Source organism: Paracoccus wurundjeri (assembly GCF_030678915.1).
Classification (GTDB): domain Bacteria; phylum Pseudomonadota; class Alphaproteobacteria; order Rhodobacterales; family Rhodobacteraceae; genus Paracoccus; species Paracoccus onubensis_A.
In genome coordinates, this window is the sequence record NZ_JAUUTZ010000007.1 from 57672 (window position 1) to 114197 (window position 56526).

The following is a 56526-nucleotide window of genomic DNA, read 5'->3' on the forward strand; positions in this document are numbered from 1 at the left end:
GAGAAAGGGTACACCGATTACCCGTTTGCAGCGGATATTGTTGACGCCTGATCTGCACCCCCTTGGCGGCTGGTTCCTGAACCGGGGGCCAGCCCCCGGCCCCCCGAGGTATTTGTGCAAAGAAGAAGGGGCCGGGCGCGGGTTCGATCGAGTGCCGCTTTTGCCATGCATCTTCAAAAAAAGAGGCGCCCGGAGGCGCCTCTTTTCCTGATTTCGGGGTCGTATCAGCAGGAGTAATACATCTGGTACTCAACCGGGTGCGGCGTATGCTCATAGGCATAAACCTCTTCCCATTTCAGTGCCATGTAACCTTCAAGCTGATCGCGGGTGAATACGTCTCCCGCCAGCAGGAAGTCCATGTCCTTCTCGAGTTCCTCAAGCGCCTCACGCAGGCTGCCGCAAACGGTCGGGATTTCGGCCAGTTCCTCGGGCGGCAGATCGTAAAGATCCTTGTCCGACGCCGAACCCGGATCGATCTTGTTCTTGATGCCGTCCAGACCGGCCATCAGCAACGCAGCAAAGCACAGATAAGGATTGGCCGACGGATCGGGGAACCGGGCCTCGACGCGCTTTGCCCTGGGGCTTTCGGTCCACGGAATACGCACGCAGCCCGAACGGTTCCGCGCCGAATAGGCCCGCAGCACCGGGGCCTCGAAGCCCGGGATCAGGCGCTTGTAGCTGTTGGTCGAGGGGTTGGTGAGTGCGTTGAGCGCCTTGGCATGTTTCAGAATGCCGCCGATGAAATACAGCGCCTCTTGCGACAGATCGGCATATTTATCGCCCGCGAACAAGGGCTTGCCGTCTTTCCAGATCGACATGTTCACATGCATCCCCGAGCCGTTATCGCCTTTCATCGGCTTGGGCATGAAGGTCGCGGATTTGCCATAGGCATCGGCAACATTGTGGATGACGTATTTGTATTTCTGGATATTATCGGCCTGTTCGGTCAGCGAGCCAAAGATCAGACCCAGCTCATGCTGCGCCGAGGCGACCTCGTGATGGTGCTTGTCCACCTTCATGCCGATGCGCTTCATGGTCGACAGCATCTCGCTGCGGATATCCTGTGCGGCGTCGATCGGGTTCACGGGGAAATAACCGCCCTTGTGGCCGGCGCGGTGCCCCTGGTTGCCCATCTCGTATTCGGTATCGGTATTCCATGCCGCATCAAGCGCGTCGATGCTGAAGGCAACCTTTTGCGGAGTGACCGAATAGCGCACGTCATCGAACAGGAAGAATTCCGCTTCCGGGCCGAAATAGGCGGCATCGCCGACGCCCGACGATTTCAGGTAAGCCTCTGCCTTGACGGCGGTTCCGCGTGGATCTCGGCTATAGGGTTCGCCAGTATCCGGCTCGGCCACATTGCAATGCACGCACAGGGTCTTTTCCGCATAGAACGGATCTATATAGACCGATGACGGATCCGGAATCAGCTTCATGTCGGACTGATCGATCGATTTCCAGCCGGCAATCGAGCTTCCGTCGAACATGAAGCCTTCCTCGAAGAAATCCTCATCCACCAGATCCTTGTCCAGCGTCACATGCTGCAGCTTGCCCTTGGGATCGGTGAAGCGCACGTCGACATAGGCGACGTCTTCATCTTCGATCAACTTCAAGACATCCTTGATTTTCATCACTTCCCTTTCTTCGTAAAATTGGCCCGGCAATCGCATTCGCCGGGCGCAGAATCTGTGTCGCTGGAGAAACTTAAACCGCGTCGTCGCCGGTTTCGCCAGTTCGGATGCGGATTGCCTGTTCGACGGGTGAAACGAAGATCTTGCCGTCGCCGATCTTCTCGGTGCGCGCAGCACTTACGATCGCATCGACAGCCGCCTCGACCTGATCGTCGGGCAGGACCATTTCGATTTTCACCTTTGGCAGGAAATCCACGACATATTCAGCGCCGCGATAAAGTTCCGTATGCCCCTTCTGACGCCCGAAGCCCTTGACCTCGGTAACCGACAGACCCTGTACGCCTACTTCCTGAAGAGCTTCTTTCACGTCGTCCAGTTTGAACGGCTTGATGATCGCCTCGATCTTTTTCATCGCTATTGATCCTTCCTCGCGGCTTGCCTGAAGACTGATTGGCGGGTTTGATGGCTGGCGTAAATGAGGCAAGAGCCGGATGGACGATCCGAACGCAGAGGACCGGTGTATTTGCCTAATATTTAGGCTTCATGACGAAACTATAGGCAACCTCTATGCTGTTTGGCACTGAAATCCTCACGACCGCTCAAATGCGCGCCATCGAATCCGCGGCCATGGATAGCGGAGAACTCCCGGGATTGACCTTGATGGAACGCGCTGGCGCCGCGGTGGCCGGGCATATCCGGCTGCAATGGCCAAAACCGGGACATGCGACGATTCTCTGCGGTCCGGGCAATAATGGCGGCGACGGATATGTGATCGCGCGGCTTCTGGCGAAGGCGGGATGGAGATTGCGCGTATTGGGGCTGGACAATATCCCCGGCCCGGACGCAAGCGAAGCAAAGCGCCGCTGGCGGGAAACCGGCCCGATCCTGCCCCTGACGCCAGCCACTCTGCGCGGGTCGCCTGCGAACAGCATTCATGTGGACGCCATTTTCGGCACCGGCCTGAGCAGACCGCCACAGGATGAGATCACGGCGCTGCTTCGCCATCTTTCCCATCTGACCCGTCACGAAAATACACCGCTTGTCGCCGTGGATTGCCCCTCTGGGCTCTGCATGGATAGCGGTCGCTGGCTTGGCGGCGATACCGACCCGTCCTTCCCGCTTGCCGCCACATTTACCATCGGCTTCGACAGCCCCAAGCCGGGGCATCTTCTGGCATCCGGTCCTGCCGCCTGCGGTCGGCTGATCATTGCGGATATCGGCTTGCGGCCGTGGCGCGAGCGGCGGACCAGGCAGGCCGATCTTTGCGCTATCTGGCCGCGCTTCCCCGTCCATGACCGACGGGCTGAACCAATCCGTTCCGTGATTCCAAGAATGCTTGGCAAAGGTGTCGCGGCGGGCCAACCCCAGGATGCGCATAAATACAGATACGGACATGCACTGATTGTAGCCGGAGCAGCAGGGCAAGATGGTGCTGCGCGGCTGGCGGCGCGGGCAGCGATCAGAAGCGGAGCCGGGCTAGTGACGCTTGGCCTGCCGGGCGATATTACCGGCCGCGGCAGGCAGGGGCCTGATGCCCTGATGCTGCGCAATATCGGGAATGCCGAAGCTCTGCAAAATCTCCTGACCGACCGACGGATCACTGCGCTTTGTCTTGGTCCCGGTTGCGGATTGCGACGGGCCACCGATCTGCTGCCGACGGCGATGAATGCGCGCCTGCCCTGTGTTCTGGATGCCGATGCGCTCTCGGCTCTGGCACAAAATCCCGACTGGGTCGGGCAGTTGCCGGATCATTGCGTTCTGACGCCGCATGAGGGCGAATTTTCGCGCCTTTTCCCGGATATCTCCCGACGAATGAAAAAACCCGCCCGCCACGGCCCGGCATATTCCCGCATCGACGCTGTCCGAGAGGCGGCATCGTACTGTAATGCGGTCGTCCTGCTGAAAGGGCCGGATACCGTGATCGGGGCGCCCGACGGGCGGGTATGGGTGCATTCGGCCTTCGACATCCCCTGGCTGGCGACAGCGGGATCCGGGGATGTATTGGCCGGGCTGATCACCGGTTTACTTGCACGAGATTTGCCTGCCCTGGAAGCTGCGGCGATTGGTTGCTTGCTGCATGCATATGCGGCACGCTTGTTCGGCCCCGGGCTGATCGCCGACGATCTGCCCGAATTGCTGCCCCGGGTTTATCGGGAGTTCGGTCTTTAAGAAGATCGGCCGTGCCGAACGGCGGTGATCGACAGCTGGCAATCCGGGAATAAGAGTTGGGCCATGACATATGTCATGGCCCCTGCGTTTGAGAACGCTGTCTCCCTGCCGGACTGGCCGGTCATCATTCGACGCAAGCTATTCTTGTGTCACAAGGACGTCAACTGTCTATGCGGCCTCTGTTCATCGATAATTTCGCCATTTCGCGCCTTTCGTCGTAGCAACCCCGGTTGACCGAATGCGAAATCGCTCAAACCATGTTGAACTCTGATATCGTGTTACACGCTGACAAACGCATTTATACGTGTTACGCGACAGCAAAACATCGAGCAAAGGAAAGAACCGATTATGCAACTCAGGAATTCGTACTCGCTTCTCGCGGTTCTGGCGGTCATCGCATCTCCTGCCTTCGCACAGGACGCCGCAACCCCTGACGCAGAGGCACCGGCAGATGGCGCGGCGCAATTGCCGCAATCCGCAGCAGATCTGGCCGAGGAGGCCCAGAACGCCGCTGATAACGCGGAATCTGCCGCTCAGGACGCCGCTGATGCCGTGAACGGCGACGCAGCCGAAGAAGAAGCCGGTGCGGATGCCGCGACCGAGGGGGAAGCTGCCGCAACATCCGACGATGACGCCGCCGCGGAAGGAACCGCCGCGGGCGAAGCGAATGCGGACGAGGCCGAATCAGCCACCGAACAACCTGAAGCTGCCGCAGAAGAACCTGCCTCGGATGAACCTGCCGCTGCTGGCGAAGCCGCTGAGACCGGCGCAGCGGCGGCACCTGGTGCCCCGGCCGAAGGCGGAACGCCTTCCGAGCAGGCAGCCGAAGGCGCGGATGACGAACCGAAGGTCGGTTCCTACTATGCGAAATCGACTCATTCCGACTGGACGATTCGCTGTGTCACGACCGAAAGCGGCAATGATCCCTGCGAATTGTATCAGTTGCTGAAAGACAGCGACGGCAATTCCGTCGCCGAGATGACGCTTATTCCTCTGAGCAATGGCGAAGTCGCCGCTGGCGCCACCATGGTCGTTCCGCTGGAAACCGATCTGACCAAGGGCCTGAGCTTCGGAATCGACGGAAACAAGGCAAGTGGCTATCCGTTCAGCTTCTGCGCTCCGGTCGGTTGCGTCTCGCGTATGGGGTTCACCGCGGATGAATTGGGTGCTTTGAAAGGCGGATCCAAGGCCAATGTCGAATTGTTGCCCTTTGGCTCGGATCCCGAAAACCCGGTCGAACTTGAACTGTCTCTGGCAGGTTTCACTGCGGCCTATAGTGAGTTGGAACAACTCGCCAAGGAAGCACAGGCCACGGCCGAGCAGCAAGGCGGCAATACCGAAGAACAGCCTGCCGAAGAGGAAGCGCAACCGGCAGAATAACTGGCACTGCGGCAAAGCATCCGTGAAAACAGAAAACCGCGCCGGATACGGCGCGGTTTTTCCGTACCGCAGGATGAAACCCGGCCGTCAAACCCGCCGTAACGCGATCACGGCATTCAACCCGCCAAAAGCGAACGCATTGGACAACACCGCATCCACCTGCGCATCCCGTGCTTCATTCGGCACCACATCAAGCGCACATTCGGGATCAGGCTCTTGATATCCGATGGTCGGGGCAACCACGCCGTCCCGCAAAGCCATGATACAGGCCAGCAATTCGACCGCGCCCGTCCCCCCAATCAAATGCCCGTGCATGGATTTAGTCGAAGATATCATCAGTCGGTCGGCATGATGACCAAACGCATGGGCGACAGCGGCACATTCGGTCTTGTCATTCGCAGCCGTTCCCGTGCCATGGGCATTGATATAGCCGATCTGTTCCGGGTTCAGGCCCGCATCGCTTAACGCACCGCTGATGGCACGCTCGGCCCCTTGTGCCGATGGCATAACGATATCCTGCGCATCCGAAGACATCGCAAAACCGACCACCTCGGCAAGAATATCGGCCCCGCGGGTATGGGCAGATTCGTAATCCTCGAAGACGAAAACCCCAGCACCCTCACCCTGAACCATGCCGTTGCGATTGGCACTGAAGGGACGACAGGCATCTTTGGACATGACCCGCAGCCCCTCCCATGCCTTGACTCCGCCAAAGCACAACATTGCCTCTGATCCGCCGGTCAGCATCACTTGCGCCGCACCGGATCGGATCATCTGAAAGGCAAGCCCCATGGCGTGATTGGAACTTGCGCAGGCAGTCGCGACGGTAAACGATGGGCCGCGCAGCCCGAACTCCATCGAAACATGGCTGGCGGCGGCATTGTTCATCAGCTTCGGCACGACAAAGGGGTGAACGCGGTTCTTCCCCTCTTCATAGACGGCACGATAATTATCGTCCCAGGTATTCAGGCCGCCCCCGGCCGTGCCCAGAACCACCCCGGCACGCAAACCCAGCTTGCCCTGAAAATTCAACCCTGCCTGCCCGACCGCCTGCTTGGCCGCCAGCAGCGTGAATTGGGTGAACTTGTCATAAAGAAGGATTTGCTGGCGATTGAAGTAGCTTTCGGGCCGCCAGTCATGGATCTGCGCGCCGATCTGGATAGACAACCGCTCGACATCGCGAAAATCAAGCTGCGTGATGCCGCAACGCGCTTCGCGAAAAGCTTCCAGCGTGGTCGCTACATCGTGGCCAAGCGCGTTGATGGTGCCTGCCCCGGTGATGACCACCCTGCGCAACCCGTCAGGGGTCAGCGGATCAAAGGATTTTACGGTACGAGATTCCTCGGTTTTTTTCTTGCCGGTTCTCTTGGCGCTCATGCGGCCTTTTCCGCTACAAGCCGTTCAACCGCCGCGATGATCGTCCCCATGGTTGAGATATCGAATTCGGATTTCTCGGGCTCATTGGCATTGAAGGGAATCGTGATATCGAATTCCTCTTCAATCGCAAAAATCGATTCGACCAGCCCAAGGCTGTCGATCCCCAGTTCCTCGGGGGTCGCCTCATCGGAAATCTGATCCGGTTCCAGCATCGCCTGTTCGGCAATGAGTTCCTTGATTCGGGATTTTACGGTGTCAGTCATGTCGCCTCCTGTTCATCCCTTTTCCAACAGGCGTGTAACGGTTTCCTGAAGCTTTGCAACTTGGCTTGCAAGACGTGGCAAACGACGGGTCGCTTTCTGGATTTCCATCTGCGTTTCCATCTTTACCGCCGGATGACCAAGAATCACACGCCCGGCCGGGACACGGGTGAATATCTTGCTGGCGCCGCCTGCGATAACATCATCGCCGATCTCGATATTATCCGAGACACCAACCTGCCCCGCAAGAACCACACGATCGCCGATCTTCGACGAACCGGCAACGCCCACCAGGCCGCATAACAGGCAGTCTTCGCCAATCACGACATTATGGCCGATCTGTACGAGGCTGTCGATTTTTGTGCCGGAACCGATCCGGGTGGCCCGTATCGTCCCGCGGTCGATGGTGGCATTCGCGCCGATTTCGACGTCATTCCCGATTTCGACCCCGCCCAAAGAATGAATGCGGGTCCAGTGCTGAGCCCTGAGATCATCGCGGGTGCCCAGCGTGCGGCGGATTTCCTCGATCCCCGATTCCTCGGGCGTCACGTAAGAGAAACCGTCACCGCCGATCGAGGCCCCGGGCTGAACGATCAGACGTTCCCCCGCCGTGACGCCATGGGCAATGCGCGCGCCCGGAAGAATCAGTGCATCCTGGCCAACTCGCGTTCCCCGCCCGATGGAGACATGCGCCCCGATCCGCGCGCCGGACGCAATACGGGCATCGGCGCCGATCACCACAAAAGGTCCGATAGCTGCGCCCTCACCGATCTCGGCGCTGTCATCGATCACGGCTGTGGGATGTATGCCGGGTGCGATATCAGGGCCGGGATCGAATGCCCGGGTCAGACCGGCCATGACCAGACGCGGACGCGGCGCGAAGATTGCCGCTTTCAGCCCGTATTCTTCGGGATTCATTCCCTCGGCAAGGATCGCCATGCTTCCCGGGCGCAAAGCCCCGGCATATTTCGGAGCCATCGCCAAGGCGATAACCCCTCCATCTTTGCCCACAGGTACGGTTTCCGAGGGTTCTGCCGCGCCCGTCACGGGCAGGGATTGATCTCCCCAGGCCTGCGCATCCAATGCGCGTGCAAGTTCGCCAATGGTTACAGACATGATTGCCACCTTTCACATGTGGCTTAATCGGTTTACGCGTCCAAATCCAGACCGGCTTTTTCAAGCAATCCCCAAATCACCGCGTCACGCCCATAGACGTCCTTATAAAGGCGAATCTGCCCTGTCTCGTCCGGAAATGCCGTGAAATAGACCAGATGCACCGGTACTTCGGGTGTCAGCTTCAACCAGGTCTCTTTGCCGGTATTCAGAGCACGCTCGAAAACAGCCTGGGGGTTTTCCGTCTGCACGGACAAAAGCTGATAGGCCAGGTCAAACGGATCGCCGATCCGGATACAGCCATGCGAGTAAGCACGCGACTGGTTGGCAAACAGATGTTTCGTCGGAGTATCGTGCAGATAGATATTCCACTGGTTCGGGAAGATGAATTTCACCTTTCCCAAGGCATTGTCGTCGCTTGGCTTCTGGCGCATCCGATAGGGAAAGCTTGATGCCGTATAACGGGCGAAGTCGATATTGTCCCGAGGCACGACATTGCCATTTCCATCCACGATATCGATATGCGAAACGGCATAGCGGTTCGCTTTCAATTGCGGCAGATATTCCTTGATCGTGATCGAGCGCGGCACGTTCCAGCGGGGGTTCACCACCAGATATTCCATCTGGTCCGAAAATTCCGGGGTCTGCATCTCGGATTCCGCCTTGCCGACCACGACACGGGTCTGGAAAACCTCGTGCCCTTTCTCGAAGATGCGGGCCTTGTATTCCGGGATATTGACCCAGACCATACGGTCATCCAATGCCTCGCCGGTCATCCAGCGCATCCGCTCCAATGCGACGATAATGGCCCGGGTTCGCGCATTCATTCCATCCGAATTCAGCTGACGGATCGTGTTCGGCCCCGCCACGCCATCCGGATTGAGCCCGACCGCCTCCTGATAGCGGGCAACCTCTGCCGACAAGGCGTCGTCGTAAAGCCGCGGGTCGGTTACCTGTTCGGCCTTGAGCCCGATACTTGCCAGACGGGCGCGCAGAAGCGCGATACCCTCATCACTCATACCCAGACGCCAAACCGCCTCGGGAGCCTTGGGCAGATCCGCAGGCACGCTCATCACCTGCGCCTCGTGCAAAGCCGCTTGCAATTGTTCATATGCCTCGTGCTGCGGCCCCAGTTCCGCCAGATAATCCGCCGGATTGTCGCTGGCGGCGAATTCCGCCATCAGTTGAGCCACGGCCGGGCGCCTGACCTCACGGTGAATACCGGGGACCGACCTTGCAGGATCGATCACGCCACCGGTCAGATCCTGGATCATCCGCGCCAGAGTCCGGGCATAAACCATCTCGGACGTGAAATCCTGCCCTGCCGAATCCAGGCTGTCCGGGCGGTAACGTGATGTTGGAATACCATGCGAAGGCATTGTCTCGATGGCATCGCGCAACGCCTGGCGCCGAACCTCTCCTTTGGGGCCGGTGAAAATCGGCTTCAACCCGTTGCCGCCGTAAAATGCCGCCAGAGCCGGATCACTTGCCACCGCCTCGGCAAGCGCCATTTCGTCGGGTGAGAAATGAAGCCTGGGCGAAACCGCCACGGTTGTCCCGCCGCTTTGCATAACGGAAGATTGCGCCACCGCTACTTGAGCGCCGCTGATGATCATAGCTGCCGCCAGGATGACTGAAAAACCCGATCGCCGCATCGAAACCTCATAAATCATGACCTGATTCTGCCATTGATCATGCAAAGGATCCATGAAGGCCGGCCGAACCCCTAAGATCAAAACCACAAAGTTGCATAATCGGCACAATATGAAGCTCAACGGCAACAAGCGGCATGATAAGCGGTTTTTTGCCGATATACAGGCGGATTTATCCCCGCACGCACAAATAGGTTTCTACAACCTGAAGATTTTGACATATTATTAATCATCGTAAGACATCTTCCAAGAAGCCGCAGAAACGCGGCCAAATGAACGAAGCAGGACAGGCGATCTGACATGACAATCAATCCTATTTCCCGGCGTGGAATACTGGGGGTGTTCGCGGCGACTGCTGTGACAGCTGCCCCTGTAATGGCCAATGCGTTTGGCTTCTTGCGCGGAGCAGGCGATATGCGCCGTATCCGGATGTATAACGGTCGAACCGGTGAAAGCATCGATGCCGTTTACTGGGTCGACGGCAAATATATCCGTGAATCTCTTAACGAAATCAATATTTTCATGCGCGACTGGCGGACCGGAACAGCAATCGGCATTGATCCGCGGACCATTGACGTTGCCACCGCGTCACATAGGCTGCTGCAAACGAACGAACCCTATATGCTGTTGTCGGGCTATCGTTCACCGCAGACCAATGCGATGCTGCGCAGCCGGTCTTCCGGCGTGGCCAAGAACTCGCTGCATGTGACGGGCAAGGCTGCTGATCTGCGGCTCAAATCGCGCTCTGTCGGCCAGATGTATCAGGCAGCGGCCTCTTGCCGGGCTGGCGGCGTCGGCAAATATAGCGGTTCGAATTTCGTGCATATGGATTGCGGTCCTGTGCGGACATGGGGCTCCTGATCAAGCTCCTGAATTCCATCGCGCCTCCTGCCAGTGATATCCAACCCATTCGTGGGTTGGATTCGCTGTTGTGATCACAGAGCCTGCTTCTTGCGTTGACAGTAGCCTGATGGTCTGTGATTCTGATGCAGTCACTGCAATTTGGCGGTGACGCCGGAACAACTTCAGGAACGTGAATGAGTTCGTCATCAATCCGACGCTATCACACCGCCAAAAAGATTCAGTCCGCAGCAATCGCGCTTGCCGTCAAGAACGGGCTGAACAATATCACGACCGAAGCGATCGCATGCGCCGCAGGTGTCAGTGCCCGCACTTTCTTCAACTATTACCCCTATAAAGAAGCCGCTCTCATGGGGCCGCAACCGGATTATCCAGAGGATGCGGCAGAGCTATTCATAAATGGCACAGGCAGTCTGCTGGCCGACCTTCGGGAATTGATCTCTGTCCACATTTCACGCTTTCTGCATGAAAGGGAAATGCTTGGACATCTTCTCAAGCTTAGCGAAACCGATCCCAAGCTGACGGCTTTGCGCAATAATGCCGTCCTGGCACGGCGCGGCAAAATGGCAGGGCTTCTTCAGCGACGCCTGCCGGATACCGACCCCAGAATGATCGACATCCTTGCTTCGGCCATCATCGCAGCCACCAATAACGCAACCCAAAGCTGGGCTCTTGGCGTATCCGAAGACTTCGTCGAAGCTGCCATGGAAAATCTGTCGCTCATCCTTCCCGCAGCCCGGCTGCTGGAAGAGGACGATTAACCGTCGCTTTCAGATATTCCACCAATGGAAAAGCGGCGCTCCCTGTAAGAGCGCCGCTTTCCTGAATTTCGGTAAAGGCGAAATCCGACCTTAGACCGCGCCGTTGATGAACTTCACCGCATCGCCAACAGTCTGAATGGTTTCAGCGGCGTCATCGGGAATCTCGATGCCGAATTCTTCTTCGAAAGCCATCACCAGTTCGACGGTATCAAGGCTATCAGCACCCAGATCGTCAATGAAAGAAGCGGACTCGACCACTTTCTCTTCATCGACACCAAGATGTTCGACAACGATTTTTTTCACGCGATCAGCGATATCGCTCATATCACAACCTCATTCTCGCGGGCATCCGCCCAAATATGGTTCCCGGGCATCGCCCGTGTTGGCACAGGGCGGTTTCCCTGCTGCTCAGGGGCCGGATATAGCACCCCCTATGCATCATGCAACCGCTTTTCCATGCTTTTTCTTGCTGCGATGCAGCGCATCCTTTCGGCTCAGACCATCGCCATGCCTCCATTTACATGCAGCGTCGCACCGGTGACATATCCCGAAGCAGGACTGGCCAGATACAGTACGGCTGCCGCTATGTCGGCGGGTGTCCCCATCCGACCGGTTGGAATTTGTCCCAGGATCCGGGACTTCTGATCGTCGTTCAATTTGTCGGTCATGGCGGTTTCGATGAAACCCGGCGCCACGCAGTTCACCGTGATGCCCCGACTGGCCACTTCAGAGGCAAGGCTTTTCGACATGCCGACCAGCCCGGCCTTGGCCGCAGCATAATTGCCCTGTCCCGGATTGCCGGTTGTCCCCACGACCGAGGTAATATTCACGATCCGCCCCCAACGCGCCTTCATCATCCCGCGCAAGACGGCGCGACTCAGCCGGAAAACGCTGCCCAGATTCACGTCCAGCACCTGATCCCACTCTTCGTCCGACATCCGCATGAATAGGTTATCGCGAGTAATTCCGGCATTGTTGACCAGAATATCCACGGTTCCCATCGCATCGGCCGCCGCTTTCGGCAATGCGGCCACGGCCTCGGAATCTGCCAGATTCGCGGGCACGACATGCGCCCGCTCGCCAAGCTTGCCAGCCAGTTCATTCAACGGCGCCTCGCGCGTTCCCGAAAGCGCCACCGCCGCCCCTGCGGCATGAAGCGCCTCGGCGATCGCACCGCCGATGCCACCCGAAGCGCCAGTCACAAGCGCGTTCTTTCCCGTCAGATCAATCATGCTGCCTCTTCTTTTTCATGGAAATACCCCGGGGGTCGCCGCAGCGGCGCCATTGGTTCAGGAACCGACCGGCGACGGGCGGCACACCCCGCTTAGCTTTTCAATGCACCGATATCCGCCGGCATCCCGATATTCCTCACCTCGGCCTCTCTGGCGATTCTCTTGATCATACCGGACAATGCCTTGCCCGCGCCGATTTCCCAGAACTCCGTCACCCCGGCCCCGGTCAGATACGCGACCGATTCCCGCCAGCGCACGGTTCCCGTCACCTGCTCGACCAGCAACCGCCGGATAGCGCCGGGTTCGATTACCGGCTCGGCCCGGACATTGGCGATCAACGGCACGGCCGGAGGCTGAATATCCACGCCCGCCAACGCATCCGCCATCACGGCGGCAGCAGGTTGCATCAGGACCGAGTGGAACGGAGCGGAAACCGGAAGCATAAGCGCCCGTTTCGCACCGGCTTCTTTCGCAGCTGCTGAAGCGCGCTCGACCGCGCCCCTGTGTCCGGAAATCACCACCTGCGCAGGATCGTTGTCATTGGCGGCCTGTACGACCTCATCCCCGGCGGCGTCGCGGGCGATCCTGTCCACCGTCTCGAAATCAAGCCCCAGTATCGCCGCCATTGCGCCCTGCCCGACCGGCACGGCCTCTTGCATGGCCTGCCCGCGCAAACGCAAAAGCTGCGCGGTGTCGGCCAGCGTCAATGCACCCGCCGCGCAAAGGGCGGAATATTCGCCCAGGGAATGCCCGGCAACATAATCGGCGTCGCCGATATCGATTCCCTCGGCTTCCATGGCCCTGAACGCCGCCATCGATGTCGCCATCAATGCAGGCTGGGCGTTCTGCGTCAGGGTCAGCGTCTCGATATCGCCTTCCCAGATCAACTCGGACAATTTTTCTCCAAGCGCTTCGTCCACCTCGACGAAGACGTCGCGCGCCGCAGGATAGGCCTGCGCGAGTTCGCGCCCCATGCCTATGGTCTGAGCGCCCTGCCCTGGAAACACGAATGCCCGCATTGAAATCCCCTTTTTTCACCAAATTCTTATTCTCTAGCCATAACCCGGCATCGATTTTGCCGCAACTTAGGAAGCGCGAAATGAAAAAGGGGACCGAAACGGCCCCCTTTGACGTGTAATCCGGGTATCAGGCGATTAGCCGACCAGTTCCAGCCCCGAAAAAAAGAAGGCGATCTCTTGCGCCGCAGTTTCAGGCGCGTCGGAGCCATGAACCGAGTTTTCACCAACCGACAGCGCGAATTCCTGGCGGATCGTGCCTTCGGCGGCATCTGCCGGATTGGTCGCGCCCATCACTTCGCGGTTCTTGGCAATCGCGCTTTCGCCTTCCAGGACCTGCACCACGACCGGCTCGGAAGCCATGAATTCGACCAGTTCACCATAGAAGGGGCGCTCTTTGTGAACCTCGTAGAATTTGCCTGCCTGCTCGGACGACAGTTTGACGCGCTTCTGAGCGACGATACGCAGGCCAGCCTCTTCGAATTTGGCGTTGATCTTGCCGGTCAGGTTGCGCTTGGTGGCGTCGGGCTTGATGATCGAAAGTGTGCGTTCGATGGCCATGGGTCTACCTTTGCTTGCGGCAGGCAAAGCCCGCCAAGAGTGAAATCCGCGCCCGGTTAGCAGGCTTCGCGGGAAGCGGCAAGGCATAGCTCCTTTTCGCTTATCCACAAAATTCGCGCATGCGAAGCATTGCGCTTTCGTGAAATCGACACGACATTATGCTAGTCGTTAAGCGTTGCAAGCAGAGGTACCGCCGACATGCAACCAATTCGCAAGGGCCGCTTTCAGGCGAGGCTGGCCGAAACGACCGAAGATATCCGTTCAGCACAGCGTCTGCGCTGGCTTTGTTTCATCGCCCGCAATGCGCAGGGTACGGACGATGCGACCATCGATGAAGACGCATTGGACGCGGATTGCCATCACATGCTGGTCGAGGATAGCCAGACCGGCCAGCTTCTGTGCTGTTTCCGCTTTCTGCCACTATCCGGCGGATCCGAGATCACGCGCAGCTATTCGGCACAGTTCTACAATCTTGACGCTTTGCGAAACTTTGATGGTCCCATGGTCGAGATGGGAAGATTCTGCATCCATCCCGAAGCCAGGGATCCCGGCATCCTGCGGATCGCATGGGCAGCCATGACTCGTTTCGTCGATGAATCCGGGATCGAGATGCTGTTCGGCTGTTCAAGCTTCATCGGCACCGAGCCCGAAGAACATGCCGAAGCGTTCGCCATGCTGAAAGAGCGGCATCTTGGGCCGCGCCGATGGTTGCCACGCGTCAAGGCACCCAAAGTGTTCCGCTTCGCGCGCGCCCTGCGCCTGCGCAAGCCCGACCCCAAGCTGGCCATGGCCACGATGCCGCCGCTGCTGCGCAGTTATCTGGCCATGGGCGGCTGGGTCAGCGATCACGCGGTGGTCGATCCGGCTTTAAAGACCATACATGTCTTTACCGGCGTCGAGATCCGATCGATTCCTCCGGCCCGCAAGCGGCTGCTGCGAGCTGTCGCGGGCTGAAGCACACGGGGACAGCCCGCAGCGGAACCGCAGCATTCCGGATGGCTTTGCGTTTTGCCGGATGACTGACGGCTATCCGCCCGGCGTTACCCGGATCAGCTGACCATCCTCCTCGTCGGTCAGCAGCATGACCGCTCCGTCCGATGCAATCTCGACATCGCGAACACGCCCGATATCCTGCAGATGCCGTGCTTCGCCAGCAACCCGGCCATCCGCCAGTTCAAGACGCACCAAAGCGGCAGCCTGCATTCCACCGATCAGCAGATCGCCCTGCCAGTCGGGGAACATGTCGCCATCGTAAAAGCGCATCCCACCCGGCGCGATAACCGGATCCCAGAAATAGACCGGCTGTTCCGTGCCATCCATCTGCGTGATCCCCTCGCCGACCTGCTGCCCGCTATATTCGACGCCATAGGTGACGCGCGGCCAGCCGTAATTGCGGCCAGCCTCGGGGCGATTGAGTTCATCACCGCCCATCGGGCCATGTTCGATGGTCCATAGCGCCCCGTCAGGTCCCAGTGTCGCGCCCTGAAGATTGCGATGTCCCCAGGACCAGATCTCCGGCAGGGCACCCTCGACACCCGGCTGCCCCATCGGCGCACCGCTTTGCGGATCGATTCGGACAACCTTGCCCAATGTCGTCGCGACGTTCTGCGCATGCACCCGTGCATCATTGACCGAGCGTTCACCCGTCGTGACGAATAATCCGCCCTTCCCGTCGAATACCAGCCGGGAGCCGTAATGTTTCGTCGAATTCCAGGCGGGGGTCTGCTGCCAGATCACGCGAGCCGATTCGACCTGCGCACCATCGGCGGACAGCGTTCCGGTAGCGACCGCGGTTCCCGTCTTGCCGCCATCACGCGGCTGGGCAAAGCTCCACCAGATTTGCCGGGTTTCGGCGAAATCATCGGAAATCGCGACATCCAGCAATCCGCCCTGATCGCGATTGTCGATCTCGGGCAGCCCCTCGATCGGCGCCGAGATGTTTCCGTCAGCAGAGATCAGCCGCAATCGGCCGGGACGTTCGGTTACCAGCCAGTTCCCCTCTGGCAGCTCGGCCATGCCCCAGGGGTGTTCCAGCCCGCTTGCGACGATCTGATGCTGCAAAGCGGTATCCGGCAAAACCGGAGCCCGGGTCTGGCCATCAAATGCCGCTGTCTGGCCCTGTGCGTTCGGCGGCGCGGCGTTGAAATCCTGCGACCATACCATTCCGGCCGTAGCGAGGAATGCAAGCCCGGTGACAGGGAATATGCGATTGATCAATGGATGTGTCATGCATGCAGGAGGCCACAATCCGAGATATCGTTCAAGCCTCTTATCTGCCTTCAAACGCGCTTGTTATCACACTTTCCGGACGAACGGCAGAGATTGGATCCCGGGTTCATCCCGGAAACATTCCCCTAGGTAAACGGCACGGGAACCTTTACCCTGATACCGCGTTATCGTTACGGAAAATTGCCCTCAGGAGACCTCGACATGCGTATCACCCGCCGCACCGGACTGACTCTTGCCGTCGCCGCCATCGGCAGCAATGCCCTGCCGAAGATCGGCCTTGCGCAGGAAACCGCGAAAACCTTCCGCTATCCCGTCGATGGCGGCGTGGTGGTCTTTCATCCGGTCGAACATTCTTCGATGGTCGTCGAAACTCCCAAGGGCGTCATCCATGTCGATCCGGTCGGCGGAGCTGCGAAATATGCGGATCTGCCTCAACCCGACCTGATCCTGATCACGCATGAACATGGCGATCATTTCGATCTGCCCACGCTCGATGCGTTGCCCGCCGTCAGGCTGATCAGCAACCCTGCCGTACATGACATGTTGCCCGAAGAGATGAAGGCGCGCGCCAGTTCGATGGGAAATGGCGATATTGTCGAGGTACTGGATCTGCGGATCGAGGCCATCCCCGCCTATAATACGACTGAGGACCGATTGCAGTATCACCCCAAAGGGCGCGACAACGGCTATGTCCTGACAATCGGCGGCAAGCGTTTCTATATCGCGGGCGACACCGAGCCGACTCCCGAAATGCTGGCACTGACGGATATCGAGGTCGCATTCCTGCCGATGAACCTGCCCTACACGATGACAATCGAGCAAGCCGCCGAGGCTGTCGCCGCGATCAAGCCAACCGTGGTGTTTCCCTATCATTTCCGGGGCAGCGACGTGGATGAATTCGCCCGGCTGGTCGAGGCCGGCGGCTCCGGCTCATTGGCCATTATCGCAAACTGGTATCCGGAAGGTATGGAGTAATCGGCGGCCAAAATTCGCAAGGCACCGGATATGACGCGCCCGGAACCTATTTCAACAGCGCATCCTTGCTGGCACGGCGATTGATGCCGCTGGCCGGCCGCCGCGATTTGTCCCGGCCGGACTGGCAGTCCACGCAAAGCTGAACGCCCGGGATTGCCTTGCGGCGCGCGGGCGGTATCGGTTCATCGCATTCCGCACAGAACTCGGCCGAGGGAGTGTCGCCAGCAGGTCCGGTCGCGCGTTGCCGCGCGCGGGCAATCGCCTCTTGCGTGCTGATCTCGATCTGTTCATTCACCGCGTCGTCGCGGGCCCATCCTCCGGCCATGCGCGCCTCCTTCATCTTGCAGCCAAGATAGGTCCTCACGGCGATAAATCAAACCGCGACCGCGCTTGGCTTGCAGTTGACACCCCGCGCAACAATCAGGATAGATTGAGAGATAACAATACAGGTGCAGAAAGCACCGGGAGCCATATGGGAGGATTTCACCTTGCCGATCATTCGGTTGATCGACGGCATCAATGAGGTCGTCGGGCGGATCGTATCACTCGTGGCCATCCTGTTTGCCGCTATCGTGATCTACGACGTTTGCATGCGAAATGCCTTCGGCGAGCCGACTCGCTGGGCTTTCGATGTGACCAAACATCTTTACGGCTTCTATTTCATCATGCTGGGCGGCTATGCGCTGCGCCATCAGGCCCATGTGAAAGTCGATCTGGTGACGGCGCGACTTGGCCATAATACCCGTCGCTGGGTCGAGGTCGCAGGCTATATCATCTTCTTCTTTCCCTTCGCATGGGTCTTCACGAAGCGAAGCTGGGACTTCGCCATGACGTCCTTTAACCAGCGCGAGGTGACTTATGGCGCGGTGCAATTGCCGGTTTATCCGCTGAAGATCGCCATGTTCGTGGCCGCAGTTCTGCTATTGATTCAGGGGGTCAGTGAATTTCTCAAGCTGATCCTGAACAAGATCGATTACATCGAACAGACGGAGCCGATGGATGTCCGGTGAAGCGATTGCACTGCTCATGTCGGGCCTGCTGGTCCTGGGTCTGTTCATGGGACACCCATTGGCGCTTGTGCTTGGCGGCACTGCGGTTCTGGGGGCGGTCGCCGCCGGAAAAACAATGGCGCTGGGTATCGTCATCAACCGGATTTTCGGGGATGTGCTGGATAATTACGTCCTGCTCGCCATTCCCCTATTCGTGCTGATGGCCCGATTCCTGTCGGATAGCGGTGTGACCGACAAGATGTTCGAGGCGCTGCGGCACCTGCTGGCGAATGTGACCGGCGGGCTGGGCCTTGCTGTCGTGTTCATCTCGATTCTGCTGGCGGCAACCACCGGGATCATCGGCGCATCCATTACCGTGATGGGAACGATGGCGCTGCGGCCAATGCTGCAATACGGGTATGACAAACGATTGGCGACAGGGCTTATCTCGGCCTCGGGATGTCTGGGTATCCTGATCCCGCCCTCGATCATGCTGATCCTGATGTCCTCCTATGCGCCGGGCCTGTCGGTCGGCCAGCTTTTTGCGGGCGCAATGGTTCCGGGACTGGCCCTTGGGATGCTTTATGCCGTTTATGTTTTCGTGGTCGCACGGATCAAGCCGCACTGGGCGCCTGCGATTCACGAAGATGAACAGATCAGCCGCGGCGAAATGTGGCGGATGCTGATCATCGAGGCGGTGCCGCCGCTTATCCTGATCCTCGGGATACTTGGTTCACTTCTGGCCGGTGTCGCCACGGCCACCGAAGCCAGCGCCATCGGCGCCGCGCTTGCCCTGCTGATCGTCATCGGGCGCGGCAGGTTCGAGTGGCGGACCTTTTATTCCGCGCTGCTGGAAACCGGCCGGACCTCGGCGATGATCCTGTTCATCGTCGTCGGCGCGACCGCCTTTACCGGCGTGTTCAACATCACCGGCGGCCTGCGCGCCAGCCAGGACCTGATCCGCGCTATGGCCGGAGAACCGCATCTGCTGGTGCTGGTCATGCTGATCTCGGTCTTTATTCTTGGAATGTTCCTTGACTGGACCGGCATTGTGCTTCTGTCCTTCCCGATCTTCCTGCCGCTGGTCACAGAGATGGGAATCGATCCCTTGTGGTTCGTGGTGCTGATGGCCGTGGTATTGCAAACCAGCTTCTTGTCGCCGCCATTCGGCTACGCGCTGTTCTATATGCGCGCTATTGCACCAAGGGAGGTATCGACGGGAAGCATCATCATGGGCGTATTACCATTCATCGGGCTGATCATTTTGATGTGTGCAGCCATCATTCTGTTCCCGGCGATGGTCACATGGCTGCCGGTCAGACTTTACGGCGGCTAAGCCCGGCAAGACACAACAAGACATAGACAACACTAATCGGGAGGAATGAAATGAAACGATTGATGACGGCGGCGGCGCTGTCACTGACCGCCGCCGCGCCCGCCACGGCCGAAACCTGGACCATGACCAGCACATGGCCCTCGAGCCTGGAACTGATCGAGATAGACAAGCACTGGGTCGAACTGGTCAGTCAGCTGGTCGATGAGGAAAAACTGACCATCGAGTTCTATGATGGCGGAGCCCTTGTCCCGGCGGGTGAAGTGTTCGGCGCGGTTGAATCGGGCACGATACAGGCCGGCGGCGACTGGCCCGGCTATTGGGCGGGACGGGACAGTGCCTTCTCGCCCCTGTCGACCACGGCCAGCCTTTTCAATGCCGTGGATTACATCAACTGGATCAAGGAATGGGGCGGCGCCGATCTTTATAACGAGGTTTATGGCAAATTCGGCATGGTCTATCTGCCCTATGGCGTGACCAACAACGAATCGGGCTTCCGCACCACCGAGAAAGCCATCAAGACTCTGGACGACATCAAGGGATTGCGGCTTCGCCTTTCGGGACTTGAGCAGGGTAAATTACTTGAAAAACTGGGCGGCAATCAGGTCAGCATGGCCGGTGGCGAGATTTACCAGTCGCTGGAACGCGGAGTTATTGACGGAGCAGAATTCTCAACCCCGAATGTCGATTTCTCGGGCGGTTTCCAACAGGTCACAAAGCACTGGTCCACACCGGGATGGCACCAGTCGTCCTCGGTTTTCGGGGTGATGATCAATCAGGCCTCCTGGGACGCTCTGGATGAGGATACTCAGAACAGGTTGAAAATCGCGGCCGATGCCAACTTGCTTTGGAGCCTGTCCTTCACGGAAAAAGGCGCAACAGAAGCCTTTGCCAAGTTCAAGGAGGCAGGAACCGAAATCAGCAGGCTGGATGATACCGCGCTCGAGCAGATCCAGAAATTGGCGAACGAGACCATCGAGGAAGTCGCCTGCGAAAATCCCCTGTCTGCGAAAGTCTATGCAAGTCAGCTTGCCTATCTTCAGGATTATGCGAGCTGGCGGGATGCCTCGGCGCCTTTCAATCTGGGCCGCACTCCCGATGGACCGGATCTGGCAAAAATTCAGGAATGTGCGCAGTAAATTGCGCACATCCGGCGTAATGACTAGGGCGGGGAGATAAACCCCGCCCTTTGCATTGACAGTATCGGGAAACCACAGCATCCTGTTGCGATAAAAGGGGAAAAGATCATGAGCGACAAAACGCTGACCCGGATGGACCTTGCTGAAGCGGTATTTCGGGATGTCGGGCTTTCCCGACACGAATCCGCGCAGCTGGTCGAATCGGTGCTCGAGCATATCTCGGACGCGCTCGTACGTGGCGAGCAGGTGAAGATTTCATCCTTCGGCACATTCAGCATTCGTGACAAGAACGAACGTATCGGACGCAATCCCAAGACCGGCCAGGAAGTTCCCATTACGCCGCGCCGGGTTTTATCCTTTCGACCCTCTCACCTGATGAAAGATCGCGTTGCCGCCGGCAACAAGCGATAAAGATAGCAGTAACACGATGAAGAAACGCGCAGACGCATTTCGGTCCATTGGCGAGGTTGCCAAGATGATCGGGGCCGCGCCGCATGTGTTGCGCTATTGGGAAACCCAGTTTTCCCAGCTCAAGCCGATGAAGCGTCCGGACGGCCGCCGCTATTACCGTCCCGAGGATGTCCAGCTTGCAGCCGGTCTGTGCGAGGTGCTGCGCGAAGAGGGGCTGACGATTCGCGGGGCCAAGAAACTCATCGCCCGCGACCGGGGCGAATTCGTCCGCGCCCGGGGATTGGCGCGCCTGAACGGAGAGAGTGCTGAATTGGCGCAAGCCATCGGCATGCCGTCCGACATTCCCGCGGAAAGTTCCTCCGCAACGCGACCGGCGCCGTCGCAGCCGGATCCGGCGATCACAGAGGAAACCCCGAACATGGCCCGATCGGAAAAACCCCGAGCGCCGCGGTCGGTCGCGCGGAAACCTGCGCAATCGCTGCCGCTGTTCCCTGATCTTGCGACAAGCCCGAACAAACGTCACGGCGCATGGCTGTCGCATCTGGTCAGCACCGCAATCCGCCTGCGCCGTGCCGAAGGACTGGATGCGGCTTCGCGTCGGCAATGCAAGATTCTGCGCGACGCGATCACACGCCATTATTGACGATCATGCCGCCGCAATCGCGCAGCCATCTGCCGAATGAACGGCCCCATGACGTTGCGCGAACCCACATTACGATCAGCACGAAATTCCGCACACCTCCACATGAACCGCGCCGCTGTCGCAATTTGGTCAAGATTTCCGTCTTGCGGCCCTTGTGCAGCCCGGGCAGTTCGCTCTATATGACCGGCGTCGGGCCGTGGCGCAGCCTGGTTAGCGCGTCCGTCTGGGGGGCGGAAGGCCGCGAGTTCGAATCTCGCCGGCCCGACCATTCCGAAAACGCCCATCCTGTCATCGGGGTGGGCGTTTTCGCATCTGCAGCCTGAATTGGGGGAAGTCATGAACGGTGTCCTGCCTGACAGCGAGATCCGCAAACTGATCGAAACCGGTGTGATCTCTGCCGATGCGCCGATCCTTCCCGAACAGATCCAGCCCGCCAGTCTCGACCTGCGCCTTGGCACCGTCGCTTATCGTCTGCGCGCCAGTTTCCTGGCCGGCAAAGGGCGGCGGATTTCAGACCGCCTGCCCGATCTGCAAATGCACCAGATGAGTCTTGAAGACGGCGCGGTGCTGGAACGGGGCTGCGTCTATCTGGTGCCGCTGCTCGAAAGCATCCGGCTGCCGAAAGGGATGACGGCGGTCGCAAATGCCAAATCCTCGACCGGACGGTTGGATCTGCTGACCCGGCTGGTCAGCGATGACGGAACCGAATTCGACCGCCTGCCCGAATCCTATGGCGGCCCGCTATATGCCGAGATCTGCCCGCGGTCATTTTCGGTTCTCCTGCGTCCCGGCATGCGTCTGAACCAGCTTCGCCTCCGCCACGGCCAATCTGTTCTGAGCGATGCCGAATTGCGGGACCTGAACCGGCGCGAACCCCTGACCGGTGGCGATGCCCTGATCGATCAGGGACTTGGCTTTTCGGTCGATCTGCGCCCCGATGAGGGCGATCTGGTCGGCTATCGCGCCCGTCCTCATAGCGGCGTAATCGATCTGGACCGGATCGGCGAATATCCCGCTGCCGAATTCTGGGACGAACTGCACACGACGGATGGGCGGCTGATTCTCGATCCCGGCGCGTTCTATATTCTGGTCAGCCGCGAATCGGTAGCGATTCCCGCCGATTACGCCGCCGAGATGGCCCCTTATCTTGCCATGGTAGGCGAATTCCGTGTGCATTATGCCGGTTTTTTCGATCCCGGCTTCGGCATTGGCGCCCATGGCGCAGGCGCGCGGGGCGTGCTTGAGGTACGCTGTCACGAAGCGCCCTTCGTGCTGGAGCATGGTCAGGTCGTTGGTCGTCTGGTCTATGAGCGCATGGCAAAGCGTCCGACGCGGCTTTACGGAGCGGATATCCGGTCGAATTATCAGGGTCAGGGCCTGAAACTGGCCAAGCAGTTCGGCTGACGTCAGATCATGCCCCGGCATACGCCTGCTGCCGCCACAGCCATAAGCATGAATGCCTGTACCGGACTGATTCCGCCCCATATCCGGGACTCTTCGCAGCCTTGCGTTCCCGCGCGACCAGCATGCTGGCCAAGCCTTCGCAAGCTGGATGATTTCGCGGTTTTCATCCTCTGCGATTGACCTTTCAGACGGTTTAGTCTAGCGAGTGCTTGCCCGCATCCGGCGGGCAGGCCGAGGGGGCGTTCGAATTTGCGTCCCATGACCGCCGCAACGCGCCATCCGGGCACGCGGCATGGAACGCAACGCGCAGTTTCTGCGCGGTATCTTTAAGAAAGTCCCCGATGACGAAATTTTCCGACCTGAAGCTTGATCCCAAGGTTCTGAAAGCCATTGCAGATGCAGGCTATGAGAACCCGACCCCCATTCAGGAGGGGGCGATCCCTCCGGCGCTTGAGGGTCGCGATGTATTGGGAATCGCTCAGACCGGAACCGGCAAGACCGCCAGTTTCACCCTGCCGATGATCACCTTGCTGGGCCGTGGCCGCGCGCGGGCGCGGATGCCTCGCAGCCTGGTGCTTTGCCCCACGCGGGAACTGGCTGCTCAGGTCGCCGAGAATTTCGATATTTATGCCAAACATACCCGGCTGACCAAGGCATTGCTGATCGGCGGCGTCTCCTTTGGCGAACAGGACAAGCTGATCGATCGCGGCGTGGATGTGCTGATTGCCACTCCGGGTCGTCTCCTGGACCATTTCGAGCGCGGCAAGCTGCTGCTGACCGGCGTTCAGATCATGGTGGTGGACGAAGCCGACCGGATGCTGGATATGGGCTTTATCCCCGATATCGAGCGGATTTTTCAGCTTACCCCTTTCACGCGTCAGACATTGTTCTTCAGTGCGACGATGGCGCCCGAGATCGAGCGTATTACCAATACCTTCCTGCACGCGCCCGAGCGGATCGAGATCGCGCGTCAGGCGACGGCCAGCGAAACCATCACGCAACGGCTGGTCGAGATCACACCCACCCGCAAGGATCAATCGGCCAAACAGAAGCGCGAACTTCTGCGTGCCCTGATCAACGCAGAAGGCGATGGCCTGAAAAACGCGATCATCTTCTGCAATCGTAAGACGGATGTGGATATCGTCTCGAAATCGCTGGCGAAATACGGTCATGACGCCGCCCCTATTCATGGCGATCTGGATCAAAGCCACCGGACACGAACACTGGAAGCCTTTCGCGAGGGCAAGCTCAAACTGCTGGTCGCGTCGGATGTTGCCGCGCGGGGGCTGGATATTCCGGCGGTCAGCCATGTGATCAATTACGACCTTCCCAGCCATGCCGAGGATTATGTCCATCGGATCGGCCGCACGGGTCGGGCGGGCCGGTCGGGAACCTCGATCAGTATCGCTACCCCTTCGGATGAGAAATATCTCGCAGCGATTGAAGCGCTGCTCTCCAAACAGCTTCCCCGCGCCCCGCTTCCCGAGGGGTTCGTACCCTCTTCCGCTGCGCAATCCGCCCCGAAAGCGAATCGCGAGGATCGCAACGACAAAGGCGGCTCGCGCCGGCGTAACCGTCGCGACGACAATCGCCGTGATGATATCAGCAAGCAGGATCGCACGGAAAACCGGCGGGCCGATGCAGAGCGCAATAATCCTGTTCAGGAAACTGCGCCAAGACCGCAACGTGGCCACCAGCAGCGGGACGACCGCCGTCGCTCGCCCCGCGAGGATCGCGGACCTGCGATCATCGGCATGGGTGATCATATCCCGCAATTCATGTTGGCCAGCCTTTTCGTCGAAGGGTACGACCCGACCGACGCAGCGGATGTAACGGACACGGCCGAGGAAACGCCGCAGACGGATAGCACCAAGCAGGATACAAAGCCGAAGCGCCGAAGCCGTAGAACCCCGAAATCAACGGCGAAAACAAGCGATACCCCGGAAAGCGCAGCTTCTGACATATCCTCGCAGATTGACGATCAGGCGGCACAAGCTGCCATCGAATCCGCAGCGCCTTCGGGTGACGCGTTGGGGACTCAGGAAAATGCGCCGGTTGAAGCGCTGCCAGAAACACCGCCCGCCGACGCGCCGAAGCCGCGCAAGCCCCGGGCGCGCAAACCAAAGGTCGCCGCGGAAACCTCTGCAACAGAAGCTTCCACGGACGGCGCCGCAGAAGCAGCCGCCGAGGAGGCGCCCAAGCCAAAACGGACAAGGCGCAAGAAGCCCGAGCCAAACGTTGAGACGGGGGGCGAAAAAACCGCGGACAAAACATCCGACGACAAGCCCAAGCCCCGCGCAACCCGCAGCAGACGCAAGAAGCCGGAAGGCACGGCCGAACCGGCTTCCGATGTGGCTTCCGGCGGTTTCGCGACCTCGGACCCGTCCGAAAAGTAACGTCCATGCCAGTTCAGCCGCGCGACCGGGAATTCTCGACGCGAACCGGTTCGGATCGCCGCCGGAAGCTGATCCGCACCCTGCCGGATATCCTGCTGGGCGCGCTTGCCGCAATCGGCCTTGCTCCTCTGGGAATCTGGCCGGTTGCACTCGGGGCGCTTGCCCTGCTGATCTGGCGAATGGCGCGCGCGAATCGCCCTGGCCTTGCGTTCCTGCAGGGACTCGGAGGCGGTTTCGGCTGGTTCGCCTGCAGCATGTTCTGGATCGTCGAGCCGTTCCTCGTTGAACCTGACCTTTATGGCTGGATGGCGCCGTTTGCACTGATCCTCATGGCTTTGGGAGGCGCCTTGTTCTGGGCCTTGCCTGTCTGGATCGCTGCACGGCTCTGCCCCGGCGCTATCACCCGGACGGTTGCGATCGTCGCTGTCCTGACCCTTTCCGACTGGCTGCGCGGCTGGATATTCAGCGGTCTGCCCTGGGCATTGATCGGGCATATCTGGATCGGCACGCCAATTGCACAGATCGCCGCATGGACCGGGGCAATCGGGTTGACCGCGCTGACTCTTGTGGCAACCGCCCTGCCCTCGGCCCTTTGGCGTCGGGTCGATAATCCTGTGCGGCACAATCTGCCCGCCATACTGCCGTCACTGGCCCTGATTGCAATTTTCTGGGGGGCCGGGATGGCGCGGCAGGTCCAGCCCTTGCCTTCGGACACTGATCTTCAGTTGCGCATCGTTCAGCCGAATGCCGAGCAGCACCTGAAATGGAATCCGGAATGGTCACATCTGTTCTTTCAACGCCTGCTTGACCTTTCAGCCGAACCTGGCCAGCGCGATGTCGTCATCTGGCCCGAAACGGCGGTGAACTTCCTGCTGAACGATGCGGACGATATCATGCCCGCCATGTCGCGTGCAGCCGGAGCGCCCCTGATCTTTGGCATCCAGAGGCGCGAAGAAAGCCGATATTACAACAGTCTGGTAACGGTAGCCGCCGGCGGAGACGTGACCGCGATCTATGACAAATTCCATCTTGTGCCCTTTGGCGAATATATCCCCTGGGGCAATGAGCTTGCCCAGCTTGGGATCGGAGCCTTCGCCGCGCAGCAGGGCAACGGATATACTGCCGGGACCGGCCCGACTGTCATGTCGGTATCCGGACTTCCGGCGTTTCAGCCGCTGATCTGCTACGAGGCGATCTTTCCACAGCATCTGCGCGGGCTGGAAACACGTCCCGAATGGCTTTTACAGATCACCAATGATGCGTGGTTCGGAAAGCTTTCCGGCCCCTATCAGCATCTTGCGCAGGCGCGCCTGCGTGCCATCGAAACCGGGCTACCCCTGGTCCGGGCGGCCAATACCGGGATCAGTGCGGTTATCGACGCCCATGGCGATATCCGCTCCGAGCTTTCACTGGGCCAGGTCGGCAAGATCGACGCGGCACTGCCCGCTGCTCTGGCCCCGACACTATGGCTGAAATGGGGTTCGGCACCCATCGTGATCTTTGCGCTTTGCGCCCTGATCGCAGCGATATGTCTTGGACGCAGATCAACGCCTGTCGCGCCGCGAAGTCAAAGCCAGCCGCGGCGCTTGAAATAGACATATGGCAGGATTGCCGAAAGGATCATAAGCCCGATTGCAACTGGATAGCCGACGGGCCAGTCCAGTTCCGGCATATGCGTGAAGTTCATCCCATAGATAGAGGCAATCAGGGTCGGCGGCAAAAAGACCACGGCGGCAACCGAGAAAATCTTGATGATCGAGTTCTGCTCGATATTGATCATGCCCAGCGTCGCATCCAGCAGAAAGGTGATCTGCTGCGAAAGAAAGCCAGCGTAATCTGCCAGTGAGCGGATATCCCGCGACAGGGTCTTGATCCGCTCGCGGATATCCTTGCCGCTGCAGCGCTGCTGCATCAGATGACTGAGAAATCCTGCCATCCGGTCGAAACTGACCAGACTGTCGCGGATCTTCGACGTCAGGTCACCCTTCTGACCGATATTTTCGAGCACCTCCTGAAAATCATGGGTTCGCGTCGGTTTGTCGGCCCTGTGGCGGAATATCTTGCGCGAGATTGCATCGATTTCCTGACCGTCCCGTTCAAGAATATCTGCAAGCCGGTCAACGGTGGCCTCAAGCAAACCCAGCAGGATCCCTTCCGCGGTCTCGCAGCCCATCGGAATTTTTTCGGCCCTTGCAGGAAAAGTCCGGAATGAACGCGGCTCGTGATAGCGGACGGTAATCAGATGCCGACTCGTCAGAACGAAGGTAACCGGATGCATTTCCGGTTCGCCCGTATCGGTTTGCGAAGGCAGGATCACCGTCATGAATGCTGCGCCGTTTTCAAGATAAAGCCGCGAGGATATCTCGATCTCTTCCATTTCCTCTTTCGTGGGGACATCGATTCCGGTCAGATGCTCGACCAGGCTCTTTTCATCAGGCATCGGGCCGACAAGGTCGATCCAGACCAGATTCTCCGAAAATTCCTGCCGATCGGAAATCAGGCTCAAGCAACCGTTTTCATTATGGAATCCGCGAATCATTACGCCACCTTTCGCTGTCGTTTCCGCCACGCGGGGTGGCAGCCGTCCTCCGGTCGTCACCATCCTGCGAGACGCTGCTTATCCCAGTTATATCGGGATTCCGACGTGAAAATGACAATTTAAAGCGCGTGGCACCAGAAACCGGCCCCATAACCCATGACAATGATGCCGAGAATCCGCGAGGGGCGTGACGCCCGCCCCATCGCACCACGATCACTTCATCGCGCGGATTACATTTATCCGTCCAGGCGAATCCGTTCATTCTGTGGGTCGAACGGGCTGTCCTCGGTTACCTCGGCATTCCAGAACTCGCGGAACATCCGAAGTTTCAGCCGGGTTCCCGGTTCGGCCAGATCGGGACGGACATAACCCATGCCGATCTGCTTGCCGAAAGCGACCGAATAGCCGCCCGAGGTCAGGCGCCCGATCTTTTCACCATCCGCAAACAGTGCCTCGCGCCCCCAGGGATCGGCGTCATCCGGCCCGTCGATCAGCAGCGTCACGCATTTCGCGCGAATACCGGTAGCCTCCATCGCCGCCTTGCCGCGAAAATCCTTGGACAGATCTACGAACCGATCCAGTCCCGCCTCAAGCGGCGTGGCGTCCCGGCCAAGTTCAGTCCCGAAGGCGCGATAGGATTTCTCCTGACGCAACCAATTCTGCGCGCGAGCACCAACCAATTTCATTCCCAACGGTTCGCCCGCTTCCATCAGCCGGTCGAACAGGTGGTTCTGCATCTCGATCGGGTGATGCAATTCCCATCCCAACTCGCCGGTATAGGCGACCCGGATCGCCTGAACCGGCACCATGCCGAGTTCGATCTGCCTCATGGAAAGCCAGGGGAAACGCTTGTTCGACAGCGCCGTTTCAGGCTGTGCATCCCGGATCAGCCGTGCAAGCACCTCTCGCGAGGACGGTCCGGCAATGGCGAATACGCCCCATTGTGTGGTAACGTCCTGAATGCAGACGAATTCGCCGCCCGCAGCCATGAAATCCTCGGCTGATTTGATCAGGTTATCCTGATCGTAATCCGTCCACGCGCCCGCCGAGACAAGGTAATAATCATTCTCGCGCCGCCGCACGATAGTATATTCGGTCCGGGTGGTTCCCGCATCGGTCAACGCATAGGTCAGGTTGATACGCCCCACTTTGGGCAGCTTGTTGGTGGTCAGCCAATCAAGAAACGCGGTCGCTCCCGGCCCCGTCACGACATGCTTGGCAAATGCGGTCGCATCTATCAACCCGGCGGTATTGCGCACCGCTTCGGCTTCGGCCTTCGCATATTCCCACCAGCCGCCTCGCCGGAAACTGCGGGAATCGTGATCGAAGCTGTCGGAGGCATCGGCGGGGCCGTAGTAATTCGGCCGCTCCCACCCGTTCACACAGCCAAACTGCGCCCCCCGGGCTTTTTGCCGGTCATATGCCGGAGCAGTCCGTAACGGACGGCAGGCCGGACGTTCTTCATCCGGATGATGCAGGACATAAACATGGTCATAGGCCTCTTCGTTCTTGAGGGCCGCGTATTCCGTAGTCATCCAGCGGCCGAAGCGGCGCGGGTCCAGCGTGGCCATGTCGATCGTCGCCTCGCCCTCGGTCATCATCTGCGCAAGATAATACCCGGTGCCGCCCGCTGCCGTGATGCCAAAGCTGAATCCTTCGGCCAGCCACATGTTCCGCAGACCCGGTGCAGGCCCGACAAGCGGATTTCCGTCAGGCGTATAACAGATCGGTCCGTTGAAATCGTCCTTGAGCCCCGCAGATTCCGATGACGGAATGCGGTGCAGCATGGACATGTATTCTTCCTCGATCCGGTCCAGATCCAGCGGGAACAGATCCGCCCGGAAAGTCTCGGGTACATCATAGAGGAATCGCGCGGGCGCGTTCTTCTCGTACGGGCCGAGGATCCAGCCGCCGCGCTCTTCCCGGACATACCATTTCGCATCCGCGTCACGCAGCACCGGATGCTCGGGATTGCCGTCTGCGCGCCATTTGGCAAGCTCCGGATCCGTATCCGTGATGATATATTGATGCTCGACCGGAATTGCGGGAATGCGGATGCCCAGCAACCGCGCCGTCCGCTGCGCATGGTTGCCTGTGGCGGTCACGACATGTTCGGCCCTGATCTCGAACACATCGCCAGACGGCACCAGATTGCCGCCCTTCTCGATCATCTTCTCGCAGGTCACGACCCATTCATCGCCTGTCCAATGATAGCCGTTCACCTGAATCTTGCGCTCGATCTGGCAACCCGCCATCCGCGCCGCCCGCGCCATGGCCTGGGTTACATCGGCGGGGTTGATATAACCGTCTGTAGGATGGAAAATCGCACCCTTCAGATCATCTGTCCGCACCAGCGGCCAGCGTTCCTTGATCTGCGAGGGGCTAAGGAACTCATGCTCGATCCCAACGGTTTCAGCGGTTGCGGAATACAGCATATATTCATCCATCCGCTCTTGCGTCTGCGCCATCCGCAGGTTGCCGCACCGGGTAAAACCGGCATTCAGGCCGGTCTCATCCTCAAGCCGCGCATACAGCTCGACCGAGTAATTATGAATATGGCTGGTCGCATAGCTCATGTTGAACAGCGGCAGAAGCCCTGCGGCATGCCATGTCGACCCGGCGGTCAATTCGTCACGCTCGACCAGCAACGTCTCCCACCCGGCACGGGCAAGATGCAGGGCAATGCCGCAACCGACCGCACCGCCTCCGACGACAAGAACCTTTACATGCGATTTCATGGCACGTCTCCTCTGCCCGCGAATCCTTTCCTGTTAGTGCCAGAGCGAAATCCTTATGGATCCATCCGCCCGACCATTGGCAGCAAAAAACGACATGCTGCAACGCAGCACTTGTCTTGAAGGCGTTCTGCGCGATAGATTGCGCCCTGCGTCAGCCGGGAGGGGGAATGCATGCAGATTTGCCGCAACAAGCAGGCCATGCGTGAATGCAGGTCGGAATGGCGCAGCACGGTTCAGCCCGTCGCGCTGGTTCCAACAATGGGAGCCCTGCATGACGGCCATCTGACGCTTGTCGCACGGGCGCGGGACTGGCTGAATGAACGCGGCGGCGGCAAATTGATCACCTCGATCTTCGTCAACCCGACCCAATTCGGGCCGAATGAGGATCTGGACAAATATCCGCGCGATGAGGAAAACGACCTGCGCCTGCTGCGGGCTGCGGGTTGCGACGCGGTGTTCATGCCAAGCGCCGAGGATGTCTATCGTCCCGGCAGTCAGACCATCGTCGAGGCGACCGAGCTATCGCGCATGCTGATCGGCCGGCTTCGTCCAGGCCATTTCCGGGGTATGACGACGGTCGTCACCAAGCTGTTCAATATCACTGATTGCGATGCCGCGACCTTCGGGGAAAAGGATTACCAGCAACTTACCATCGTTCGGCAAATGACCGCGGATCTGGATATACCGGTCGAAATCATCCCGGTTCCCACCGTGCGTGAAACCGACGGCCTTGCCATGTCATCGCGCAACCGCCGCCTGAGCGCACAGGATCGTGCCGCCGCACCGGTGCTGAATCGCGCCCTTGACCGCGCGCAGGAACTGGTCGAGGCGGGCGCGAACCTTAACGCGCTGCGGCGCGAAATCCGCAAAACGCTGGCCGCCGAGCCGCGCGGCAATGTCCAATCCATCGACATCCGCGATGCCGCCGATCTGTCGCGCATCAACAGCATCACGCGCCCGGTGGTCATTCTTCTTGCCGTCCGCTTCGGCGACGTGCTGCTGATTGATCAGCGGGTTGCCCGCCCCTTACCGACTCCGCAATAAGCGGATCGGGAGTTCACCGGGGATGACGGCCCCTGCCGCAAGCCCCCTGACATTCGCATATCCGTCCGAGACATCGCGGCTGCATCCGCAAATCTCGGCAATTTGCATCTGGAGGAAAATACCGCCCATGTCTGTACACGCCCCGGTCAAACGCATCACCGCCCCCGATATCGCCTCGCGCAAGGGGGACGCCACGCCCATCGTTGCCCTGACCGCCTATACCGCGCCACTCGCTGCTTTGGTCGATGAGCATGCCGAAGTGATCCTTGTCGGCGACAGTCTGGGCATGGTCATTCACGGCCTGACCTCGACCGTGGGCGTCACGCTCGAGATGATGATCATGCATGGACAGGCGGTCATGCGTGGAGCTCAGCGGGCCATGGTGGTGATCGACATGCCTTTCGGCAGCTACGAGGAAAGTCCTCAGCAGGCCTTCCGCAACGCCGCGCGGATCATGGCGGAAACCGGCGCAGGTGCGGTCAAACTGGAAGGCGGAAGCCGCATGGCAGATACGATCCGTTTCCTGGTCGAGCGTGGGATCCCCGTCATGGGTCATGTCGGGTTGACCCCGCAGACCACGAATACGATGGGCGGTTTCAAGACCCAGGGCCGCGATCAGGCGGACTGGCCCGCCCATATCGCCGATGCGAAGGATGTGGCCGAGGCCGGCGCCTTCAGTGTCGTGGTCGAAGGTGTGGTAGAAGATCTTGCGGACCAGATCACTGAAGCGATTGCGGTTCCCACGATCGGTATCGGAGCCTCGGTCCGTTGCGACGGCCAGATACTGGTGCTGGACGATATGCTGGGTCTGTCCGGCAGAGTTCCCCGCTTCGTGCATAAATTCGGAGCTCTGGGGCCGCGTGCATCCGAAGCGATCGCCAGCTATGCAAGTGCCGTCCGGGATCGCAGCTTTCCGGGCGAAAAACAGGTCTACCGTTAGCTCCGGTCCCGCCCGCGGATATCCACCACACCGAACCGCATCATCTTTCAGGTGGTTGCGGCCGCGCCGTCATCATCCGCAAAGTCAGCGGTCCGTGCCAGCGGCGACATCAAAAGCGGCGCAAGCAGCAGCGCGGCAAGCCCCAGATAGATGGTCGAGAAACTCATGCTTTCGGCAAGAAAGCCGATGCTGCCCGGTGCCAGAAGAATTCCGGAATAACCCATCGTCGTCACCACCGACAGTCCGACGCCCGGCGCCAGCAATGGCAGGTTCCCGGCGGCCGAGAACATGATCGGCACCAGATTGGCGATACCCAACCCCGCAAATCCGAAACCCATGATCGCAATCAGCGGTTGCTGCGCCATGCCCGCAATTCCCAGCCCTGCAATCGCGATCGTCGCACTGATCCTCAAGGTCGTGACCGCGCCCAGTTTCTGCCGCAGAAAATCGCCCAGGAAGCGCAGAAGCGCCATAGTCGCGGCGCATGCCGCGAATGCCCAGCCGGACAGCGACAGCGACGCGCCCATCTCGCGCTGCAGATAGACCGCGCCCCAGTCCAGAATCGCCCCTTCGGGAATCATGCAGCACAAAGCCATAACCCCGATGATATAGGGAAGTGGCGAACGGGGAAGTCTTAGCGGCGTTCTCGCCTCGCGTTCATCAGGCGCATCCACCAGCATGCTTGGCAGCGCAAATGCCAAAACTGCGCAGAATGCCAGCGTGGCCAGAATCGCGTGACTAGCCTCGCCTAGTTCGGACAGGGCGACACCGCCCACCCCTGCCCCCACGACGCCGCCAAGGCTCCAGAATCCGTGGCAGGAAGACATGATGGCACGGCGGCGAATCCGCTCGACCGCGACGGCATTGGCGTTCATCGACACATCCATCCCGCCCATGAATCCGCCAAAGAGCAACACGGCGATCATGACAAGGATCAGGTTGGGCGCCAACGTCATCAGCAACAATGTCGGCACGCCCAGCAATGCGGACAGCTTCACGGCCCGCGCCGAACCGTGCCGTGCCGTCATCGCGCCGAAAACCGGCATGAGCGAGATCGATCCCAGCCCCAGGCACAGGACCACCATCCCGGCGGTGCTTTCGCTGATCTCGAGTCGTTCCATCAGAACCGGCAGTTTGGGCGCCCAACTGCCGATCATCATGCCATTGGCAAAGAAAAGCGCAGATACGGCCGTTCTGACCGAGCCGGTTGCCCGGCTAATCCCGACGGACATGCATGCCTCCGTACCGTCCCCTGAGTTAAAGCATCCCCGGCACGACCAGATCCGGCGGCCGATGCCCGTCCGCAAAGGTCTTGACGTTGATGATGACCTTCTCGCCCATCTCGTTACGTCCCTCGACCGTGGCCGACCCCATATGCGGCAACAGCACGACATTCGGCTGATCACGCAGGCGCGGGTTGATTTCATGCCCGTGCTCGAACACATCCAGCCCGGCTCCGGCAATCTCACCCGCGCGCAGCATCCGGGTCAGTGCATTTTCATCGATCACTTCGCCGCGCGAGGTATTCACCACCACCGCGGTCGGCTTCAGCAATTTCAGCCGCCGGGCGTTCAGCAGGTGGAAGGTCGAAGGCGTATGCGGCGCATTCACGCTGACGATATCCATCCGCGCCAGCATCTGGTCGAGACTTTCCCAATAGGTCGCCTGCAAGTCGTCCTCGATTTCCTGGCGCAGGCGACGGCGATTGTGATAATGCACCTGCATCCCGAAAACATTCGCCCGCCGCGCCACGGCCTGCCCGATCCGCCCCATGCCAAGAATGCCAAGCCGCCGCCCGCCGACACGCCCGCCCAGATGCGCGGTCGGCGCCCAACCCTTCCAGCGACCCGCCTGCATTTCGGCCAGCCCCTCTGGAATGCGCCGGGTGACGGCCAGAATCAGGGCAATGGTCATATCTGCCGTATCCTCGGTCATCACGCCGGGAGTATTCGACACCAGAACCCCACGCTGCCGTGCAGACATCACATCGATATGATCCACCCCAGCGCCGTAATTGGCGATCAGCTTCAGCCGCTCTCCTGCCTGCGCGAGCATATTCGCGTCGATATGATCAGTCACGGTCGGCACCAGAACGTCACATTCCTTCATCGCCGCGGATAATTCCTCGCGGGACAATTTGCGGTCATCCTCGTTCAGATTGACATCGAACAATTCCTTCATCCGTGTCTCTATCGGCTCTGGCAGGCGGCGGGTTACGGTGACCCGAAGTTTCGGGCGCGACGATGTCGGGCTGGCTGCTTGCATGATTGCCTCACTTTCTCGAAACCGTGCTGTAGGCGCACTTCCATTGCCGGGCGGCTTTTGGCAAACTGCCCGCGTTGAGGGGCAGGTACAAGACCCCGATCCGTCCGAACCCGGCAAAATCAGGCAAGAGCCCGGGGAGGCGCATGAATTTGACGGCCGCGTTTACCGGCCAGGCAGGAACGGAGAGCGGATGACAAAAAGCGCGGTTATAGGAAATATAATCGCCGTGGCTGCGGCTATGGCGATCTGGTCGGCACATGGCATGGCTTTGGCAGAGATTTCCGGAACGGGCAGCGGTTCCGGTCAATTCCCCGACCCGCATGTTATCCTGGCGCAAAGCGAACTTCCGGCAAATGCGAAGATCGACCGCAATGCCGGAGAAGAGCGTGGATCCGTCACGAACCTGCCACTCCCGCGTTATGTCAGCCTGAAAGGCAGCGAGGGCAATGCCCGTCGCGGTCCCAGCCTGTCACATCGCATCGACTGGGTCTTCCGCCATGCGGGCATGCCGCTGCGCGTGGTGGCCGAGTTTGGCCATTGGCGACGGGTCGAAGATAAGGACGGCGCCGGTGGCTGGATCCATTACGCGCTGCTGTCCGGCGTTCGCACCGCAGTTGTCGTACAGGATATGGCCGAATTGCGCGCGCGCCCCAACCCGGATTCCGACGTCGTCGCACGGGCCGAATCCGGTGCGATCGTCAAACTGGGCGAATGCAATCCCGACTGGTGCAGCATTTCCGGCGGAGGTGAGCGTGGATGGGTGCCCAAAACCGATATATGGGGCGCCGATCCGGGCGAAATCCGTGAATGATACCGCCCCTTTACGAGCAGCGGTGATAATCGAACCGCTGATCCGCTTCACGCATGCTCAGCAGGTTTCCACTGCTTTTCAATGTCACGTTCCGCTCGAAGGTTTCACCTTCCCCTGAACAGATCAGGGTCGCCTGCAGCCCTTCGGCCCCCGCCGTTCCGGGCTGCATCCGGCACAGGGATTCATAGAAACGGAATTGATCGCCGGATATGGTCAGCCGGGTAACCGAGGAGTTATCACCGCAGGCTGCGGGATCAAGATTGAATATCCCGTCCGTAATCTCGGGGCGGGGCGGTTCCTCGACGCACCCCGCAAGAAGAGCAGCAACGGCAATCGCGCAAATCGCTGAAATCCTGTGCATGATCCGTTTCCTCCCTGAACTCGGTCCATTTTCAGCCGCCCCGATCATCCTACCGCCACAGCGGCCGGGCAGATCACGCCGGCGCAGATTCTTCGACGATCACCAGATCACGTTCTGACGCGCCTTTCGCATGAGCCAGCGCGGTCTGATATTCGGGACTTTCGTAGCAGGCGACAGCAGCCTCGAAACTCGGGAAGCGGGCCACGACATTGCGGGACCGGTCATTACCCTCCATCTGCCGATATCGCCCGCCACGAGCCAAGAAGACCCCGCCATGGGCAGCGATCGCAGGGCCCGCCGCTTCGGCATAGCGACCGTAAGCCTCGGCATCGGTCACATGAACATGAGCAATCCACAGGGCAGTCATACGGCATCTCCTATCAGTTTCTCGACTTCCGAAAACGCGTGCTCCGCGGCTTCCAGGCTGGGCGCGCCGCCCTGCGCGCGATCAGGACGTCCACCGCCACCCTTTCCGCCAAGCGCAGCAGTAGCGGCCTGAACCATCGAAACGGCGGTGATGCGCCCGGTCAGATCCGAAGTCACCCCCGCCGCCACGGTCGCCTTGCCGTCCGCCTCTGCCAGAACCAGAACCGCACCACTGCCCAATTGCGCCTTTATTTCATCGACAAGCGGGCCAAGCTCCTTGCCGGAAACGCCTTCGACTTTCCGCCCCAGGAATTTGATCCCGTTGATCTCCTTCGCGTCGACATCCCCGGCCCCGCCCATCGCAAGCTGCCGTTTCAGCTGCGCCAACTCGTTGGCAAGTGCCTTGCGCTCATCCGACAGCGCGCGAACCCGGTTCACGACATCCCCGGCCTGTGCCTTGAGGATACCCGCAATCTCGCCAAGTTGACGATCCGAATCGCGCAGATGCGCCAGTGCCGCCTGCCCGGTCAACGCCTCGATCCGGCGCACCCCGGCAGATGAGGCGCTGTCGGCAAGCAGTGCAAAAGCCCCGATATCGCCGGTACGCGCGACATGCGTGCCGCCGCAAAGTTCCAGCGAATAGGTCTTGCCATCATGCCCCTTTCCGCTTCCCTCCAGTTGCCCCATCGACACCACGCGAACCTCATCGCCGTATTTTTCGCCAAACAGGGCCTGAGCGCCGATCGCGCGCGCGTCATCGGGTGTCATGATCCGCGTCTCGACCGGTGCATTCTGGCGAATGAAACGGTTCACCTCGGCCTCGACATTCGCCATTTCGCCGGGCGTGACCGCATGGTTATGGCTGAAATCGAAGCGCAACCGGTCCGGCGCGTTCAGACTGCCCCTTTGTGCGACATGCTCACCCAAGGTCCGCCGCAGAGCCTCGTGCAACAGATGCGTGGCCGAGTGATTGGCCCGGATATCTCCGCGCCGGTCATGATCCACCGCAAGCCGGGCGCCCTGCCCCGGTTTCAGACTGCCCAATGTGACCTCAGCGACATGGATGAACACCCCGGCGACTTTTTTCGTATCGGTTACCCGAGCCGCGCCGGTTTCCGTCTTGATCAATCCCGTATCGCCGACCTGCCCGCCCGACTCCGCATAGAAAGGCGACTGATTCACCACGATCTGAACCTGCTGACCTTCGCCCGCTTCTCCTATCTCGGCCGCGTCCTGGACCAGCGCCATGATCTGGCCTTCTGCCTCTTCGGTATCGTAGCCCAGAAACTCGGTCGCGCCATGTTTTTCGGCCAGATCGTACCAGATCGCCGCATCCCTGGTTTCACCGCTGCCGGCCCATGCCGCGCGGGCCTTGGCTTTCTGCTCGGCCATGGCCTTGTCGAAACCTTCGGTATCGACCGCCCGGCCCCGTTCACGCAACGCGTCCTGCGTCAGATCAAGCGGGAAACCGTATGTATCGTAAAGTTTGAACGCCGCCTCACCGGGAAGATTGGCGCCTTCGGGCAGTTTCGTCACTTCATCATCCAGCAGCCGCAGCCCGCGATCCAATGTCTGCCGGAAGCGGGTCTCTTCGCTTCGCAGAGTCTCTTCGATCAATGCCTGCGCGCGCCTTAGTTCGGGATATGCTCCACCCATCTTTTGCAGCAATGCCGGAACCAGCCGGTACATGACCGGATCCTGCGCGCCCAGCATATGCGCATGCCGCATCGCCCGCCGCATGATCCGGCGCAGCACATAGCCGCGGCCTTCATTCGAGGGCATCACGCCATCCGCAATCAGGAAGCTGGTCGAGCGCAGATGATCCGCGATAACCCGGTGATGGACCTTGCCGGGTCCGTCGGGATCGCTGTTGGTCGCATGCGCGCTGGCCTCGATCAGGCTGCGCATCAGATCGGTATCGTAATTGTCATGCTTGCCCTGCAAAAGCGCACCGATCCGCTCCAATCCCATGCCGGTATCGATCGACTGCATGTCGAGTTCGCGCATCGAGCCGTCCTCGAACTGCTCGTTCTGCATGAAGACAAGGTTCCAGATCTCGATGAACCGGTCGCCATCCTCATCCGCGCTGCCCGGAGGTCCACCCCAGATATGATCGCCGTGATCAAAGAAAATCTCGGTACAGGGACCGCAAGGACCGGTCGGTCCCATCTGCCAGAAATTGTCGCTGGTCTTGATGCGGATGATCCGGTCATCAGAAAGGCCAGCAACCTTCTTCCAGATATTCGCCGCCTCGTCATCGGTATGATAAACCGTGACCAGCAATTTATCTTTCGGAATGTCGAAATCCCGGGTCAGAAGTTCCCAGGCATAGGGAATGGCGTCTTCCTTGAAATAATCCCCAAAGCTGAAATTCCCCAGCATTTCAAAGAATGTATGATGTCTGGCTGTATAGCCGACATTGTCCAGATCGTTATGTTTGCCACCCGCACGAACGCATTTTTGCGATGTCGTGGCACGTGTGTAATCGCGCGTTTCAACCCCGGTGAACAGGTTCTTGAACTGAACCATGCCCGAATTGGTGAACATCAGAGTCGGATCATTCCGCGGTACAAGCGGGCTGCTGTCGACGACCTGATGACCATTTCTTTCGAAATAGCTCAGGAAAGTGGATCGGATGTCGTTCAGACTGGGCATATGGGGCCTTTTTCGCAAAACATTCGCGTCAACCCGGTCAGAGCCGGGCCGTTCTACGGTCTAGCCCCAGCCAATGCGGCTGTCCAGCGATCCTGTTCATGCCTCCTGATTTCCGCTGTTGCGGAAACTGCAGATCGTTCATGACTTCCGGGCGCCGGTTTCCGCCATTCGCGCGGCAACCCCACGCCCGGAGTTGATCTATTGCACGTCAGCTTTTCGCGGGGACAGGGCTCAATCCTCGCCAAGAACCTCATCTTCGCCGGACGCGAAATCAAGCCCGTGGCTTGCCCGGATCTTATCCTCCAGCGCAAGCGCGACATCGGGATGGTCGCGCAGATATTGCTTGGCATTTTCGCGCCCCTGTCCGATCCGCTCGTCACCATGCGAATACCAGGCACCCGATTTCTCTACCACGCCAGCCTTCACCCCCAGGTCGATCAGTTCTCCGACCTTACTGATCCCCTCGCCATACATGATATCGAACTCGACCTGACGGAATGGCGGCGCGACCTTGTTCTTGACCACCTTCACCCGAGTCGTATTACCGACCACTTCATCACGGTCCTTGATCGAACCGATGCGGCGGATATCCAGACGCACGGATGCGTAGAATTTCAGTGCATTTCCACCTGATGTCGTTTCAGGGCTGCCAAACATCACGCCGATCTTCATGCGAATCTGGTTGATGAAGATCACCATGCAGTTCGAACGTCCGATACTGGCGGTCAGCTTGCGCATTGCCTGGCTCATCAACCGGGCCTGAGCGCCAACCTGATGATCGCCCATATCTCCTTCGATCTCTGCCTTTGGGGTCAGGGCCGCGACCGAATCGACCACCACCATGCTGACCGCACCCGAGCGCACCAGCGTATCGACAATTTCAAGCGCCTGCTCGCCCGTATCAGGCTGAGAAATCAGAAGCTCGTCCAGATTCACGCCCAGTTTGCGCGCATATTGCGGATCAAGCGCATGTTCGGCGTCCACAAATGCGCAAACACCGCCTTTTTTCTGTTCTTCGGCCACGGCATGAAGGGTCAGGGTGGTTTTACCGCTGCTTTCAGGGCCATAGATCTCGATGATCCGGCCCTTGGGCAGGCCGCCGATCCCTAAGGCGATATCAAGCCCCAGCGAACCCGTCGAGGTCGATTCGATCTCGGCCACGGGATTGTCGGCCCCCAGCTTCATGATGGAACCCCTGCCGAACTGCCGTTCGATCTGGGCAAGCGCGCTGTCCAAAGCCTTTTGCTTGTCTGCACTGCGTTTGTCGTTCATGTCCAAGATGCTCGCCATTGCCATAATCTCTTGTCCTTATTTCATAGCCCCGCTTGCGGAGCAATCTGCCCGATAGCCTGGATGTTCACTTCTTGTTCTAATTTTTAATGCGCCATAATCGAATGTTTTTCAAGTCCCGATTGTCTTTCGCGATTGTTCCCTGCCCATCATGATCTCTATTCCTCAAGAAAAGATTTACATCTTGCCTTTGCGCCGATATCCCGGCCCTCGCCATCTCACGGGAGGCGACGAAAGGTATATTTATGCTGATTTTCTGGGAACAACGGCTTGTATTTTTGGCCACCCCAAAAGCCGGTTCGACCGCAATTGCCATGGCGCTCGAATCCTTGGCGACGACCTCGATCCAACGACCGGCATCGATGAAACATACTGACATTTCTACATTTCACAGGCATGTCGCCCCGTGGCTTGCAGCACAGACAGGGGCCGAATTCACCACGGTTGCCCTGATGCGGGAACCGGTGGATTGGCTGCGCAGCTGGTACCGCTTTCGCCTGCGCGATGATCTGGACGATCCCGAACACCTTATGGACGGTGTCAGTTTCGAACGCTTTGCGAAGCTTTATGCCGAGGAAGATGGTCCACAATCTCTTGGCATCGGCAGTCAGGCCCCCTTCCTGCAGACGAACGAGCATCGGGTGGATCGAATCTTCCGTTATGAGAATATCGGCGGATTCGTGGAATTTCTTGAAGATCGGTTGGATTGCGCAGTGGAATTGCCGCGGGCAAACGTCCCGCCAACCGTGGATGTCGAGTTGTCATCCGAACAGGAAGAGCGTCTGCGCCAAACCATGCAGGAGGATCTGCAGCTTTACGCGGCAATCGAGTAACGCTTGCGCTCTAGCGCCCGGATGCTCCTGCGATTACGGGATCCGCAAGCTGATCCTGAACCACCTGAACGAGTTCGGTCAGCGTGAAGGGCTTGGCCAGAAAAACCGAATGCGGCACCGGTAACTGATCGTTGCCAAAGATATCTTCCGAATAGCCGGACATGAAAACCACTTTCGTCCCGGGCCGTTCCTCTAGCGCCGCGCGAACCCAACCTGGCCCGTCCATTCCCCCCGGCATAATCACATCGGTCACGAAAAGGTCAGGTGTGAATTCGGCATCGGCAAGCAATGCCAGTGCCGCTTCCGCACCATCGGCTTCGCATACCTCATATCCTTTCAGCTTCAGGGCACGCGTCGCCACGGCACGAACCGAGGCTTCATCCTCGACCAGCAGGATCGTCGCCGGTCGATCGGGAATTACCGGAAAGGCAGCACCGGGGCTATCCGGAGTCGCTGATGGCTCATATTCGCCTTCCGGCTGCTGCGGGAGGTAGATCGAAAAACATGTCCCGCGCCCCGGCTCGCTGTCGCACAGGATATGGCCACCGGTCTGCCGCACGATTCCATAAACGGTCGAAAGCCCCAAACCGGTTCCCTCGCCAACAGCTTTGGTGGTGAAGAATGGTTCGAAAATCTTGCTCATGTTCTTGGGTGAGATCCCACAGCCGGTATCAGCCACGGTAATACAGACATATTCCCCAGCAGGCAGGGTATTTCCTTCCTGCATCAATGGTGTGTCCAGAATCCGGTTTTCAGTGGCAAGCCTGATTTCGCCGCCCTCAGGCATGGCATCACGTGCGTTGACGACCAGATTCATAATGACTTGCTCCAGCAGCCTGCGATCGGCCCGGATCGGCTTTAATGACGGGTCGTGACTGATCTGAAGCGATGCCCGGCCACCGACAAGTCGATTCAGCAGATGCGTCAGATCGGCCAGGGTATCGCGGAGGTCAAGTCGTTCGAGTTTGAGTGTCTGCTTTCTTGAGAAGGACAGAAGCTGCCCGACAAGTGCCGCCGCACGGTTGGCGTTCTGACTGATCTGATCCAAATCGGCATAATCCAGATCGGATTTGTCATGTCGCAGCATCAACAAATCGCAATGCCCGCGAATCGCGGTCAGAAGATTGTTGAAATCATGTGCGATTCCGCCGGCAAGCTGTCCGATAGCCTGCATTTTCTGGCTTTGAACGAATTGCGCTTCAAGCGTTTTCAACTCACTTGCATCGGTCAGGGCCACAAGGAATTCCGAAGAACCCGATACCATCGGCACCAGCGCAATCTGGATATAGCGCTCCGTCAGATCGGTACATTCAGGATGGCGCAGACGCAACATTTCTGTTCTGTCTTCCACTCGCCTGGACAGCATATCCTCGAGCCAGCTTCCGGCAGGTTGGTTCATATCGTCAAAAATATCTTCTAAGGAAATGATATTTCTTGATTTATCTGAAAGAAAATTTCCCAATAAACGTCGTGCAGAGGCATTGGCATAAAGGATGTGCCCGTCAGATGTCAGGCGAAGCAAGGCAATCGGAATAAGTTCTAAATTTTCATGATTATTATTATAATTTTTTGTAAATAAATAATTTTTAGATACATCATCAAGATGGGTTATCGACCAGCGCAATTGCGTCAGCCCGGTTATCCACCTGACTGCGAGCGCAATATTCCCGCTCAGCGTGATCTCGGCGATACCGTCCTGCATGGCCCGAGCCGACCAGTCCAGGCGCGCACCGTCGCAATCTGCACGAAACCTGGAAATCAAAACATTGATATTCCTACCGGTAATGTCGCCAATCTCACCTATTGCCGCAGCGTTTTGCAAGATGACCTGTCCGTCCGGGTCACAAATCCAGATCGGCCCGGTTGCCGCCTCGATCTCGCGTCTGGTGACGGCAAGCGCCCGGCGCTGGAAGATACTTCGTGAAAGATGGGCAATGGCAAACGCGCCGCCGATCCAAAACCAGCCTATTGCCACGCCGGCGACAAAGATTGTGATTTTCCCGGCCCCTGCCTCGGGCATATAGAGCAACATCGTGAATGGGAGCACTACCGACATCAAAAAGAGCGGAAGCAACCATCGTATATTGCGGGAAAGGCCAAGGAATCCTTCGGAACTGGTCATGCAAATCATACTCCCACAAAGCCGGACAGCTTGGCTTTGCGGTTAAACTGTTGAAATTCCCTTAATCGAGAAAATTTCGATAGCACAACCTTTAGTTGTTAATCAATAACGAAAGGAAAAATCCGTCACTTGCTGTCAGTGGCGTCCAAAGCATGGACGAGATCTGCGCGAACCGGTCATGGCGAGACATGAATGCCTCGATATTCCGTTTGTTCTCTGCCTCGAAAAGTGAGCATGTCATATATGCCAGATGACCGCCAGGCGCGACAAATGCAGCGGCTTTATCAAGGATTTCAGACTGAATTTCAGTTAATTGCTGCAATCTCTCAGAGGTCAGGCGCCATTTCGCGTCAGGTGTACGCCTCCATGTACCCGACCCGGAACAGGGGACATCCGCAACGACTAGATCAAACTTTCCCACGGGCATCGATACCCGCTCGATCCGGACGCCGGCCCTCTGTGCGCGCTTTGGAAGGTCCGCCATCCGCGCAGGTTCCGCGTCATGTGCGAAAAGCCGGATTCCCGGCTGTCGCCCAGCCAAGGCCAATGATTTTCCGCCACCGCCGGCGCAATAATCCAGAACCCGCCCCTCTTTCTTCAAAGGCAGGGACGCGCAAGCCAGTTGCGGCGACAGATCCTGAAGCTCCACCAACCCGCTGCGATATGCCCGACTGTTACCGATACGACGCTTGCCGCTGCAAACACGAAGCGCCCCGGTCAGTTGAGGCGCTGTTTCGGTCTCGATACCGTCCTGTTCCAGCATGAGGCGGGCCTCTGGCACCGCCGCAAGAAGCGGGTTCACGCGCAGCCAGACCGGAGCGCGCTGCCCCATTTCCTTAGCGATCACATCCGAATCCGGGCCAAGCGCCTCCTGCCACAGGGGGATCAGCCAGTCGGGTATATCCGAGGACGTCACCTTTTGCTCGGTTCTCTCATGCGCATTCAGCGGCGCGGGCGCATAATTCTCACCGGTGAAATGAAGATCGGGATCCTGCCCGGACTCCCGGCAAAGGCCAATCATCAGACCGCGGCCGGACAGGGCCCCGCCGCGATCGGCAAGCGTGTTCCTGCGGCGCAATGCGTCGTAAACCAGATCCCGGACCGCTGCCCGGTCTTTCGAGCCGGCATAGCGGCTGTTCCGCGCCCATCTGAGCAAGGCTTGCTCGGCCGCTTGCCCATCCAGAATCCGATCCAGTACATCGATAGCCGCACCGATCCGTGCCGAAGGGGTCATGTCCTGTCTCTTTGGTGATATAAGCTATTGCGACCTGAAGAATTCATGAACGTCCCTCCATCCGGCGCCCAGAGATCTGCCATCGCCTTGCCTTCCTGTCCTTCCAAAACGAATATTTCATCCCACCGAAATCAGGCGGATGGCCTGATCCTGCTGCATGAACCACATCAGGAAACGCACCGCCTTCCCCCGTGCGCTCTCCAAAGACGGATCCCGGTCAAGCAAAGCGCGGGCATCCTGCCGGGCGACAGACATCAGGCCCGCCTGATGTTCAAGATCGCCGATATGGAAGCGCGGCAACCCGGATTGAGCGGTTCCGATCACATCGCCTGCTCCGCGCATCTCCAGATCGACTTCGGCAATGCGAAAGCCGTCCTCGGTATCCCGCAGGGTCGTCAGGCGGCGCGCGCCGGTTTCACCCAGTGGCGCATGATACATCAGCACACAGGTCGAGGCCCCCTGCCCGCGACCAACCCGCCCACGAAGCTGATGAAGCTGTGCAAGGCCGAAACTCTCGGCCCGCTCAATCACCATGATCGTGGCTTCCGGAACATCGACCCCGACTTCGATCACCGTGGTCGCCACAAGGATACGGGCGCGACCGGAAACGAAATCAGCCATTGCCGCATCACGTTGATCCGGTGGCATCTGCCCGTGAACCAGCCGTACCTCCTTGCCGAACTGCGCCCTCAGTGACTGAAATCGCGCCTCCGCCGCGGTCAGGTCGCTGACTTCGCTCTCATCGACCAGCGGGCAAACCCAATAGGCCCGCGCACCCCGGTCCAAAGCCGCCTTCAGGCGCGCCGTCACCTCATCCAGCCGCTGATCCGAAATCATCACCGTGGTGATGGGTTGCCTGCCCGGCGGCTTTTCGTCCAGCACTGACAAATCCAGATCGCCATATTGCGTCAGGGCCAACGAGCGCGGAATCGGAGTTGCGGTCATGATCAGCATATCAGGCGGAACATCGCCCTTGGCCGATAATTCCAGCCGCTGTGCGACGCCGAAACGATGCTGTTCATCAATAATGGCAAGGCGAAGATCATTGAAATACACGTCTTTCTGGAAAACGGCATGGGTCCCGACCAGAATATCGATACGTCCCTGCGCAAGGTCTTCGAGAAGCTGTGCCCTGAGATCGCCTTTGTTTCGCCCGGTCAATGCCGCCAGTCTTACCCCTGCCGCTCGCGCCAGAGGTTCAAGCGCCCGCGCATGCTGCCGGGCAAGCAGTTCGGTCGGCGCCATCAGCACCGCCTGCCCCCCTGCCTCGACCGCGATCAGGGCAGACAGCATGGCGACCAATGTCTTTCCCGCGCCCACATCGCCCTGAAGCAACCGGTTCATGCGGCGATCGCTGGCCATATCGACGGCGATCTCCTCGACAACCCGATCTTGCGCATTCGTCGGAGGCCAGGGCAAATTGCCCAGCACCTTCCGGCGCAACGTACCGTTACCGCTGGTCGGTCTGCCCCTCGACCGTCGCTTTTCCTGCCGCACCAGAGCCAATGTCATCTGATGCGCCAGAAATTCATCATAGGCCAGGCGCGCCCTCGTCGGGCTATCCGGTGACAGGTCGCGCGGGGATTGCGGATCATGCGCCAGCTTCAACGCTTCGGCAAATCCGGACCAGCCGCGCTCCTTCAGCAATTGCGGATCGATCCATTCATCGACCTCGGGTAGATGCGCCATCGCCGCCGATATCGCCTTGCTCATCATTCGCTGGGTCAGACCCTGCGACAAAGGATAAACCGGCTCGAATGCCGCAGGCGGCGCATCGTCTTCGCGCAGGATATGATCGGGATGGACCATCTGCGCAAGCCCGTCGAACAGTTCGACCTTGCCGCTGACGATCCGACGCGCTCCGGTCGGAAGCTGGTTTTCGATCCAGTCGCGCCGGGGATGAAAAAACACCAGAGTCAGATCATCGCCATGCATATCCGTGCAATGCACCCGCCAAGGGCGCCCACGCGTTTTCGGCGGGAAATGGCGGCCGACCGTCACGTCAATAATCACGATCTCGGGCGGTTCGGCCTGATTGATCCGCTGGATGCGGCGGCGGGTGATCCCCGACGAGGGCAGCGTCATGATCAAATCACGGGGGCGCTCGATTCCCATCTGCATCAGGGCGGCCTGCCCCTTCGGCCCGATGCCGGGCAAGGTGTCGATTGCCGCGAAAAGCGGGAAAAGCGACGGGGGCCTGCCCTTCGGCACGCTCATTGTCCCGCGATCCGCATCCATTCATCCTCGTCGATGATCTCGACGCCCAGATCGGCCGCCTTCTTCGCCTTGGATCCCGCGCCTGGTCCAGCGATCAGCAGATCCGTCCTGGCACTGACCGAACCGGCGACCTTGGCCCCCATCGCCTCGGCCCGCGCCTTGGCTTCGGCCCGCGTCATACGCTCGAGCGTGCCGGTGAATACCAATGTCTTGCCACTGATCTCGGTTTGTGTCGCCAAACGTGTCTTGGCGGGCAAAATATCCAGCATACCCGTCAGCCGATCGATGCTTTCGCGCTCGCGTGGTTGGGTGAAACTCGTCACGAGCGTCGTCACCAGCACCGAGCCGATACCGTCGATTCCTGTCAGCTCGGACCAGTTTGGACTTTCACCCAGAACGGCACGGCGCGCCTTGTCATCCGCGGCGGTGAATGCGGGTTCGGCCGCAGCGCCGTCGATTGCCGCAACCAATGTCTCCCAGGTTCCAAAATGCCGGGCCAGAGTCGCCGCAGCCACTTCTCCAAGATGCCGAATGCCAAGCGCGAAAAGCAGCCTTTCCAATTGTATGCGACGTTTTTCCTCGATTGCGTCGAACAATTTTCCAACCGAACGATCGCCGAAACCGTCTCGGTTCTTCAGTTTGCCGATATTCGCGGCATCACGCTTTGCCAATGTGAAGATATCTGCCGGTTCACGGATCGGCAGAATGTCGTCGGCAAAGAACATCTCGATCTGCTTTGCTCCCAGCCCTTCGATATCAAATGCAGATCGACTGACAAAATGCTTTAACTTTTCAATTGCCTGTGCCGGACATATCAATCCACCCGAGCAGCGACGAACCGAATCCCCCGGCTCTCGGATCGCTTCGGAACCGCATTCGGGGCAATGGGTCGGGAACTGATATGGCCTGTCATTCTCGCGCCGCGCAAGATCCACGTCGGCGATCTTTGGAATCACATCGCCCGCACGATAGATCTTGACCCAATCGCCGGCACGAATATCACGTCCCTCGCGGATCGGATTGCCGGAACTGTCCTTTCCGGCAATGTAATCCTCGTTATGCAGCGTCGCGTTCGAGACAACGACACCGCCAACAGTCACCGGATCCAGCCGCGCAACCGGCGACAGTGCCCCGGTCCTGCCCACCTGAATTTCGATTCGGTCAAGGCGCGTCCAGGCGGTTTCCGCCGGAAATTTATGCGCGATCGCCCAGCGGGGCGTGGTCGAACGGAAGCCCAGCCGGGCCTGATAGCCCAGATCATTGACCTTGTAAACCACTCCGTCGATATCATAGCCCAAGGTTGCCCGCTGCTGCTCGATCTCAGCCCAGACGGCAATCATTTCTTCCGGACCTGTACACAGACGGGTCAGCGGATTGATCCGGAAGCCCAACTTGGCCATTCGCTCGACCGCGCCCATCTGCGTATCCGAAAGCGGTGTGGTTAATTCACCCCAGCTATAGGCAAAGAATTTCAGCGGGCGGCTGGCGGTGATTTTGGGATCAAGCTGTCGCAGGGAACCGGCGGCAGCATTGCGCGGATTGGCGAAGATACGTGCGCCTTCACCGGAATTGAGCCGCGCAAAATCGTCATGCGCCATGTAGACCTCGCCCCGGATCTCGACAATGCCCGGCGCATCAGCCTGCAATCTCTGGGGAATATCGGCAATGGTCCGTGCGTTTGCGGTGACATTTTCACCGATCGTCCCGTCACCGCGTGTCGCGGCCTGAACCAGTTCGCCTTCTTCATAGCGCAACGACAGCGACAGCCCGTCAATTTTCGGCTCGGCCGTGAAATCCAGGGCGGAATCGGGTCCGAGATTCAGGAAGCTGCGAATCCGATTAGTGAAGTCCTGTACATCCTCATCGTTGAAAGCATTGCTCAACGACATCATCCGCTGCGCATGCGTGACCTTGCCGAAGCCCTCGGACGGCGCGGCGCCGACCTTGTCCGAAGGCGTGTCGGGGCTTCTCAGCTCGGGAAAGGATTCCTCGAGTTCAGACAGTCGTCGCTTCAACGCATCGTAATCCGCGTCGGAAATCTGCGGCATGTCATTCGCGTGATAGTCCTGGTTGGCACGCGCAATCCTGGCAGTAAGGTCAGCAATCTCGTCGGCCGCCTGCTCTTTCGTCAGTTCCGCCATCTCCTGCGTCGACGCGTCAAGATTCCGTTCCGCCATTCCAATATGCCTGTCTTGCCGTTGCGATGCGCTTCCCCGGTTCAGAGGAAAACCAGCACCCTTATAGAGCGCAATTTCCGCCGCCCCAATACGGGAAGCAACAGCATTTACGGCATGCAAGACTTGTCAAGATCGCGCGGCGATATATGAATCATGCGTCAGACCGGCGGTCAACGTCCGATGGCCAGCCTGTTGTCCTCGGTAGGAAGAGGTTCCCGCATGACATAACCGCGCCCCCAGACCGTTTCGATCGGGCAGGCATATCCCAATGCTTCGCTCAGCTTTTTCCTGAGCTTGCAGATAAACACGTCGATGATCTTCAATTCGGGCTCATCCATGCCGCCGTAAAGATGATTGAGGAACATCTCCTTTGTCAGCGTGGTACCCTTTCGCAGCGCCAGAAGCTCGAAAATCTGATATTCCTTACCGGTCAGGTTGACGGGTCTGCCGCGCGCCTCGACCGAGCGGGAATCGAGATTTACGACGATTTCGCCAATCTCGATGATTGCCTGACTATGCCCCTTGGACCGCCTGACCACCGCGCGGATACGCGCCAGCAGCTCATCGCGGTCAAATGGCTTGGTCATGTAATCATCGGCGCCGAAACCAAAACCGCGCAGCTTGCTTTCGATATCAGCGGAACCGGTAAGAATCAGAACCGGCGTTGCAATCCGGGACAGCCGGATGTTCCGAAGCACCTCCATACCGCTCATATCGGGCAAATCGAGGTCCAGAAGGATCAGATCGTAATCGTATAGCTTCGCAAGATCGATGCCTTCCTCGCCCTGTTCAGTGATAAAGACATTGTAGTTTGACGAGGTGAGCATCAGTTCGATTGCCCGCGCCATGATGGGATCGTCTTCTATAAGTAAAATTCGCATAACATGCGTTCCTCATGCTATTCTGTACTGGTTTGTACGCTGACGATATTAATTCGTGGAACGTTTATGAAACGTTACCACGCATCCCAATCACATGAACGATTTTTTTTCTATTTTCGGTAGCGCTGCAAAAATGTCACCTTCAGTGCGGATGCGCCATGATCGATCATCGCACGGCACCAACTGTCAAATTCCTCCTCCGTCAAATCATAGCGTTTCAACGCCTCATCTTTTGATATCAGTTCGTAAGCAACTGCGTTTACAACAATTTCCTTTCGTGACGCCACCCATCTTGTGTCCGGAGGCGGCAAATCCGCAACGGTCAAGATCCGGCCATCCGGCAAGGTGGCGGTAACGGGTCTGTTCTTTTTGGTCATGTCCTGGTTCCCCTGTTACTGATTACAAACAGGGGGATTTCATCATCCATGGTTTAATCTGCGGTTATTCCATCTTCGGACATGACTTGAGAATGCAAGGAATTTGACTATATTTCGATGCAAATTAGCGCCGTTTCCCCGCCTCCGGAGCCCATGCATGACCCAGCTTGCCCATGATCGCGCGATCGCGCGCGACAATGGATTGAACAGCCTCGGCTTTGCCAAACCGCCCGCGCAAACCCGCGTGGTAGTGGCAATGTCCGGCGGCGTGGACAGTTCGGTCGTGGCCGCCAAGCTGAAATCCGAAGGCTATGATGTGATCGGTGTCACACTTCAGCTTTACGATCACGGAGCCGCATTGGCGAAAAAAGGGGCGTGCTGCGCCGGGCAGGATATACACGACGCCCGGCGGGTCGCCGAACGAATGGGGTTTCCACATTACGTGCTTGATTACGAAAACAAGTTCCGCGAATCCGTCATCGACGAATTTGCCGACGCATATCTTGCCGGAGCAACTCCGGTGCCTTGTATCCGCTGCAATGAAAGAGTGAAGTTCCGCGATCTTCTGGAAACCGCCCGCGATCTGGATGCGGATTGCATGGCAACCGGCCATTACATTCAGCGCAAGACCGGCGCGGACCGTGCAGAATTGCATATGGCCGCTGACCCGGCCCGCGATCAAAGCTATTTCCTGTTCTCGACCACGCAAGAACAGCTTGATTTCCTGCGCTTTCCTCTTGGTCATCTCGCAAGCAAGACCGAAACACGGGCATTGGCTTCGGAATACGGCCTCTCTGTGGCGGACAAGCCGGACAGTCAGGATATCTGCTTCGTGCCGAACGGTGATTATGCAAGCGTGATCGAAAAACTGCGGCCCGGCGCCGCTGATCCCGGCGAGATCGTGGATACCAACGGGAATACCCTGGGACGTCATGACGGCGTTATTCACTATACTGTCGGCCAACGCCGTGGCCTTGGTATCGGCGGTCTGAGCGAACCGCTTTACGTCATACGCCTCGATCCGGAAACGCGGCAGGTCGTCGTGGGCCCGAAATCGGCCCTTGCCACAAGCATTGTACCAATTACAGAGGTCAACTGGCTGGGCGATCAGCCTTTCGAGGGTGAAATTCCCTGTCTGGTCCGCATCCGCTCGACCCGACCACCCCGCCCCGCAATCCTTCGCCCGGTCGACCGGACACGGGCCGAGGTCGAACTGCTGGATGCCGAAGAGGGTGTTAGCCCCGGTCAGGCCTGTGTCTTCTATGAAACCGGCGGCACCCGCGTGCTGGGCGGCGGCTGGATCACGCTGCGTCGGCGGCGAGCTGCCTGATCCGCTGCACCATGGCCTGCAGCCCGTTAGACCGCTGCGAGGAAAGATGCTCGTCCAGCCCCAGCCGCGCCAGTTCCGCCTGTGCGTCCACCTGCCCGATCTCGGCCACGGTCAGCCCGGAGTAAAGCGCATGCAGGATCGCGATCAGGCCGCGCACGATCATCGCGTCGCTGTCACCCTGAAAATCGAACCGCCCATTTTCGATGCGCGGCATGATCCAGACCTGGCTCGCACAGCCTTCGACCTTGGTCGCCGGCACCTGCAGCGCGGGGTCCATCTCCGGCATGGCCTTACCCAATTCGATCACGTGACGATAGCGTTCCTCCCAATCATCAAGAAACTCGAACGTGTCGGCAATGTCTTCAAAAGCGGAGCTGGCCATGGAGATTCCTTTCCGGAATGAATTAACCCGCGCGAGGATGAAGGTCAAAGAGGCTTTAATGCCGCGCCGCTTTCCCTTAACAGTCGGAATAGTGTTTCGCGGGGGATGCCAAATGACTCGACTGACTGCATCTTTGCTGGTCTTTGTACTTCTGCTTTCCGGCTGTGGCGGACGTGGCAGCGATAGCGGCCTGAATCCTTTTGGCTGGTTCGGCGGTGGCGGCAACAGAGAACAGCCGGTGTCGTTGATTCCAGATGATGGAACGATCGTCACCAATCTGCCCACGGGCGTCCCCCAGATCGCTTCAGCCCGCTGGGAGCCCTTGAACGAAGGCCGGCTGCTTGTGGCTACCGGGCTGGCACCGACAAAAGGATATCATGATGCAAGGCTGGTGCCAATGCGCCCACAGCCAAGCGACAGACTGTCACCCGATCCCGATGGCGTCCTGCGCCTGCGTTTCGCGGCCCAACCGCCTGCGCCAGACAGTCAGGCCGCCCGCCTGCCTGCAAATCCGGCAGTTGATTCGATCACCGTTGCCCTGGCAATTTCGAATGTCGAGCTTGCCCGTATTTCCAGGGTCGAGATTTCCGGCGCAACCAATATCGTAGGTCTGAACCGCTAACCCGATCTGCGGTTGCACCCGCACTCTTGTCGGGATAATCCCACGATGTCGGAGGCGTGGCAGAGTGGTTGAATGCACCGGTCTTGAAAACCGACGTGGGTTAACGCCCACCGTGGGTTCGAATCCCACCGCCTCCGCCATTTACCACCGATTACCCTCTATAGTGCGATATTACCGTCCTTACCCCGATATTACGCAGGCGATACCCTTGCCTCCAGACGACGTAGCAATACCGACGCAAATGAGAGGTGGTCGAGGCAACGATCAATAGGGTCGATGTTAATGTCGTGTCCACGAGGGTTGCGGATCGCAGACATTGCTCCTGCGAAGATGAACTTATATCCGCTTTGCTCATTAACCTCGCTCTGTGTGGCAAGCGCAGTAAGTTGAACCTTCGGGCTCGCTTCCGCGAAAGCCGTCATCATTAGCTTGAAGCCGCTCTCGTTCATGCCAGACAGGTTTTTGACCGCGTTGTCGAGAAGCTTGAACGCCTCGAATGTGGCTTGTGAGTAATGCCCGTTGTCAAATAGTTTTAAGCAAACGGCGCTAATGTCAGGGTGGACATTGCGCTCGTCGAAGGGATGCGACTGAACGCTCTCCTCGTCCGAACCGTAGGACAGTTCGCCAGCATTTCGCGCAATCCGTTCGAACGCAACAAGAGACTTATTCATTGATTAGATTTGCTCTAATGCTCTTGAAGATGTTGTCGTAGGTCTCTTTCGAGCCGTTTGCCGGTAGATTAATCTCTATTCGCACGGTGAGCGCCATGTCCTTACGCCCATCGCCCATGCGGACATGCACTTTCGGATCGGTTGGAGCGACGTCCGCCGCTTTTGCCTTGGTCTTCGGGGCCGCTTTCACCCTGGGTTGGTGTGGCTTCGCTGTCGCATTCGTTGCAACCTTCTCATTGGACGGCTCGTACCCAGCTAGGGAACGGAAGGTTGAAATACACTGGCCTGCCTTCCTCCGATCACTTCGCTCGTCTTATCGGTGGTGCGAAAGTAAGACGTAAGTTCGCCCTTCGCGAGGCTCCATGCATCGTCGCCGCGAAACTCGAACAAGTCGCTATATGCGTTCTTGACTAGCCCTTCGAAAGCTTTGGGAAATTCGTCGTCGCTTAAGACGAAAACGTCATGCCCCTTCTCCGTGCGCTTCCCTTCCTCGTCAATCACGCCGATGAACTGGAGAGCATTGATGACATAGCTCTCATTATTCGGCGCTAAGCCAAATTTCTTAACGGTGCCGGACGTGACGGAGGCCGGGAAATTCTTACGCAAAAATCCGATCATCTGCGCGATGTTTCCTGCCCCAGAAATGTAAGGATGCGATGCCATAATACCCCAATGCCCCCTGCCCAATGCGCCAATGTTTACTATATATCACCCGACTTGAACCGCAATCGGTGGCGACAAAATAATATAAGGGAACGACAATTCTATTCGCCATTCTATTCTAGGCTCGTAGCAGAACCAAGTTGGCACTGGGGCGATAGTGGATCAATCATTTCAGAGGGCTATGGCGTAAACGTAGTGATCATCCCTATCGGTCGCGGCCCACCATTTGCCGCCGATTATGCTCTATAGTACGACATTGTCGCCAATCACCAGATTTCACCAGATAGTATGGTGAATCGTCGTTTTTACGCTACAACCCGAACTGCTCGGCCGGCCCAAAGGCGGTTCAACGCAGCAAAGGCAGCTTTGACCATCTTGCAATACCAGATAACCACCTAATTTTACTAGAAAATCACGCGATAGAAACGTTGAGCCGCGCTGATGCCTGCGCTTATCCACACCGTTTCTGTCGGAGTGGACAGCATATATCTGCTTGGGGCCTGTCATGCTCAACTACGCGGTTGACGCGCTCAAAACCAACTATCCGTTCGCGACGCGTCGCCTCCATCTGTCGCACTGCCCAACGAAACAAATGTTTACTACCTTCACCGCGCTGCGTTCATCGGGCGGCCCGATGTTGCTGCCACAGAAGCAGATCACCCCCGACTCCAGACGGACTCTCCCATATCACATCGGTTTGTGATTGTTTGAGAAGGTGGTCACGAAGCGGTCAGATTTGAATTGGCGTTGAACTGCCAGGAAGACAGGCACGAGCCTTCGTCGTGATAACAACGCGACGAAGCAGATCCGAATACAGGTGTAATATTCAACCGTCGCTCGGGGGTGGTCAAATCATCAGTGCCCAACGCCGGAGTAATTTCACTCCACTTTCAAATATTTCTCATCGGCAGGCAATCGTTCGAATTTTCGTTGGATTGCTAGAGCAAGAGGGAAGTGCCATAATCTTGCGCCCAAAACTCCCATTCCCAATTGAATGGTTCCGGCACCGTTTAGCAATCGTTCATAGGCGCCAACACTGGAATATAAACCAGGACCGAAGACAATCGCACCGTAAGCACAAACCACGAGGAAAATTGCGCGACCCACCCAGACAGCAGTCATTACCTCATCAGGTAAGCCGACCTGCTTCTTCGCAAAATCCGGCATTAAAAAATAATATCGTCCTTCCGATATGCCAATCCTTCCTGTTTTCCTCATGAAATCAATGGCGGTATCGGTATCGAGAAAATATGAAATCAAAGCATTGAAAATTAGAATATGCATGGCTCCTAAAATGACCAGAAACAGCCATACTCCATGCATCCTGCCACCAGCCCACATTGTCAATGCCGCTGATATATAGAGCAACCCAAACCCAATCAAAATTGGAGAGAATAACGCAAGGTGTAATCTATTAATAAGAAACTTTCTTTCTATTCCAATTGATATCCCAATAATTATCGCCGCCCCCGCAAGATAAAAAAGCAACCAAATTCCGTAAATCACGATAGGAACAACCATGAAAAGTGTAAACATAAGTAGGAGCCACATTGTAATGTATAGCAGTGATCGACTATCTTGCTCCATGCGAACAGGCGTAATATTCTGCATGATATTCATGTTATTTCCTTGCGGTCACGAAAGGCGTTTTTTCTTAAAATATTAATACTATTTTCGCCATTCACTACGCTGAATCCATCGCAGCTTCACCCTGCCAAATATTATAGATATAGCCAATAAAGGAACGATATGCTTCAATAATCATCCGTCCCGCAAAGCGTAATAATCCAGCAAGAGCTTGCCGAATCTTAAGCAATGCAAATACAAACGTTACCACAAAACCAACGACAAGAGACACCCCTGCAACGACAATGCTGAAAACCACCCCGGTGAAGCTGAAGATGCCAACCAAAAAAACCGCAATGATTGCCGTCAACACAGCCGCCAAGAGCACCAACCCCAAGCGTGCGATCAGATCGTACCAATCCTCTTCCTCGGATTCCAGCCAAGCATGGACCTCCATTACACCCGCGACGACGATGAAGAAACGGTTCACACCACCTTTCAAGGCGGTTCTCCCTGCTTCCCCCATTGTCGGTCGTGAATTGACGGCATCAAGAACTGCGAACTTATCCCTGGAGTATCCGTATCGCTGCTTGGTCAGATAGCTTCGAAGAGATGCCTTGCCCGGAAAGACGACGGTTTTGGCACCCTGAGGATTCGTCTTGATCTCAAATTTGTCGCTTTTGATTTCCGTCCAGAACGTTACTCATCACATGCGCGATACCGTTATTCGATCCGAAATTCCATTATCTAAACAAAGTGCATCCAACTCCAGACGATGTCCGCATCATGTTTCCGCTTGAGATTGCTTAAGAAGGCAAGGAGGAAGCGGACCACGTTCGAATTTATGTTGAACAGCCAAAAAAACAGGCACAAGCCATAGTCGTGAAATTAACACGGCAAATCCGATCCC

At 58.4% G+C, this 56526-nt stretch carries 54 protein-coding genes, 2 tRNA genes and 1 pseudogene (2 of these 57 running past the window's edge); 24 read left to right on the forward strand and 33 right to left on the reverse strand.

Going from position 1 to position 56526, the window contains the following annotated elements; all coding sequences use genetic code 11:
• Window positions 1–51, forward strand: the final stretch of a protein-coding gene (locus Q0601_RS08820) for an alkene reductase (RefSeq protein WP_305289237.1). Its footprint begins 1017 nt before the window's first position; the window shows 51 of its 1068 coding nt (coding positions 1018–1068); its start codon lies off the left edge, out of view; the stop codon is at window positions 49–51.
• Between the two features lie 173 nt (window positions 52–224).
• Here Q0601_RS08820 and glnA read toward each other — a convergent pair whose 3' ends face one another.
• Window positions 225–1631, reverse strand: coding sequence for a type I glutamate--ammonia ligase (gene glnA, locus Q0601_RS08825; RefSeq protein ID WP_305289241.1), 1407 nt, complete (start codon window positions 1629–1631; stop codon window positions 225–227).
• A gap of 73 nt (window positions 1632–1704) precedes the next feature.
• A complete protein-coding gene (locus tag Q0601_RS08830) occupies window positions 1705–2043 on the reverse strand; it encodes a P-II family nitrogen regulator (RefSeq protein ID WP_119750281.1) in 339 nt (112 codons plus the stop codon).
• Window positions 2044–2198: 155 nt separating this feature from the next.
• Here Q0601_RS08830 and Q0601_RS08835 point away from each other — a divergent pair, with 155 nt between their 5' ends.
• The gene (locus Q0601_RS08835) at window positions 2199–3800 is read left to right on the forward strand and encodes an NAD(P)H-hydrate dehydratase (protein ID WP_305289244.1); all 1602 of its coding nucleotides are present in this window, start codon (window positions 2199–2201) and stop codon (window positions 3798–3800) included.
• 348 nt (window positions 3801–4148) lie between these two features.
• Entirely contained in the window at window positions 4149–5180 is a 1032-nt protein-coding gene (locus Q0601_RS08840; RefSeq protein ID WP_305289246.1) for an invasion associated locus B family protein, read from the forward strand.
• An 87-nt stretch (window positions 5181–5267) separates the two neighbouring features.
• Here the strand turns inward: Q0601_RS08840 and Q0601_RS08845 are convergent, their stop codons facing one another.
• The 4 genes from Q0601_RS08845 to Q0601_RS08860 form a co-directional block, all read right to left on the reverse strand.
• Window positions 5268–6476, reverse strand: a complete 1209-nt coding sequence (locus tag Q0601_RS08845; protein ID WP_305289494.1) for a beta-ketoacyl-[acyl-carrier-protein] synthase family protein — start codon at window positions 6474–6476, stop codon at window positions 5268–5270.
• A gap of 77 nt (window positions 6477–6553) precedes the next feature.
• The gene (locus tag Q0601_RS08850) at window positions 6554–6820 is read right to left on the reverse strand and encodes an acyl carrier protein (RefSeq protein WP_119750276.1); all 267 of its coding nucleotides are present in this window, start codon (window positions 6818–6820) and stop codon (window positions 6554–6556) included.
• A 12-nt stretch (window positions 6821–6832) separates the two neighbouring features.
• Entirely contained in the window at window positions 6833–7933 is a 1101-nt protein-coding gene (locus tag Q0601_RS08855) for a UDP-3-O-(3-hydroxymyristoyl)glucosamine N-acyltransferase (protein WP_305289250.1), read from the reverse strand.
• Window positions 7934–7965: 32 nt separating this feature from the next.
• Complete coding sequence (locus Q0601_RS08860) at window positions 7966–9603, reverse strand: L,D-transpeptidase family protein (protein ID WP_305289251.1); 1638 nt, start codon at window positions 9601–9603, stop codon at window positions 7966–7968.
• A gap of 279 nt (window positions 9604–9882) precedes the next feature.
• Between Q0601_RS08860 and Q0601_RS08865 the strand changes: the two genes are divergently transcribed.
• Window positions 9883–10443, forward strand: coding sequence for a YcbK family protein (locus Q0601_RS08865; RefSeq protein ID WP_305289254.1), 561 nt, complete (start codon window positions 9883–9885; stop codon window positions 10441–10443).
• Between the two features lie 176 nt (window positions 10444–10619).
• Window positions 10620–11204 (forward strand): TetR/AcrR family transcriptional regulator, encoded by a 585-nt coding sequence (locus Q0601_RS08870; RefSeq protein ID WP_305289256.1) that lies wholly within the window; start codon window positions 10620–10622, stop codon window positions 11202–11204.
• A gap of 90 nt (window positions 11205–11294) precedes the next feature.
• Here Q0601_RS08870 and Q0601_RS08875 read toward each other — a convergent pair whose 3' ends face one another.
• From Q0601_RS08875 to ndk, 4 genes are all read right to left on the reverse strand, one after another.
• A complete protein-coding gene (locus tag Q0601_RS08875; protein ID WP_119750268.1) occupies window positions 11295–11528 on the reverse strand; it encodes an acyl carrier protein in 234 nt (77 codons plus the stop codon).
• Window positions 11529–11698: 170 nt separating this feature from the next.
• Entirely contained in the window at window positions 11699–12436 is a 738-nt protein-coding gene (gene fabG / locus Q0601_RS08880; RefSeq protein WP_305289258.1) for a 3-oxoacyl-ACP reductase FabG, read from the reverse strand.
• Between the two features lie 92 nt (window positions 12437–12528).
• A complete protein-coding gene (gene fabD / locus Q0601_RS08885) occupies window positions 12529–13455 on the reverse strand; it encodes an ACP S-malonyltransferase (RefSeq protein ID WP_305289260.1) in 927 nt (308 codons plus the stop codon).
• A 135-nt stretch (window positions 13456–13590) separates the two neighbouring features.
• Window positions 13591–14013 carry a nucleoside-diphosphate kinase gene (gene ndk, locus Q0601_RS08890; RefSeq protein ID WP_305289262.1) on the reverse strand — a complete coding sequence of 141 codons (423 nt, stop codon included), beginning with the start codon at window positions 14011–14013 and terminating at the stop codon, window positions 13591–13593.
• Between the two features lie 198 nt (window positions 14014–14211).
• On the opposite strand from ndk, the gene Q0601_RS08895 reads away from it, so the two are divergent.
• On the forward strand, window positions 14212–14967 hold the full coding sequence (locus tag Q0601_RS08895) for a GNAT family N-acetyltransferase (protein ID WP_305289264.1): 756 nt from the start codon (window positions 14212–14214) through the stop codon (window positions 14965–14967).
• A gap of 72 nt (window positions 14968–15039) precedes the next feature.
• On the opposite strand, the gene Q0601_RS08900 is transcribed toward Q0601_RS08895, so the two are convergent.
• Window positions 15040–16176 carry a PQQ-dependent sugar dehydrogenase gene (locus Q0601_RS08900; protein ID WP_370656112.1) on the reverse strand — a complete coding sequence of 379 codons (1137 nt, stop codon included), beginning with the start codon at window positions 16174–16176 and terminating at the stop codon, window positions 15040–15042.
• A 267-nt stretch (window positions 16177–16443) separates the two neighbouring features.
• Here Q0601_RS08900 and Q0601_RS08905 point away from each other — a divergent pair, with 267 nt between their 5' ends.
• The gene (locus Q0601_RS08905) at window positions 16444–17217 is read left to right on the forward strand and encodes an MBL fold metallo-hydrolase (RefSeq protein WP_305289271.1); all 774 of its coding nucleotides are present in this window, start codon (window positions 16444–16446) and stop codon (window positions 17215–17217) included.
• Between the two features lie 46 nt (window positions 17218–17263).
• Here Q0601_RS08905 and Q0601_RS08910 read toward each other — a convergent pair whose 3' ends face one another.
• Window positions 17264–17542, reverse strand: a complete 279-nt coding sequence (locus tag Q0601_RS08910) for a DksA/TraR family C4-type zinc finger protein (RefSeq protein WP_305289273.1) — start codon at window positions 17540–17542, stop codon at window positions 17264–17266.
• A gap of 124 nt (window positions 17543–17666) precedes the next feature.
• Between Q0601_RS08910 and Q0601_RS08915 the strand changes: the two genes are divergently transcribed.
• From Q0601_RS08915 to lnt, 9 genes are all read left to right on the forward strand, one after another.
• The gene (locus Q0601_RS08915; protein WP_370656108.1) at window positions 17667–18227 is read left to right on the forward strand and encodes a TRAP transporter small permease subunit; all 561 of its coding nucleotides are present in this window, start codon (window positions 17667–17669) and stop codon (window positions 18225–18227) included.
• Window positions 18217–19542, forward strand: a complete 1326-nt coding sequence (locus Q0601_RS08920) for a TRAP transporter large permease (RefSeq protein WP_305289275.1) — start codon at window positions 18217–18219, stop codon at window positions 19540–19542. Before Q0601_RS08915 ends, Q0601_RS08920 begins: the two co-directional genes overlap by 11 nt.
• A gap of 50 nt (window positions 19543–19592) precedes the next feature.
• The gene (dctP, locus tag Q0601_RS08925) at window positions 19593–20678 is read left to right on the forward strand and encodes a TRAP transporter substrate-binding protein DctP (RefSeq protein WP_305289276.1); all 1086 of its coding nucleotides are present in this window, start codon (window positions 19593–19595) and stop codon (window positions 20676–20678) included.
• Window positions 20679–20786: 108 nt separating this feature from the next.
• Window positions 20787–21089 (forward strand): integration host factor subunit alpha, encoded by a 303-nt coding sequence (gene ihfA / locus Q0601_RS08930; RefSeq protein ID WP_119750251.1) that lies wholly within the window; start codon window positions 20787–20789, stop codon window positions 21087–21089.
• A gap of 16 nt (window positions 21090–21105) precedes the next feature.
• The gene (locus Q0601_RS08935; protein WP_305289278.1) at window positions 21106–21732 is read left to right on the forward strand and encodes a MerR family transcriptional regulator; all 627 of its coding nucleotides are present in this window, start codon (window positions 21106–21108) and stop codon (window positions 21730–21732) included.
• 190 nt (window positions 21733–21922) lie between these two features.
• Window positions 21923–22000, forward strand: a tRNA-Pro gene (locus tag Q0601_RS08940).
• A 68-nt stretch (window positions 22001–22068) separates the two neighbouring features.
• Window positions 22069–23136 (forward strand): 2'-deoxycytidine 5'-triphosphate deaminase, encoded by a 1068-nt coding sequence (locus Q0601_RS08945; protein ID WP_305289280.1) that lies wholly within the window; start codon window positions 22069–22071, stop codon window positions 23134–23136.
• A 341-nt stretch (window positions 23137–23477) separates the two neighbouring features.
• Complete coding sequence (locus tag Q0601_RS08950) at window positions 23478–25532, forward strand: DEAD/DEAH box helicase (protein ID WP_305289282.1); 2055 nt, start codon at window positions 23478–23480, stop codon at window positions 25530–25532.
• Between the two features lie 5 nt (window positions 25533–25537).
• A complete protein-coding gene (gene lnt / locus Q0601_RS08955) occupies window positions 25538–27127 on the forward strand; it encodes an apolipoprotein N-acyltransferase (RefSeq protein WP_305289284.1) in 1590 nt (529 codons plus the stop codon).
• Here lnt and Q0601_RS08960 read toward each other — a convergent pair.
• Together Q0601_RS08960 and Q0601_RS08965 are read right to left on the reverse strand one after the other, a co-directional pair.
• Window positions 27100–28038: a magnesium transporter CorA family protein gene (locus tag Q0601_RS08960; protein WP_305289287.1), complete on the reverse strand. Its 939-nt coding sequence runs from the start codon at window positions 28036–28038 to the stop codon at window positions 27100–27102. The two genes, lnt and Q0601_RS08960, sit on opposite strands and share 28 nt — an antisense overlap.
• Window positions 28039–28307: 269 nt before the next feature.
• Window positions 28308–30809, reverse strand: a complete 2502-nt coding sequence (locus tag Q0601_RS08965; protein ID WP_305289289.1) for a GcvT family protein — start codon at window positions 30807–30809, stop codon at window positions 28308–28310.
• Between the two features lie 171 nt (window positions 30810–30980).
• On the opposite strand from Q0601_RS08965, the gene panC reads away from it, so the two are divergent.
• On the forward strand, window positions 30981–31853 hold the full coding sequence (panC, locus tag Q0601_RS08970; protein WP_305289291.1) for a pantoate--beta-alanine ligase: 873 nt from the start codon (window positions 30981–30983) through the stop codon (window positions 31851–31853).
• A 127-nt stretch (window positions 31854–31980) separates the two neighbouring features.
• Window positions 31981–32793, forward strand: coding sequence for a 3-methyl-2-oxobutanoate hydroxymethyltransferase (panB, locus tag Q0601_RS08975; RefSeq protein ID WP_305289293.1), 813 nt, complete (start codon window positions 31981–31983; stop codon window positions 32791–32793).
• Between the two features lie 47 nt (window positions 32794–32840).
• Here the strand turns inward: panB and Q0601_RS08980 are convergent, their stop codons facing one another.
• Entirely contained in the window at window positions 32841–34025 is a 1185-nt protein-coding gene (locus Q0601_RS08980; RefSeq protein WP_305289295.1) for an MFS transporter, read from the reverse strand.
• Window positions 34026–34050: 25 nt separating this feature from the next.
• Window positions 34051–35058 carry a 2-hydroxyacid dehydrogenase gene (locus tag Q0601_RS08985; protein ID WP_305289297.1) on the reverse strand — a complete coding sequence of 336 codons (1008 nt, stop codon included), beginning with the start codon at window positions 35056–35058 and terminating at the stop codon, window positions 34051–34053.
• A gap of 190 nt (window positions 35059–35248) precedes the next feature.
• Between Q0601_RS08985 and Q0601_RS08990 the strand changes: the two genes are divergently transcribed.
• On the forward strand, window positions 35249–35869 hold the full coding sequence (locus Q0601_RS08990; protein WP_305289299.1) for an SH3 domain-containing protein: 621 nt from the start codon (window positions 35249–35251) through the stop codon (window positions 35867–35869).
• 10 nt (window positions 35870–35879) lie between these two features.
• On the opposite strand, the gene Q0601_RS08995 is transcribed toward Q0601_RS08990, so the two are convergent.
• From Q0601_RS08995 to recA, 4 genes are all read right to left on the reverse strand, one after another.
• Window positions 35880–36230, reverse strand: coding sequence for a hypothetical protein (locus Q0601_RS08995; RefSeq protein WP_305289301.1), 351 nt, complete (start codon window positions 36228–36230; stop codon window positions 35880–35882).
• 73 nt (window positions 36231–36303) lie between these two features.
• Window positions 36304–36597, reverse strand: coding sequence for a DUF1330 domain-containing protein (locus tag Q0601_RS09000; RefSeq protein ID WP_305289303.1), 294 nt, complete (start codon window positions 36595–36597; stop codon window positions 36304–36306).
• On the reverse strand, window positions 36594–39251 hold the full coding sequence (gene alaS / locus Q0601_RS09005) for an alanine--tRNA ligase (RefSeq protein ID WP_305289305.1): 2658 nt from the start codon (window positions 39249–39251) through the stop codon (window positions 36594–36596). Before alaS ends, Q0601_RS09000 begins: the two co-directional genes overlap by 4 nt.
• A 231-nt stretch (window positions 39252–39482) precedes the next feature.
• Entirely contained in the window at window positions 39483–40547 is a 1065-nt protein-coding gene (gene recA, locus Q0601_RS09010; RefSeq protein ID WP_305289307.1) for a recombinase RecA, read from the reverse strand.
• A gap of 356 nt (window positions 40548–40903) precedes the next feature.
• Between recA and Q0601_RS09015 the strand changes: the two genes are divergently transcribed.
• A complete protein-coding gene (locus Q0601_RS09015; RefSeq protein ID WP_370656109.1) occupies window positions 40904–41374 on the forward strand; it encodes a hypothetical protein in 471 nt (156 codons plus the stop codon).
• 10 nt (window positions 41375–41384) lie between these two features.
• Here Q0601_RS09015 and Q0601_RS09020 read toward each other — a convergent pair whose 3' ends face one another.
• Window positions 41385–42773 (reverse strand): hybrid sensor histidine kinase/response regulator, encoded by a 1389-nt coding sequence (locus Q0601_RS09020; RefSeq protein ID WP_305289312.1) that lies wholly within the window; start codon window positions 42771–42773, stop codon window positions 41385–41387.
• 21 nt (window positions 42774–42794) lie between these two features.
• Window positions 42795–43076, reverse strand: a pseudogene (locus Q0601_RS24685) (PAS domain-containing protein); the annotation flags it as partial.
• Here Q0601_RS24685 and Q0601_RS09025 point away from each other — a divergent pair.
• The gene (locus tag Q0601_RS09025) at window positions 42978–43298 is read left to right on the forward strand and encodes a hypothetical protein (RefSeq protein WP_305289314.1); all 321 of its coding nucleotides are present in this window, start codon (window positions 42978–42980) and stop codon (window positions 43296–43298) included. The pseudogene Q0601_RS24685 and the gene Q0601_RS09025 sit on opposite strands and share 99 nt — an antisense overlap.
• Before the next feature lie 289 nt (window positions 43299–43587).
• On the opposite strand, the gene Q0601_RS09030 is transcribed toward Q0601_RS09025, so the two are convergent.
• The 5 genes from Q0601_RS09030 to sciP all read right to left on the reverse strand — a co-directional run bounded on the left by Q0601_RS09030 (window position 43588) and on the right by sciP (window position 50382).
• A complete protein-coding gene (locus tag Q0601_RS09030) occupies window positions 43588–44730 on the reverse strand; it encodes an RsmB/NOP family class I SAM-dependent RNA methyltransferase (RefSeq protein ID WP_305289316.1) in 1143 nt (380 codons plus the stop codon).
• 117 nt (window positions 44731–44847) lie between these two features.
• A complete protein-coding gene (gene recG, locus Q0601_RS09035; protein WP_305289318.1) occupies window positions 44848–46947 on the reverse strand; it encodes an ATP-dependent DNA helicase RecG in 2100 nt (699 codons plus the stop codon).
• Window positions 46944–49124: an NAD-dependent DNA ligase LigA gene (gene ligA / locus Q0601_RS09040; protein WP_305289321.1), complete on the reverse strand. Its 2181-nt coding sequence runs from the start codon at window positions 49122–49124 to the stop codon at window positions 46944–46946. Before ligA ends, recG begins: the two co-directional genes overlap by 4 nt.
• Window positions 49125–49294: 170 nt before the next feature.
• On the reverse strand, window positions 49295–50005 hold the full coding sequence (gene ctrA, locus Q0601_RS09045) for a response regulator transcription factor CtrA (protein WP_305289323.1): 711 nt from the start codon (window positions 50003–50005) through the stop codon (window positions 49295–49297).
• A gap of 110 nt (window positions 50006–50115) precedes the next feature.
• Window positions 50116–50382, reverse strand: a complete 267-nt coding sequence (gene sciP, locus Q0601_RS09050; RefSeq protein WP_305289325.1) for a CtrA inhibitor SciP — start codon at window positions 50380–50382, stop codon at window positions 50116–50118.
• Between the two features lie 157 nt (window positions 50383–50539).
• On the opposite strand from sciP, the gene mnmA reads away from it, so the two are divergent.
• The gene (gene mnmA, locus Q0601_RS09055; protein ID WP_305289326.1) at window positions 50540–51712 is read left to right on the forward strand and encodes a tRNA 2-thiouridine(34) synthase MnmA; all 1173 of its coding nucleotides are present in this window, start codon (window positions 50540–50542) and stop codon (window positions 51710–51712) included.
• Here the strand turns inward: mnmA and Q0601_RS09060 are convergent.
• On the reverse strand, window positions 51684–52094 hold the full coding sequence (locus Q0601_RS09060) for a SufE family protein (RefSeq protein ID WP_305289328.1): 411 nt from the start codon (window positions 52092–52094) through the stop codon (window positions 51684–51686). The genes mnmA and Q0601_RS09060 overlap by 29 nt on opposite strands.
• Before the next feature lie 112 nt (window positions 52095–52206).
• On the opposite strand from Q0601_RS09060, the gene Q0601_RS09065 reads away from it, so the two are divergent.
• Together Q0601_RS09065 and Q0601_RS09070 are read left to right on the forward strand one after the other, a co-directional pair.
• On the forward strand, window positions 52207–52716 hold the full coding sequence (locus tag Q0601_RS09065; protein ID WP_305289330.1) for a hypothetical protein: 510 nt from the start codon (window positions 52207–52209) through the stop codon (window positions 52714–52716).
• Between the two features lie 50 nt (window positions 52717–52766).
• Window positions 52767–52856 (forward strand) — tRNA-Ser (locus tag Q0601_RS09070).
• Between the two features lie 51 nt (window positions 52857–52907).
• Here the strand turns inward: Q0601_RS09070 and Q0601_RS09075 are convergent.
• From Q0601_RS09075 to Q0601_RS09095, 5 genes are all read right to left on the reverse strand, one after another.
• The gene (locus Q0601_RS09075) at window positions 52908–53387 is read right to left on the reverse strand and encodes a TIGR02391 family protein (protein WP_305289332.1); all 480 of its coding nucleotides are present in this window, start codon (window positions 53385–53387) and stop codon (window positions 52908–52910) included.
• Window positions 53388–53642: 255 nt separating this feature from the next.
• Entirely contained in the window at window positions 53643–54050 is a 408-nt protein-coding gene (locus Q0601_RS09080) for a DUF5343 domain-containing protein (protein ID WP_305289334.1), read from the reverse strand.
• An 879-nt stretch (window positions 54051–54929) separates the two neighbouring features.
• Entirely contained in the window at window positions 54930–55670 is a 741-nt protein-coding gene (locus tag Q0601_RS09085) for a hypothetical protein (protein ID WP_305289336.1), read from the reverse strand.
• Window positions 55671–55734: 64 nt separating this feature from the next.
• Window positions 55735–56118 carry a hypothetical protein gene (locus Q0601_RS09090; RefSeq protein WP_305289338.1) on the reverse strand — a complete coding sequence of 128 codons (384 nt, stop codon included), beginning with the start codon at window positions 56116–56118 and terminating at the stop codon, window positions 55735–55737.
• A 282-nt stretch (window positions 56119–56400) separates the two neighbouring features.
• Window positions 56401–56526, reverse strand: partial view of a hypothetical protein gene (locus Q0601_RS09095; protein WP_305289340.1) — the 3' end only. It continues 624 nt past the right edge of the window; only the last 126 of its 750 coding nucleotides appear in the window; the start codon falls outside the window, past its right edge; its stop codon occupies window positions 56401–56403.

What these genes read in the sequence shown, in the direction of transcription:
- Q0601_RS08870 (WP_305289256.1), top strand. Translation starts at nt 10,620, where the DNA reads ATGAGTTCGTCATCAATCCGACGCTATCACACCGCCAAAAAGATTCAG.
- Q0601_RS09085 (WP_305289336.1), bottom strand. Translation starts at nt 55,670, where the DNA reads ATGAATATCATGCAGAATATTACGCCTGTTCGCATGGAGCAAGATAGT.
- recG (WP_305289318.1), bottom strand. Translation starts at nt 46,947, where the DNA reads ATGAGCGTGCCGAAGGGCAGGCCCCCGTCGCTTTTCCCGCTTTTCGCG.
- Q0601_RS09075 (WP_305289332.1), bottom strand. Translation starts at nt 53,387, where the DNA reads ATGAATAAGTCTCTTGTTGCGTTCGAACGGATTGCGCGAAATGCTGGC.
- Q0601_RS09025 (WP_305289314.1), top strand. Translation starts at nt 42,978, where the DNA reads ATGGGTTATCGACCAGCGCAATTGCGTCAGCCCGGTTATCCACCTGAC.
- dctP (WP_305289276.1), top strand. Translation starts at nt 19,593, where the DNA reads ATGAAACGATTGATGACGGCGGCGGCGCTGTCACTGACCGCCGCCGCG.
- fabD (WP_305289260.1), bottom strand. Translation starts at nt 13,455, where the DNA reads ATGCGGGCATTCGTGTTTCCAGGGCAGGGCGCTCAGACCATAGGCATG.
- Q0601_RS09060 (WP_305289328.1), bottom strand. Translation starts at nt 52,094, where the DNA reads ATGGCCAGCTCCGCTTTTGAAGACATTGCCGACACGTTCGAGTTTCTT.
- Q0601_RS08860 (WP_305289251.1), bottom strand. Translation starts at nt 9,603, where the DNA reads ATGATTTATGAGGTTTCGATGCGGCGATCGGGTTTTTCAGTCATCCTG.
- Q0601_RS08850 (WP_119750276.1), bottom strand. Translation starts at nt 6,820, where the DNA reads ATGACTGACACCGTAAAATCCCGAATCAAGGAACTCATTGCCGAACAG.
- Q0601_RS08990 (WP_305289299.1), top strand. Translation starts at nt 35,249, where the DNA reads ATGACAAAAAGCGCGGTTATAGGAAATATAATCGCCGTGGCTGCGGCT.
- lnt (WP_305289284.1), top strand. Translation starts at nt 25,538, where the DNA reads ATGCCAGTTCAGCCGCGCGACCGGGAATTCTCGACGCGAACCGGTTCG.
- Q0601_RS08855 (WP_305289250.1), bottom strand. Translation starts at nt 7,933, where the DNA reads ATGTCTGTAACCATTGGCGAACTTGCACGCGCATTGGATGCGCAGGCC.
- Q0601_RS08920 (WP_305289275.1), top strand. Translation starts at nt 18,217, where the DNA reads ATGTCCGGTGAAGCGATTGCACTGCTCATGTCGGGCCTGCTGGTCCTG.
- Q0601_RS08995 (WP_305289301.1), bottom strand. Translation starts at nt 36,230, where the DNA reads ATGCACAGGATTTCAGCGATTTGCGCGATTGCCGTTGCTGCTCTTCTT.
- panC (WP_305289291.1), top strand. Translation starts at nt 30,981, where the DNA reads ATGCAGATTTGCCGCAACAAGCAGGCCATGCGTGAATGCAGGTCGGAA.
- Q0601_RS09015 (WP_370656109.1), top strand. Translation starts at nt 40,904, where the DNA reads ATGAAACATACTGACATTTCTACATTTCACAGGCATGTCGCCCCGTGG.
- Q0601_RS08900 (WP_370656112.1), bottom strand. Translation starts at nt 16,176, where the DNA reads ATGGTATGGTCGCAGGATTTCAACGCCGCGCCGCCGAACGCACAGGGC.
- Q0601_RS09030 (WP_305289316.1), bottom strand. Translation starts at nt 44,730, where the DNA reads ATGACCCCTTCGGCACGGATCGGTGCGGCTATCGATGTACTGGATCGG.
- Q0601_RS08965 (WP_305289289.1), bottom strand. Translation starts at nt 30,809, where the DNA reads ATGAAATCGCATGTAAAGGTTCTTGTCGTCGGAGGCGGTGCGGTCGGT.
- fabG (WP_305289258.1), bottom strand. Translation starts at nt 12,436, where the DNA reads ATGATTGATCTGACGGGAAAGAACGCGCTTGTGACTGGCGCTTCGGGT.
- Q0601_RS08840 (WP_305289246.1), top strand. Translation starts at nt 4,149, where the DNA reads ATGCAACTCAGGAATTCGTACTCGCTTCTCGCGGTTCTGGCGGTCATC.
- Q0601_RS08985 (WP_305289297.1), bottom strand. Translation starts at nt 35,058, where the DNA reads ATGCAAGCAGCCAGCCCGACATCGTCGCGCCCGAAACTTCGGGTCACC.
- Q0601_RS08875 (WP_119750268.1), bottom strand. Translation starts at nt 11,528, where the DNA reads ATGAGCGATATCGCTGATCGCGTGAAAAAAATCGTTGTCGAACATCTT.
- ctrA (WP_305289323.1), bottom strand. Translation starts at nt 50,005, where the DNA reads ATGCGAATTTTACTTATAGAAGACGATCCCATCATGGCGCGGGCAATC.
- mnmA (WP_305289326.1), top strand. Translation starts at nt 50,540, where the DNA reads ATGACCCAGCTTGCCCATGATCGCGCGATCGCGCGCGACAATGGATTG.
- ndk (WP_305289262.1), bottom strand. Translation starts at nt 14,013, where the DNA reads ATGGCCATCGAACGCACACTTTCGATCATCAAGCCCGACGCCACCAAG.
- panB (WP_305289293.1), top strand. Translation starts at nt 31,981, where the DNA reads ATGTCTGTACACGCCCCGGTCAAACGCATCACCGCCCCCGATATCGCC.
- Q0601_RS08905 (WP_305289271.1), top strand. Translation starts at nt 16,444, where the DNA reads ATGCGTATCACCCGCCGCACCGGACTGACTCTTGCCGTCGCCGCCATC.
- Q0601_RS08945 (WP_305289280.1), top strand. Translation starts at nt 22,069, where the DNA reads ATGAACGGTGTCCTGCCTGACAGCGAGATCCGCAAACTGATCGAAACC.
- Q0601_RS08950 (WP_305289282.1), top strand. Translation starts at nt 23,478, where the DNA reads ATGACGAAATTTTCCGACCTGAAGCTTGATCCCAAGGTTCTGAAAGCC.
- Q0601_RS08865 (WP_305289254.1), top strand. Translation starts at nt 9,883, where the DNA reads ATGACAATCAATCCTATTTCCCGGCGTGGAATACTGGGGGTGTTCGCG.
- Q0601_RS08910 (WP_305289273.1), bottom strand. Translation starts at nt 17,542, where the DNA reads ATGGCCGGAGGATGGGCCCGCGACGACGCGGTGAATGAACAGATCGAG.
- Q0601_RS08935 (WP_305289278.1), top strand. Translation starts at nt 21,106, where the DNA reads ATGAAGAAACGCGCAGACGCATTTCGGTCCATTGGCGAGGTTGCCAAG.
- Q0601_RS09065 (WP_305289330.1), top strand. Translation starts at nt 52,207, where the DNA reads ATGACTCGACTGACTGCATCTTTGCTGGTCTTTGTACTTCTGCTTTCC.
- Q0601_RS08980 (WP_305289295.1), bottom strand. Translation starts at nt 34,025, where the DNA reads ATGTCCGTCGGGATTAGCCGGGCAACCGGCTCGGTCAGAACGGCCGTA.
- sciP (WP_305289325.1), bottom strand. Translation starts at nt 50,382, where the DNA reads ATGACCAAAAAGAACAGACCCGTTACCGCCACCTTGCCGGATGGCCGG.
- alaS (WP_305289305.1), bottom strand. Translation starts at nt 39,251, where the DNA reads ATGCCCAGTCTGAACGACATCCGATCCACTTTCCTGAGCTATTTCGAA.
- ihfA (WP_119750251.1), top strand. Translation starts at nt 20,787, where the DNA reads ATGAGCGACAAAACGCTGACCCGGATGGACCTTGCTGAAGCGGTATTT.
- Q0601_RS09000 (WP_305289303.1), bottom strand. Translation starts at nt 36,597, where the DNA reads ATGACTGCCCTGTGGATTGCTCATGTTCATGTGACCGATGCCGAGGCT.
- ligA (WP_305289321.1), bottom strand. Translation starts at nt 49,124, where the DNA reads ATGGCGGAACGGAATCTTGACGCGTCGACGCAGGAGATGGCGGAACTG.
- glnA (WP_305289241.1), bottom strand. Translation starts at nt 1,631, where the DNA reads ATGAAAATCAAGGATGTCTTGAAGTTGATCGAAGATGAAGACGTCGCC.
- Q0601_RS08835 (WP_305289244.1), top strand. Translation starts at nt 2,199, where the DNA reads ATGCTGTTTGGCACTGAAATCCTCACGACCGCTCAAATGCGCGCCATC.
- Q0601_RS09080 (WP_305289334.1), bottom strand. Translation starts at nt 54,050, where the DNA reads ATGGCATCGCATCCTTACATTTCTGGGGCAGGAAACATCGCGCAGATG.
- Q0601_RS08830 (WP_119750281.1), bottom strand. Translation starts at nt 2,043, where the DNA reads ATGAAAAAGATCGAGGCGATCATCAAGCCGTTCAAACTGGACGACGTG.
- Q0601_RS08895 (WP_305289264.1), top strand. Translation starts at nt 14,212, where the DNA reads ATGCAACCAATTCGCAAGGGCCGCTTTCAGGCGAGGCTGGCCGAAACG.
- recA (WP_305289307.1), bottom strand. Translation starts at nt 40,547, where the DNA reads ATGGCAATGGCGAGCATCTTGGACATGAACGACAAACGCAGTGCAGAC.
- Q0601_RS09020 (WP_305289312.1), bottom strand. Translation starts at nt 42,773, where the DNA reads ATGAACCAACCTGCCGGAAGCTGGCTCGAGGATATGCTGTCCAGGCGA.